Raw genomic sequence first — 57,671 nt, forward strand, 5'->3', positions numbered from 1 at the left:
CCCAGCACGCCGGCCGGGTCGGCCTGCACCTGCGCGGCCGTGGCGTTCAGGCGCGTCAGGAGGCGGCGCACGTTCGGTTCGGTCCACGTGACGCTCAGGCGCGGCCACAGGAGCGGCTGCCCCAGCCCGTGCAGCGGGTACACGTCCCGCAGCTGCGCGCCGTACGCGATCTCGCCCGGGCCGACCACGAAGGCCAGGGTGGGCAGCAGCGCGTCCTGCACGGCCGGGCGCAGGCCAGCGGCGGGTGTGATCCGGCTGGGGTCGCCCGCCAGGACCGCCAGAAGGTCCGCGTGAGAGTACGCAGCGCGGTCCGTACTGAAGGCGCGGCCGTCAAAGCGCAGCAGGCGCCTGAGCCCGTCGTCCTCCTCGATGAACAGGTTGGTCGCTCCGGCCGGTCGGCGCAGTTGCGGCGTGAACCCGTCGGCTTCCAGGCGCGCGGCGGCCGCCTCGATGGCCTCACTGGACGCCAGGGGCCGCTCCAGTTCGCGTGCCAGCGTCGGCGCCATGAGCGCGGCCAGCGCGGGGTGCAGCGGGTCCAGGACGAGCAGTCCGGCGGGAGCCAGCAGGCCGTGAATCAGGCGGGCGAACACGTCGGCGTACCGGCCGGGCGCGCCTCCCGGCCCGCTCACAGCCCGGTCGAAGCGGGCGCGGACGGCTGCCACGTGCTCGGCGGGCGCCTCGAAGGCGTCCAGCAGCGCGTGAACCTGCGCCGTCCATTCCGCGCGCCAAGGCACACGCCCGACAGGCACGCCCTGCGGCACGTCCAGGGTCAGGCGGTGCAGGCGCTCCCCGAGGTCCAGCAGGGTGGTGCCCGCCACCTCGGCCGCGTCGTGATCCTGACTGGCAACCCAGTACACGGCCACCACCGGGGCGTCCTCGCGGTCCTCCTGGCGGGCCAGCAGCGCCGCGTCGGCGGCCTTGTGCACCGAGTACGCCGGGCCGGTCAGGGCGCCCGCCTGCTGCCCGGTCACGACCACGCGGGACGCCGGGTGTTCCAGGCGTTCCAGCGCCGCCCTGGCGTGTGCGTCGAGCGTGCCCAGGTCGCGGTGGTACGCGCGCAGCGCCTCTGAGAGCGCGGCGCGGTTCACGTCACCGCGAGTCTCGGCGCGCGCCTGCTCCAGCGCTCCTACCGGCAGGCGGAAGTACTCCTGCATGCCACCCTTCCTGAATTCCGCTCCTGCGTTCCGCGCCATTGTTCTTCCTTCCGCCCTCGCGCCGCTCGCTGGCGGCGCGGGCCGTCCCCGGCGTCCGCCAGGGCGTGATGTCCGTTCCCTCAGGCGACCCGGTGTGGGCCGCCACGCGACTCAGGCGGACAGCCGCCTGTTTTCCTCATCCCCCCCCGACCGCGCGGGGTTGAGGCCGTCCGGCGTACTCCTTGCCCGACGCCACTCGGATGGAACGGGAACCCACTCCACCGGAGTCCGTATCACACTACACCGACTGTTACAGCACACTGTGAAGTCAAGCCCAGCCGTCAAGCCCGGAACTGGAGCGCAGAAGTCCGGCCTACGAGAAGACGGGCCGACGAGAAGATAGGCCGACGGGCGGTCCGGGGTGCACACTCAGCGCAGCGGATCGCGCGTCGCGCGTTGCAGGCCGTCGCGGTCGGTCAGGATGATCCGGCGGTACCCGAGGTCCAGCAGGCCGCGCGAGCGGAAGTCCCCCAGCAGTTTCGTGATCGTCTCGCGGGTGCTGCCCACCACGTGCGCGAGGTCCTGATGCGACACCCGGTCGCGCAGCGCGTGCGACCCGCCCTCCGGCCAGGGGCCCTCGCGTTCGGCGAGGGTCAGCAGCGCCAGCGCCAGCCGCTGCGACACCTCCAGGAACACCAGACCCGAGAGCCGCTCCTGCACGCCGCGCGTCTGCCGGGTAATCTGCTCGGTCAGGGCGACGCCCACCGCCGGGTGCGCCTGCGTGACGCGGTGCAGGGTGTCCTGGCCCAGCATCAGGGCCTCCGTGTCGTCCATCGCCTCGGCGTACATGCCGCAGCGTTCACCGGGAATCAGGGACATCACGCCCAGCAGCGAGCCGGGGCCGTGCACGTCCAGCGTGACCTCACGTGCTCCGGACCCCAGCCGGTACAGCCGCACGGACCCCCGCATCATGACGTACAGCGTCTCCGCGTGATCCTCCGGGTGGTACAGCAGTTCGGCGCGGGTCCAGCGTCCCACCCGTCCCGCCGCGACCACCTGCGCCTGAGCGTCCGCAGGTAAAGCACCGAAAGCACCGGGCAACATGGGTAGCAGTATGCCTTACCGGCCCCTCCCGCGCACGACCCGTACATGACCCGGCCCGCGCACAACCCGGCCTGCGCACGCTCAACTGCTCTACAATCCGCGACAGCATGACCCACCCCGACCACACCCAGCGCCTGACCCTGTTCGACCTGCCGCTGGACAACATCACGCTCGGCGCCACGCTCGACCGTCTGGGCGACTGGATCTACCGCTCCCCCCGCGCCCCACACACCGTCGTGACCCTGAACCCGGAATTTGTCGTGCAGTCACGTACCCAGCCGGACTTCGTGAGTGCCATGCAGGCCGCGGACCTCGTCACTGCCGACGGCGTGGGCATCGTGTGGGCCGCGCGGCAACTGTGCGCGCAGGAGGTTCCGCGCGCGCCGGGCTTCGACATCGTGCAGGGCCTCATGAAACGCCACGGCGCGGACCTGCGCGTGTTCTTCCTGGGCGCCCGGCCCGGTGTGGCCGAGGTCGCCGCGCAGAACGCCGCGCGCGAATACGGCATTCAGGTGGCCGGCATTCATCACGGGTACTTCGACCAGTCCGACGATCAGCGCGTGGTTGAACTCGTCCGTGACAGCGGCGCCGACCTGCTCCTGACCGCCATGGGAGCCGGGCGGCAGGAAACCTTCAACCAGTACTGGCGGCAGGTGATGAACGTGCCCGTCATGATCGGCTGCGGCGGCGTGATCGACGTGCTGGCGGGCACCGCCGATCTCGCGCCCGACTGGACGCGCCGCCTGGGCGTCGAGTGGATCTGGCGGGTCGCCGGGGACCGGAAACGCTGGAACCGCGCGCCGCGCCTCGCTCAGTTCGTGCGGATGGTCCGCGCCGAAAAGCGCCGTGCGGGTACCCGCCCCGGCTGACCCCACCCCGTCACTGATCAGGCGTCACAGAGTGATGGTTCCTTTTGCTCCTTCTCTCATACGGACTGCCGCTCCACTGCGCCACAGTCGTAAAAGCGCCGCCTGCGGCTCCATACCGCGCAATCCATGCGCCCTTCCTAATCGCGTCCGCTCGGATTGATTCAGAACTGCAGCGAATCAATCGGAATCCGCATCAGGCGAGGCCGCAGGCGCGCTGCACCAGCAGGTGCAGTTCATCGCGGCCCAGGCGGCGGGCGTCCAGGGTCAGGTCGTCGGGTAAGCCGCTCAGGCCCGCGACCAGCGGCGTGAAGCGCAGTTCCGGCCGGGCGATCAGTTCCCGGCGGGCGGTGAAGGCCAGCACGAAATCCACCCGCAGTTCGAAGTGTGCGTTCAGTTCCGTCCGCAGTGGGACAGGATCGCCGCTCAGCAGGGCCAGCAGCGCCGGGTGCGGCGCGAAACCGTCCTCCAGGTCGCGCGCGGCGCGCACCTCATCTACAAAGATGCCGGCGTTCGGCAGGGTGTAACCGCTCACGCGGCGGCGGCAGACTTCCGGCGCGTCGCCGCGCACCAGGGTCACCTGCCGCCCAGCCCGCGAGGCGCCGCCCAGCATGGACCAGAGACGACCCAGACTGGAGTAACGGGCCAGCTCCGCGTATCCGGCCGGACGGTCCGGCAGGGGACGGGTGGGGCGCGGCGTGGAGGGGGCGCTCATGGGCGGATGCTAGCGCCTGGGCCGGGGCGGGTCGGCGGCCCGACCGTGAAGGCCGTATGAACAGGCCGGGGGCGTCAAGCGCGACAGTGCACGCAATCTGGGTAGTGTTGTACGCGGTACAACACAGGGCATGAACACTCCGAATCTGGACGCCCAGGCGCTGCTGGCCGGGCTGGACCTCGAAGCCCTCGCGCGCCTGAACCAACGGCTCGACCTGGGTGCCCTCGTGAAGGCCGCCGCCGGCATGAGCGACTCGCAGCTCAAGGGCCTGACCAGCATGCTGAGCGGCCCGCCTGCCGGGGAGCCCAAGCTGCCCACCCCGAACGCGGACTTCTTCGGGCAGATGGACACCCTGAGCGCCGAGCAGCGTGACTTTGCTGCCGAGGTCAGGGGGTTCATGCACGCACACGTGGCGCCCATCATGAACGAGTACTGGAACCGCGACGAGTTCCCCCGCCACCTGATCCCGGAACTGAAAAAACACGATTTCCTGCGCCGCATCTGGAACGAGGACGGCAGCCGCACCCCGGACGCGACCGTCATGGAAGGCCTGTTCACCATGGAGGCCTGCAAGGTCGATGTGAGTACCGCCGTGTTCTTCGGCGTGCACGCCGGTCTGGCCTTCGCGTCTATCGCGCTGGGCGGCAACGACGCGCAGAAGGCCGAGTGGCTGCCCAGGATGCTGGATATGGACGTGATCGGTGCGTTCGGCCTGACCGAACCCGAGGGCGGCTCGCAGGTCAGTCAGGGCATGCGCACCACCTGCAAACGCGACGGTGACAGCTGGACCCTGCGCGGCCAGAAAAAATGGATCGGGAACAGCCCCTTCAGCGACTTTACGGTCGTCTGGGCGCGCGACGTGGACACCCAGGAGGTGCGCGGCTTCATCGTCCGCGCCGGCACACCCGGGTACAGCGTCGAGAAGATCGAGGGCAAGACCGCGCTGCGCATCGTCGAGAACGGCCTGATCACCCTGGACGACTGCCGCGTGCCGGACACCGACCGCCTGCAGAACGTGCAGGGCTGGCGCACCACCGCCGAGATCCTGAAACTCACCCGCGCCGGTGTGGCGTGGCAGGGCGTCGGGTGCGCCATGGGCGCCTACGAACTGGCGCTTGCGTACGCCCAGAGCCGGGAACAGTTCGGCAAACGCATCGGGGAATTCCAGCTTATCCAGAACCACCTCGTGCACATGCTGGGCAACGTGACCAGCCTGTTCAGCCTGTGCCTGCGCCTGAGCCACATGGCCGACGCCGGTCACATGCACGACGAGCACGCCGCGCTCGCCAAGGTGGTCACCGCCGCCCGCTGCCGCGAGACGGTCGCCCTGGCCCGCGAGACCTTCGGCGGAAACGGCATCCTGCTGGAGTACGGCGTCGCCAAGCACTTCGCGGACACCGAGGCCATCTACTCCTACGAGGGCACCAACGAGATCAACACCCTGGTCGTCGGCCGGGCCATCACGGGCCTCAGCGCCTTCGTGTAACGACAGGCTCCGGTTGGCCGGACTCCTCCCCGGTCCCACTCGCGTCCGCTCGGATGAAACAGTTCTCGCAGACCGTTTCATCCGCGTCCGTTTTGGGGGGCGTGATGGTCTGGGCGAGGATTCCGGATGGTCAACACGCGACGTGCCCAGGGGCTCCTGAATGCCTGCAGCCCCAGGCTGACAGCGCCCGAGCCTGACAGTGCCCGAGCCTGACAGTGCCCGAGCCCGATAGGGCAGCTCATCTTCTTCGCGTTCCACCGAGCATGGGCAACGGCTGAAGGGGCCGCGCACCCGCCCGGCAGGCAACGGGGCAATCATGCCGGGATGAACGACGGTCCACCCTCCTCCCGTGACAGCTCCCCTCCCGACGACCGGCCCCGTGACGGGTTAGTGCAGGTGCGCGGCGCGCGGGAACACAACCTGAAGAACGTGGACGTGGACCTCCCGCGCGACGCGCTCGTGGTGTTCACGGGCGTGTCGGGCTCCGGGAAGTCCTCGCTGGCGTTCGGGACGCTGTACGCCGAGGCGCAGCGCCGCTACCTGGATTCCGTGTCGCCGTACGCGCGGCGCCTGTTCAATCAGCTCGGCACGCCGGACGTGGACCGCATCGACGGCCTGCCACCCGCCGTGGCGTTGCAGCAGGGAAGGGGCGTCACGTCGGCGCGCAGCAGCGTGGGCAGCCTGACCACCCTGAACAACGTGCTGCGCCTGCTGTACTCCCGCGCCGGGGATTACCCGCCCGGTCAGGGCATCATTTACGCAGAAGGGTTCTCGCCGAACACGCCCGAGGGTGCCTGCCCGGAATGTCATGGGCTGGGCCGCGTGTTCGCCGTGACCGAGGAGAGCATGGTCCCGGACCCGTCCCTGACCATCCGTGAGCGGGCCGTGGCGGCGTGGCCGACCGCGTGGGCCGGGCAGAACCAGCGCGATATCCTGGTCTCGCTGGGTTACGACGTGGACACCCCCTGGCAGGACCTGCCGCGCGAGGCCCGCGACTGGATCCTGTTCACGGATGAGCAGCCGCAGGTGCCGGTGTATCCGGGCCTGACGCCCGAGGAGACGCGCCGGGCCGTGAAACGCCGCGCCGAACCGTCGTACCTGGGTACCTTCACGTCCGCGCGGCGGCACGTGCTGCACACCTTCGCGAACAGCGGCAGCGAGAGCATGAAACGCCGGGCGGCGTCGTTCATGGTGATCCGCCAGTGCCCGGTCTGCCACGGCAAGCGCCTGACCCGCGCGGCCCTGGGCGTCACGTTCGCCGGGCTGGACATCATGGACTTCTCGCGCCTGCCGCTGCGCCGCGCCGCCGAACTGCTCGCTCCCGCCGCCGCCGGTCAGACCGCCCGTCCGGACGGCGCGCCCCGCCCGCCCGAGGAGGCGCTGGCCCTGACCCGGCTGGCCGCCGACCTGTGCGCCCGCGTGGACGTGCTGGAACGCCTGGGCCTGGGCTACCTGACCCTGGAGCGCGGCACGCCGACCCTGTCGCCCGGCGAACTGCAACGCCTGCGCCTCGCCACGCAGCTGTACTCGAGCCTGTTCGGGGTCGTGTACGTACTGGACGAACCCTCTGCCGGGCTTCACCCCGCCGACACCGAGGCGCTGCTGACTGCCCTGGACCGCCTGAAGGCCGGTGGGAACTCGCTGTTCGTGGTCGATCACGAACCCGGCGTGATCCGCCACGCGGACTGGATTGTGGATGTCGGCCCGCACGCCGGACAGCACGGCGGGCGGGTGCTGTACAGCGGCCCCCCGGCGGGCCTGCGCGACGTGCCGGACTCCCTGACCGCCCGGCACCTGTTCGGGCCGCCCGCTCCGCTGCCCCGGGTGCGCCGCGACCCGCGGGGCTGGCTGGACCTGCGCGGCGTGACCCGCAACAACCTGCGCGGCGTGGATGTCCGCCTGCCGCTGGGCGTCCTGACGGCCGTGACGGGCGTGAGCGGGTCCGGGAAGTCCAGTCTGCTCACCCAGGCCCTCGCGGACCTGCTGGGCGCCCACCTGGGCCGCGAGACCGCCCCGGCAGGAGCGGGCGCGGACCCGGCCGATCTGCTGACCATAGACGACGCCCCCGCCCCCACGCAGGGCACCCTGGGCGGCGACCTGGGGCGCGTGCGGCGGCTGGTGCAGGTCACTCAGGCTCCCATCGGGCGCACGCCACGCAGCAACCTCGCCACGTACACGGGCCTGTTCGACCACGTACGCCGCCTGTTCGCCGCCACCCCCCTGGCCCGGGAGCGCCGCTACGGCGCGGGGCGATTCTCGTTCAATGTCCGGGGCGGCCGCTGCGAACACTGCCAGGGCGAGGGCTTCGTGACCGTGGAACTGCTGTTCCTGCCGTCCGTGTACGCTCCCTGCCCCGTCTGCCACGGCACCCGTTTCAACGCCGACACGCTGGAGGTCACCTGGCAGGGCGTGAACATCGCGCAGGTTCTGAACCTCACCGTGGACGCTGCCGCACCGGTGTTCGCCCATGAGGCGCCCATCCACCGCGCCCTGAGCACCCTGCAGGAAGTGGGCCTGGGCTACCTGCGCCTCGGGCAGCCTGCCACGGAACTCTCGGGCGGCGAGGCGCAGCGCGTGAAACTGGCCGCCGAACTCCACAAATCCGTGCGCGGGCACACCGTCTACCTGCTGGACGAACCTACCACCGGCCTGCACCCCAGCGACGTGGAACGCCTGCACGCGCAGCTGCGCCGACTCGTGGACGCCGGGCATAGCGTCATGGTCGTCGAGCACGACCTGGACGTGATCGCCGCGAGCGACTGGGTCGTGGACCTCGGCCCCGGGGCGGGCGAAGACGGCGGCCAGATCGTGGCGCAGGGCACGCCCGAACAGGTCGCCCACGCTCCCGGCAGCCGCACCGCACCATACCTGCGGCGCGAACTGGACAGACGCGCGCCGCCTGTCCTGACCTGAAGGGCCGCAGAACAGCCCTCCCCACCTTTAGGGAAGGGCTGCCGCCTGGGTGCTGGCCCGGGTTACTGGAACAGTTGCGACACCTTGATCAGGGTCTGCCACACGCCCCAGACCAGGGGAATGCCGGGCACCAGCCACGCCAGATAGATCACGGGAGACAGGGGTTGGGTGGGGACGGGGGTGGAAGGGGTCATGCGGGCCTCCTGGCTGGAATGCTTGCTGAGGTGGGCGTCAGTCGTGGCTCTGTCAGTCGTGGTGGGCGGCGGGCGCGGGGCTCTTCGCCCAGAATTTCTCGGCGACGGGGCGGACCAGCAGGTTGGCCACGAACCCCACGACCAGCAGCGCGGCCATGATGTACATGGTGGTGCTGTACGCCTGCGCGGCGGGAATCCCGGCCCTGATCTGACTGTCGCGGAAGCCGTTCACGAGGCTGGGCCCCACGATGGCGGCGGCACTCCAGGCGAGCAGCAGGCGGCCGTGGATCGCGCCGACGTTCGCAGTGCCGAACATGTCGCGCAGGTACGCGGGAATGGTGGCGAAGCCGCCTCCGTACATGCTCATGATCACGCAGAAGCCCGCCACGAACAGCGCCAGGCTGCCCATGTTGCCGAACAGGGGAATCAGGAAGTACAGCACGGCGCCCAGCGCGAAGAAGATCATGTACGTGGGCTTGCGCCCGATGCGGTCGCTGGTCGAGGACCAGATGAACCGCCCGGCCATGTTGAAGATGCTCAGCAGGCCCACGAACCCGGCGGCGGCGGCGGCCGTCACGCCGTTCCCGGCACCCAGGACGCGGTCGCTGAACATCTCCTGAATCATCACGCTGGCCTGCCCGAGCACGCCGATACCGGCCGTGACGTTCAGGAACAGCACGGCGAACAGCAGCCAGAATTGCGGCGTGCGGAAGGCCTGATCGACCAGCACGTTGTGAGAGGAAATCATGCCGCCCGGAGCCTGCGCTTTCGGGATCCACCCGGCGGGTTTCCAGCCGTCGGCAGGCACACGGATCAGGAACGCGCCGAACAGCATGAACAGCAGGTACAGGGCGCCCATGATCAGGAAGGTCGTACCGACGCCCAGCGTGCCGTCCCCGGCAAAACGGGTCATGAGCGCCGTGCCCAGCGGACTGCCGATCAATGCGCCGCCGCCAAAGCCCATGATGGCCATTCCGGTCGCCAGTCCCGGCCGGTCCGGGAACCACTTGATGAGCGTACTGACCGGGCTGATGTACCCCAGCCCCAGGCCGATACCGCCCAGAACGCCGTTCCCGAGGATCACGAGTGGCAGCGAGTGCAGTTTCACGCCCAGCGCCGCAACGAAGAATCCGCCGCAGAACAGCAGGGCGCTGGCGAACATGGTCTTGCGGGGGCCCTCACGTTCCACCCACTTGCCGAAGATGGCGCTACTGGCTCCCAGGAAGAACAGGGCCACGCTGAAGATCAGGCCCACCTGGAACAGGGACCAGTCGCCGGGCGCGCCCGTCTCGGCGCTCAGGTCGCCGCTGAGCAGGCGGGAAAGAGGCTTGTTGAACACCGAGTACCCGTAGATCTGCCCGATGCTCAGGTGAACGGCCAGTGCGGCGGGCGGGACCAGCCAGCGTGTCCAGTTTGATCCGGCGACAGAATGCTCACGATCCAGAAATCCCATACGTCCTCCTGACGCCCTTTAGGTTGTTAAACATGAAGGAGTCTAGCCCCCTGCGGTAGGGACGTACTTCATCGTTTCAGACCTAACAGCTCATCATGCGGACTGCGGTTGAAGGGGCTGTCAAGTCCCTCTAATCCGAGCAAAATGTGTAGAAGCGGAACAGAGAGTGCCTGTATCATGCGGCGCCGCTTACCCTTCCGGCCGGTCACGGGCCGGCCCTGACCCGGTCGGCCCCGGCGTATACCGTCAGGCGCCCCTCGCGGGTAAAGCCGCACAGGGTCACGCCAAACACGGCCGCCGTATCGACCGCCAAGCTGGTCGCCGCGCCCACCGCCACCACCACGCCGATCCCGGCTGTCACGGCCTTCTGCGCAATCTCGAAGCCCGCGCGGCTGCTGACGACGAGCACCTGACCGCCCAGCGGCCCGGGCTGCTGACCGTGCGCCCAGCCGACCACCTTATCCACGGCGTTATGCCGCCCCACGTCCTCCCGCGCGCAGCGCAGCGTGCCCTGCGACGTGAACAGCGCCGCGCCGTGCAGCCCCCCGGTCGCCGCGAAGCCCGGTTGAGCTGAGCGCAACGTGCCGGGCAGGCCCGCGAGGAACGTGGCGTCCAGCGGTCCCGCTGTCCATACCGGGCCCGGGGCGCGCGCCGCCAGTCCCTCGATACTGCCCGACCCGCACACCCCGCAGGCACTCGACGACACGGCCAGGCGCGCGCCCGCTGCCAGGCGCGCGTACTCCGGCGTGCGCAGATGCCACACGTTCGGGTTCTCCGCGTCGGGGTCCAGCGTGAACGCGGCGGGGAGCAGACCCTCGGAGATCAGCCAACCCAGCAGCAATTCGCGGTCGTGCCCGGGCGTGCGCATCAGCACACCCAGCGGCAGGCCAGCCCCCGCGCTCTGCGGTTCCGCGCCGCTGGGCGCGTGCAGGCGCAGTTCCAGCGGCTCCTCGACCGCCACGGCGTCCACGCGTCCTGTGCCCACCCCGTCCCGGAACAGCGTGACGGGGAGGCTCACGCTCGCCTCCCCGCCGCTGCCGTGCGCGGTGCTCAGCGGCCCACCTCGGACTGATTGGCGGTCTTCGGTACGTCGCCGTTCGCCTCACGCAGCGCCCGCCCCGCACCCTTCAGAACCGCGAACAGGGCGCCCAGCGCCACCTGCACGTCCCGGTCCCCGAGCAGCCCCATCAGTTCGCCCAGGCCCACGCCCTTCCCGGACGTGACGTGCCGCGCGCCCTCGTTCACGCCGGTCGTGATGGCGCTGCCCAGCAGGCCGACCTCACGCGGGTCCAGCGCCGCCAGGGTCTTTCCCAGTTCCGCAGCGTTGCGCAGCAGGGTCGTGCCGCTCTGGCCGCCCGTGAGGTGCAGCAGCGACGCGATCAGGCCCTCGCCGCCCCGCACGGTCTTGCCCGCCACATCCAGCACACCGTGCTCATGGAGTTGGCGCAGCAGGTACAGGCCTTCTAACAGCGCGTCGGTGGAATCCTGGACCTCTGAACGCAGTTTCTCCTGCGCGGTCGGGGTGCGGGGCGTGAATTCAAGTGGTTTCGCCATGGTGTCTCCTGCGCGGAAGCGGAGAGGCGGTTGCCTGCTCCGCTTCCGCTGAATGTCATACGGACTCCGATTGAATGGGTTGCAAAGCCCGTTCAATCCGAGCGAAGCGAGTGGGAGCAACACAGATTCCGGACGTGGAGCCGACAATCCGGTGAAGTTTCGGATTGTTAGCGAAACAAACGGAATCCGTATCAGTCGTCAGCGCCGCCCAGCGCGTCGGCGCGGGCATTCAGGCTGTCGCCGTGCATGGGTAGTAGCCCACCGGGGAACACGTAGTCCGGCCGGGACCACTTGCGCGCGACTTCCACGCCGGTCTGCGGGGTCGGGTGGCCCCAGCGGTGGTTCTTGGCGGGCAGTGGGTTCTCACCCACGTCGCGCAGGACTTCCATGCGTACGCGGGTGTCCTTGTACGCGGGCGTGTTCGTGATGCTGTCGCCCCGACTGCCGGTCAGGAAGTTCACGGCGTCCTCGGCTTTGCGGGCGTTCATGGGCACGAACACCTCGTGGCCGCTCACGCGGGCCGTGACGAGCGCGCGCAGGCGAACGGCGCCGTGCTCGCTGATCAGCCGCACCCACTGACCGCTCTGAAGCTGCCGGTCTGCGGCGAGTTCCGGGCTGACCTCCACGAACGAATCCGGCGCCTTCCCGGCAATGCCCTCCACGCGGAAGGTCATGTTGCCCTCGTGAAAGTGCTCCAGCATGCGCCCGCTGTTCAGGTGCAGGTCGAATTCGTCGTTAGGGGCTTCCTGGCGGGGCTTGTACGTGGCCGGGTACAGCCGGGCCTTGCCGTCCGGGAAGTTGAAGCGCTCGCGGTGCAGCAGCGGCGAGTCCGTGCCGTCCTCGGCGACCGGCCAGCACAGCGTGTCGTACCCCTGTAGGCGGTCGTAACTGACGCCCGCGAAGAACGGCGTGAGGCGCGCGATCTCGTCCATGATCTCGCCCGGGTGGCGGTACTGCCAGTCGGCGCCCATGCGCTGCGCGACCGCCTGGTAGATCTGCCAGTCGGGTTTGGTGCCTTTCAGGGGCGGCATGACCTCGTACAGGCGCTGGATGCGGCGCTCGGTGTTCGTGAACGTGCCTTCTTTCTCCAGCGACGCGGCGGCCGGGAATACCACGTCCGCGTAGCGGGCGGTGTTCGTGAAGTACAGGTCCTGCACCACCAGGAACTCCAGCGCCTCGAAACCCTGTTGCAGGTGGTTGGCGTTCGAGTCGGTGAGGCTCATTTCCTCACCCGTGATCCACATGGCCTTGAGCTTGCCCTCGATGGCTGCGTCGATCATCTGGGTGTTGTCCAGGCCGCGTTCCGGGCGCAGCGTGACGCCCCACTCGCGCTGGTGGCGCTGCACGACCAGATCGTCCCCGACCGGCTGGTACCCGCTGACCTGATCAGGCATGGCGCCCATGTCGCTCGCACCCTGCACGTTGTTGTGACCGCGCAGCGGGAAGGCCCCGGTGCCCAGCTTGCCGAGGTTCCCGGTGATCAGCAGCAGGTTGCTGATGGCGGCGCTGGTATCGCTGCCGCCGCACTGCTGCGTGACCCCCATCGCCCACAGGATCGCCACGCGCTCCTCGGCGGCAATCTGGCGGGCCAGGGCCTCGAGCGTCGCGGCGTCAATGCCGGTTTCGCGCTCGGCGTACTCCAGGGTGTAGGTGCTGATGGACTCCCGGAATTCCTCCAGGCCGTTCACACGCTCCGCCAGGAACGCCTTGTCCTCCAGCCCATTCTCCAGGATGAAGCGGCTGATGGCGGCCAGCCACACGAAGTCCGTGCCGGGTTTCGGGCGGATGAACTGGTCGGCGCGGGTCGCGAGTTCATGTTCGCGGATGTCGAACACGATGACCTTCATGGTGCCCAGCTTCTGCGCGCGCTTCACGCGGGTCGCCAGGACCGGGTGGCTCTCGGCGGCGTTGCTGCCCACCGTGATCACCAGGGAAGCGTTCTCGATATCCTTGATGGTGCCGCTGTCCGCGCCGATCCCGGTCGTCAGGGACAGCCCCTTGCTGGCAGGCGACTGGCAGTAGCGCGAGCAGTTGTCCACGTTGTTCGTCCCGATCACCTGACGCGCGAACTTCTGCACCATGAACGCTTCCTCGTTGCTGGCCTTGCTGCTCGCCACGAACGCCAGGGCGTCCGGGCCGTTCCCCGCGCGGATTTCCGTAAAACGGCGCGCCACGAGGTCCAGCGCCTCGTCCCAGGTCGCCTCGCGGAACCGGTCGCCCTCGCGGATCAGCGGGGTGCTCAGGCGGTCTTCGCTGTTCACGTAATCCCAGCCGAACTTGCCTTTCACGCAGGTGCTGATGCCGTTGGCGTGCCCCAGGCCAGGCTCGACCTTCAGGATGTGCCGCTCATCCGTCCAAACGTCGAAGGAGCAGCCCACCCCGCAGTACGTGCACACCGTCTTGGTCTTCTTGATGTACCGGTCACGCGCGGCCGACTCGATCTCACTGACGTTCATGATCGGCCTGAGGCCCGTGCTGACCTCCACGCCCTTGACCACGTCGATGGCGGCGTCCCAGACGGGCAGCGGAATGCCCGTGAACAGGCCCGCCTCGCCGATCATGGAGTTCTCGATCAGGGCGTTGCAGGGGCAGACCGTGACACAGTGCCCGCAGCTGACGCAACTGCTCTCCCCGATGGGTTTGCCGCCGTCCCACAGCACGCGCGGCTGCTCCATCTCCCAGCCGATGGTCAGGGTCTCGTTCACCTGCACGTTCTGGCAGGCTTCCACGCACCGTCCGCATAGGATGCACTGATCCGGATCGTAGCGGTAAAAGGGGTTCGATTCGTCCTTTGCGTACCCTTTCGGCTGGAACGGCCGGGTCTGATGTTCGATGCCCAGCACGCCCAGCGTGTTGTGCACGGTGCAGTTCCCGTTGTTGTTGTCACAGACCGTGCAGTACAGGTCGTGGTTTGCCACCAGCCGGTCATAGGCGTCTCGCTGCGCGGCGCGGGCGGCGATCGTCTGCGTGCGCACCATCATCCCGGCGGCCACCTTCGTGCCGCAGGCGCGGCCCACCACACCGTTGATCTCGACCGCGCAGGTATCGCAGGTCTGAATAGGCCCCAGTTGCGGGTGGTAACACACCTGCGCCAGCTCGATCTGCGCGCGGTTGATCACGTCCACCAGCGGCTCGCCCACCCACGCCAGTTGCGGCGCGCCGTCCACCGTCACCTGAACCTGCTCGCCACGCGGCGGCCGGGTCGGCCCCACCGTGGAACGGATGTGCACGTCGTTCGGCACGTCAATCTCGCCCATACTTTCCTCCCTGAAGCTTTCAAGGGCGAGTATAGGCACGACCCTCGAACATGAAGAGACGGTCAGATGAAGCCGGACTTCATGAATCCCATCCCCAACTGTCCCGCCGCACGGTAAGGCGGCCGCGTGCGCTACAGCACCAGCACGCCGTGATGCTTGGCCTTCTCCTGCGGTTCCACGTGAATGCTGATCGACGACTGCGGCGTCTCGGCGCGGATGGCGTCCTCCAGGCGGTCGCAGATGCTGTGCGCCTCCTGCACCGTCATGTCACCCGGCACCACCATGTGGAACTCGATGAACGTCACGCTTCCCGCGTGCCGGGTGCGCAGGTCATGCATCTCCAGCGCGCCCTGTCCGTGCAGACTCATCGCCTGCCGGATCTTCGCCTCGACATCCGGTTCCACCGCCGCGTCCATCAGGCCGCCCACACTCTCTCGCACCAACCGCCACCCGCTCCACAGGATGTTCAGCGCCACCAGAATCGCCAGCAGCGGGTCCAGCCACGCCTGCCCCGTCAGGCGCGCCGCCAGCACGCCCAGCAGCACGCCCGCGCTGGTGATGACGTCACTGAACACGTGCCGCCCATCGGCCAGCAGCGCCGGCGACCGTAGCGCCCGCCCCTGGCGCAGCAGCACCGACGCCCATACGGCGTTCAGCACGCCGGCCCCCAGGTTCACGCCCAACCCCGGGAGGCCCAACCCCGGTAAACCCAGCCCCGCCTGCCCCGGCAGTGGGACCGGATTCAGCAGCGCCGGTAGCGCCTCGCGCACGATGGCGGCCGCCGCCAGCACGATCAGCACGCCCTCGGCCACCGCGCTGAAGTACTCGGCCTTCGTGTGCCCGTACGGGTGGTTGGCGTCTGCCGGGCGGGCCGCGACCCGCAGCGCGATCAGCGCCGCGACCGCCGCCGCCACGTTGATGATGCTTTCCAGCGCGTCCGAGTACAGCGCCACGCTGCCGGTCATGAGGTACGCCACGTACTTCAGGGACAGCACCACCACCGCCACGAGAATGCTGCCCAGCGCCAGTCTGGACGCACGCGAGGAAGTCTGCCGGGAGGTCGAGGAAGCCGTCACCCGTGGAGCGTAGCAGGGTTAGGCAACCCGAAAACCGTGCCCTGCCCGGGAACACGGCCCGCCACGCCCGCTCCCCCCAAGGCAGGCCATTACGCCCAGGGCAGAACGCCGCCTGATACTATTCCCAGGTGAACCCGCCCGACCTGCTCGCCCAACTGAACCCCACCCAGGCACAGGCCGCCGACCACCACGAAGGCCCCGCCCTGGTCATCGCCGGCGCCGGCAGCGGCAAAACCCGCACCCTCATCTACCGCATCGCCCACCTGATCGGCCACTACGGCGTGGCGCCCGGCGAGATCCTCGCTGTGACCTTCACCAACAAGGCCGCCGCCGAAATGCGCGAACGCGCCAGCCACCTCGTCCCCGGCGCCCAAAACCTCTGGATGAGCACCTTCCACAGCGCCGGCGTGCGCATCCTGCGCGCCTACGGCGAGCACATCGGATTGAAACGCGGCTTCGTCATCTATGACGACGACGACCAGCTCGACGTTCTCAAGGACATCATGGGCAGCCTCCCCGGCATCGGCCCCGACACCAACCCCCGCGTTCTGCGCGGCATCCTCGACCGCGCCAAGAGCAACCTCCAGACCCCAACCGACCTCGACCGCGCCCACGAACCCTACCTCAACGGCATTCCCAAAGAAGCCGCCGCCGAAGCCTACCGCCGCTACGAAACGCGCAAGAAAGCCCAGAACGCCATCGACTTCGGCGACCTCATCACCGAGACCGTCCGCCTGTTCCGCGAGGTCCCCGCCGTCCTGAACGCCGTCCAGAACCGCGCCCGGTTCATTCACGTCGACGAGTACCAGGACACCAACAAAGCCCAGTACGAACTGACCCGCCTGCTCGCCTCCAGGGACCGCAACCTGCTGGTCGTCGGGGACCCCGACCAGTGCCTGCCGCCCGGCACCCTGATCGGCACGCCGCAGGGACCGCGCCCCATCGAGACCATCGCGGAAGGCGACACCGTGTGCGGCGTCGGCGCGTCCTGCACGCGCCTGCCCGCGCAGGTCACGCACGTCAAACGCGGCCACTCGTGCGGGCCACTCTGGAACGTGCAGACGGCAGAACACACGCTGCGCGGCACGCCGCACCACATCGTTCTCGCGCGGCACCAGCCCATGCAGGGACAGTGGTACGTGTACCTGATGTACCGCGAGGACCGCGGCTACCGCGTGGGCCTGACCGTCGGCGCGCGGCAGAACAGCGAGGGGCAGCCCGACTACGGTTACCGCGTCCGCCTGAACCAGGAGAACGGAGACAAGGTCTGGGTCCTGCGCGTCTGCGACACCCGCGCCGACGCCGCGTACTGGGAAGCGCTGTACGCCGCCCGCTACGGCCTGCCCACGGCGCTGTTCCACGGCGTCGGCCGGAACCTCGCCATGGGCGACGACCACCTGCAACGCCTGTTCCGCGAGATCGACACGCCCGCCGCCGCCCGCCGCCTGATGACGGACCTGCACCTGCACCCGGACTTCCCGCACCACCGCCCGCAGAACGGCGTGCGCCGCCAGAGCCTGAACCTCATCATGTTCCAGGACCACCGGCACGGCAGCGTCGGCTACCACCGCATCCAGTGGAGCAGCAACCGCGCCGACATCGCCGCGAAACTCACGGACGCCGGGCACGCCGTCCGCACGAACGGACGCGGCGGCTACCGCCTCGAACTCAGCTGCAAGGACTACCCACAGGCCCTGGCCGAGGCCCGCCAGATCGCGCAGGACGGCGGCCTGGAGCTGCAACGCAAAGCGCAGATCGGCGGCGCCATGTACGCCTTCACGCCCCTGTCACACCTGCACCCTGGCATGCTCCTGCTGGCCGACACCCCACACGGCCTCCAGGAAACAGCCGTCACGCAGGTCACGCAGGAACACTACGACGGCCCCGTGTACGACCTGACCGTCACCCCCACCCACACCTACCTCGCGGGCGGTCTGCTTGTCCACAACAGCATCTACAAGTTCCGTGGCGCGGACATTCAGAACATCCTCGACTTCCAGAAGGACTACACCGACGCGAAGGTCTACATGCTGGAGCACAACTACCGCTCCAGCGCCCGCGTGCTCGGCATCGCCAACCGCCTGATCGAGAACAACGCCGAACGCCTCGACAAGACCCTGAAAGCCGTCAAGGAAGACGGGCCGCCCGTCGTGTTCCACCGCGCCACCGACCACCGCGCCGAGGGGGACTTCGTATCCGAGTGGATCACGCGCCTGCACACCCAGGAGGGCCGCCCGCTGACGGACATGGCCGTGCTGTACCGCACGAACGCGCAGTCCCGCGTGATCGAGGAGAGCCTGCGCCGCGTGCAGATTCCTGCGAAGATCGTGGGCGGCGTGGGCTTCTATGACCGCCGGGAAGTCCGGGACATCCTCGCCTACGCCCGCCTTTCTCTTAACCCCAGTGACGACGTGGCGCTGCGCCGCATCATCGGGCGGCCCCGGCGTGGCATCGGTGACACGGCCCTCACGAAACTCCTGGAGTGGGCCGCCGCGCACCGCACCAGCCTGCTCGAAGCCTGCGCCCGCGCCGACACGGACGGCATTCTTGACCGTGGCGCGCAGAAAGCCGTGGATTTCGCCGCACTGATGCACGCCATGAGCGAAGCCGCCGACAACTACGAACCCGGCCCGTTCCTGCGCTACGTGATCGAAACCAGCGGGTACCTCGACCTGCTCCGCCAGGAAGGCCCGGAAGGACAGGTCCGCGCCGAGAACCTCGACGAACTCGTGAACGCCGCCGAGGAATGGTCCCAGGAACATGAGGGCACCATCGGCGATTTCCTCGACGACGCCGCCCTGCTGTCCAGCGTGGACGACATGCGCACCAAGCAGGAGAACAGGGACACCCCGGAAGACGCCGTGACCCTCATGACCATGCACAACGCCAAGGGCCTGGAATTCCCGGTCGTGTTCATCGTGGGCGTCGAGGAAGGCCTGCTGCCCAGCAAGGGCGCCATCGCCGAGGCGGGCGGTATCGAGGAGGAACGCCGCCTGTTCTACGTCGGCATCACCCGCGCCATGGACCGCCTGTTCCTGACCGCCGCCGAGAACCGCATGCAGTACGGCAAAACCAACGCCGCCGAGGACAGCCGCTTCCTTGAGGAAATCGAAGGCGGCTTCGACACCGTTGATCCCTACGGGCAGGTCGTCGAGTACCGCGCCAAAAGCTGGAAAACCTACCGCCCCACCGTCCCCACCAGCGCCGTCAAGAACACCAGCCCCCTGACCTCCGGCATGGCGTACCGGGGCGGCGAACGCGTCCGCCACCCAAAATTCGGCGAGGGACAGGTCCTCGCCGTAGCCGGCATCGGCGACCGGCAGGAAGTCACGGTGCACTTCCCGACCGCCGGAACGAAAAAACTCCTGGTGAAATTCGCAAACCTCTCACCCGCCTGAACGTCGGGCCGGGGTGGTACCGTTGCCGGTTGACGATGTGGCGGAGTCTGCCGGCTGATACCGATTCCGCTTGATTCGCTGCAGTCGCGAATCAAGCGGAATCCGGCTTGGTCATGCGCTCGCCTCGGCGCGCACGCTGGCGTCCGGGTCGGCGCGCAGGCGTTCGTGCAGGGTGGGGGAGAGGTCGGTGCGTCCAGCGAGTGCGAGGCGCACGCCGTCGTCCGGGTCGGCGGCCAGCGTGTCGTGCGTGCTGTCCGGGAGGTTCGGGTGGTGCGCGGCGGCGCGGCGCACCCCGGCGTTCGGGTCGCCGGCCAGCCGGGTCAGGATGTCCGCGTTGGTGGAGGGTGCGTAGGCGACGGCGCGGCGCACCTCGGGGTTCGGGTCGGCGGCCAGCCGGGACAGCAGGTCGCCGCTCAGGTCGGGCCGCACCGCGAGCACGGTCCGCACGTTCGGGTCCGGGTCGCCGATCAGGGCGTCCAGCACGGCCGGACCGAGGTGCTCGGCGCTGGCGACATGCAGGCGGATGTCCTGCTCGGGCGCGCGGGCCAGCGTCAGGACGGCCTCGTCGGGCAGGTCGTTGCGTTCCAGCACGGCGCGGCGCACCGTTTCGGTCTCGTCGGCGGCCAGTCGGATCAGCGTGGTGGGGGGCGTGTCGGGGCGGCGGGCCAGGGCGGCGCGCACGTCCGGGTCGGCGTCCAGTTCGGCGCGTTCCAGCCACGCGGCCGGGACCGTCCAGCCTTGCAGGGCGGCGGCGCGCACGGCGGCGTGCTCGTTGGTGGCCAGCCACTCGCGCACGCTGCGGGGCAGGTCCACGCGGCGGGCCAGGGTGGCCAGGACTTCCGGGTCGCCGTCCGTGCCGAGCGTCAGTGCGCAGTCCAGCGGCAGGTCCAGTCGGCGCGCCACGCCCGCCCGCACCAGTCCGTGCGAGTCACTGACCAGTTCGCGCAGCGCGTCGCCCGGCAGGTCAGGCCGGGCCGCGACGGCCTTGCGCACGTCGTAATCGTCATCGGCCGCCAGTTGCCGCACCAGCGGTTCCGGCAGGGTGTCACGCCGCGCGACGGCCTCGCGGATCTGCCATCCGGCGTCTGTGGCCAGCGCCGCCACGCGCGCCTCGCTGAGGTCCGGGCGGGCGGCCAGGGCCGTGCGCACCGCGTAATCTTCGTGCCGTAGGGCCGCGTCCAGCACCCAGGCGGGCGATCCCGGCGCGTTCAGGAGTGCGATCACGCTGTCCGCCGGGAATGAAGTCAGCAGGTTCGGGCGCGCCAGTCTCATCAGGGGCAGGCCGGGGTTCGACAGCACGTCCGCCGGGTAGGCCGCCGCCAGGGCCCCAAGAATCTCGGTGGGCGTGTTTGGGTGCCGCGCCACGAGTGCCCGCACCCGCGAATCCGGGTGTGCCGACAGGCCGGACAGCGTGTCAGCCGTGGCGCGCGGACTGGCGGCCGCCTCCAGCGCCCCCTCTACCCCCAGGATCGTCAGGGTGCGCGGATCAAGGTCGGAGAACGTCATGCGCCCGATCATGCCACGCGGGCAAGCAGGACGGTGTGGGCACAGTGTGTGGGCCGTGGGTCCGGTGGCCCAGGCCGAGCGTGCCGGTCACGGTCAGCGGCGCGGCGTGTGCGGTTTGCGCTTCGGGGCGCCCGGGAGGCTGGTGGCGTTCACCCGTGTTCCTCCAGTCGCAGGACGTCCCCGAACGGGAATCCCTCGTCTTCCAGGCCGCCGGGCGGCACCACCCACAGCGTGGGCACGCGCGGCGCCTGTTCAGGGAAGTCGCCGTACCCGTCGGTCATGTAGATCAGGACGTCGGGTTCGTGCGCGTCCAGCAACGCGAAGATCGGGCGGAAGTCCGTGCCGCCACCCCCCTGCGGGGGCGGGATCTCGCCGCCGGGTGACAGGTCGTGCGGACCGTACGCCTCAGTGTCTGCGTAGTACAGCGTGGCCCGCACATGCGGGTACGCGCCCAGCACGCCCTGCACTTCGCCCACCAGCGCGCGCACCGCGTCGTCATCCACGCTGCCGGAGGTGTCCACGGCGATCAGGGCGTTCAGGGACTCGTCGTCCAGCGCTTCCAGGTACAGGCCTCGCCCCACGAAACGCCGGTCGAAGCCGCCGAAATCGACGGGCGTGCGCGCCAGGAACCGCCACAGCTGCGCGCGCCAGTCCAGCCGTGCGGGCGCCAGCCGCATCAGTTCGCGGTGCATGCCCAGCGGGTCGTCGCCCTTCCCGCCGCTCATGGCGTCCACGCTGCGGGCCTGCGCCAGGGCCTGCTGCCACTGCCGGGCCACGTTCGGTGAGGGTGCCGCCTTCCTGGGTGGAGCGTCGCCGGGCGGGCCGTCGAGCAGGTCGTCGCCGTCCTCGCCGTCCCCGTCGGGCTCGCCGTCCAGCGCCGTGTACACCTCCTCGACGCTCAGTTTCTCCAGGTGCTCGTCCCGCGCGGCCCCGGCGGAACTGGGCGGCGTGGGCAGCCCGGCGGCCGTGACCATGCCGTTCACGATCAGGTCCGCCGAACGGTTCCAGCGTTTCTTCTCGCGCGGCCCGCGCCGCTGCACGTGCGACAGCGCCGCGTGCAGCACCTCGTGCAGCAGCAGTCCGTCCAGCACATCTGGTGCCAGTCCAGCTGCAACTTCCGGGTTCACGTACACCCGTTCCCCGTCCGTTCCGGCTGCCGCGACCTCCCGTGAGGGCACGAACTCCGCATGAAGCAGCAGCGTCGCGAAGAACGCCGACTTACCCCGCAGCCGCAACCGCGAGCCCGAGATCAGACGCTGGAACTCCGGGGTGACGGGAACCGGGGTCATGGCGCTCCCGGTGTTGAAAGTTGAAGGTTGATGGTTGACAGAGAACCGCCGTTTCCATCCACTTTCAACCATCGACCATCAGCCCCCATCACATCCCCTCCGTGAGCTCCAGCGTCCCCTGCACCAGCGTGGCGAGGCGTTCGTCGCGGCTGATCAGGTCGGCCAGGTCGGCCAGTTGCCCGATGGCCTGGAATTTACTGACCAGGGTGGCCACGTACAGTTGCAGCCACTCGGGTCCGGCGTGGTCGGCCAGCCACGTGAAGGCGTGGTGGGCCTGGTCGGCGCTCTGCGCGCGGGCGGCCAGGCCCACCACGGCGGCGTAGCGGACGCTGGGTTCGTCCGGCAGGCGCAGGCCAGCGCCGCGTCCCTCCAGAACGGTCCCGAGGTCCGGAAGCTGCTCGTACAGGCGCACGAAGGCGCTGAATTCCGCTCCGGCGGCGTCCCCGATGGCGGGCGTGGCGTCCAGTCCGGCGCGGTGCAGGCGGGCGGCCATCTCCCAGGCGCGCGGGCTGGGCCACGCGGGTTGCTGCGGGTCCAGGCGCCACAGCAGTTCGGGCCGGAAGGTCAGGAACGCGATGACGTGCTCGTGCAGGCCGCGCGCCAGGGCGTAGGCGCGCCACGAGTCGAAGTCCGGGCGGACCGTCAGGTGCAAGAAGCGGTTGGCGAGCGGGGCGGGCATGTCGAACACGCTGGCGCGGTCCTCCTTGCGGTTCCCGGCGGCCCACACGAACCACCCGTCGGGCAGCACGTAACTGCCGACCCGGCGGTCGAGGATCAGCTGCTGCGCCATGCCCTGCATGGTGGGGGGGGCCATGTTCACCTCGTCGAGGAACAGCACGCCGTGCCCGCCGCGCGGCAGGAATTCCGGCGGGTACCAGCGGGACACGCCGCCGCCCTGCCCGTCGGCTTCCGGGACGGGCAGGCCGCGCAGGTCGGTGGGGGCCAGCTGCGAGAGTCGGACGTCCACGAAGTCCAGGCCGTGCCGGGCCGCGACCTGCGCCACGACGCTGCTTTTGCCGACGCCGGGGGGGCCCCAGATCATGGTCGAGAGTTTCAGGTCGCCGCTCACGAGGGCGCTGAGGTACGTCTGAAGTTCGTTCGCAGTGAGGCTCACGGGTTCACGCTACCGCACCGGGCCGCCCGGAACGGTGCGGGCGGTACCGGAAGGGCCTTGACGCTTCGGGGTGGGGTCGGTCTGGTGGGCTGAAACGGACTGCCGCTTCATCACACCACAGTCGGGAAGACACAGCCTGTGGCTCCATACCGCGAAGGGGCGTCCGTTGTTCCCAGTCGCATCTGTTCCCAGTTGCAACTGTTCCTACTCGCAACTGTTTCTACTCGCGTCTGTTCGGATGGATTCGGTGCAGTTCCGAATCAATCGGAAGCCATGAGAGGTTATGGTGGGGGTGATTCCCTGATGCCCGGCATCCCCTATACTTTCCCCATACTTTGACTCGGTACAAGTTTCCGCCCGTCTCGTTTCCTGCCTAAAGGAGTTGCCCCTTGCTGCCCCTGATCCACCAAGTGCTGTTCTTCATCTTTGCCCTGATTGCCGGCGGCTTCGGCCTGTGGGGCTTCTACCGTCTGTACCGCCGCGTGGCGCGCGGCGCCCCCGCCAGCGAGGACCGCGCCGGGAACCCCGTCCAGCGCGTACTGTACGCCATCCGGGTCAGTCTCACCCAGGAGCGCACCTTCCGCCGCCGCACCACCATCAGCGTGCTGCACTCCTTCATCTTCTACGGCTTCGTGTACTACCTGCTGGTCAACGTCGTGGACGGCCTCGAAGGGTACATTCCCTTCCACATCTACTCGAAAGACAGCCTGCTGTTCGCCGGGTACAACTTCCTGGCCGACCTGCTCAGCATGCTGGTCCTCGTGGGCGTGGTCAGCCTCCTGATCCGCCGCCTGTTCCTGCCCAGCAAACGCGACTTCCGTTTCACGGACAAGACGCTGCTGCACCCGCTGCTGCGGGCCAACTACATCCTGCGTGACAGTCTGATCGTCTCATCGTTCATCACCTTCCACGTGGGTAGCCGCGTGCTCGGCAACGCCGCGAAGATGGCCGAGGAATCCCGCAAACTTGGCGGGTACGACTCCTTCCAGCCGTTCAGCAGCGCCCTGGGCCGCCTTCTGTTTAACGGGGCCAGCGATCAGGCCATCGAGGGCTGGCGCATCTTCGGGTTCTGGGGCGCGCTGGGCAGCGTCCTGGCGTTCCTGGCCTACTTCCCGTTCACCAAGCACATCCACATCTTCATGGCCCCGCTGAACTACGCGCTCAAGCGGCCCGTCGGCAGCGGCGTCCTGCCCCCCATGAAGGGTCTGGAAGAGGCCATGGAGGCCGACGAACCCAAACTGGGCGCCGAGAAACTCGAGGACCTGGAGTGGCCGCGCCTCCTTGATGCGTACTCCTGCATTCAGTGCAACCGCTGCCAGGACGTGTGCCCGGCCAACGCGACCGGCAAGGCCCTGAGCCCCGCCGCGCTGGAAATCAACAAACGCATGGAACTGAACGTGATCGCCGCGCACCCCAGTCCCTTCACGCTCAGGCCCGCACCTTTCGAGGGCGGCGCGAGTACCGCTCACCCCCTGCTGGAATTCGCCATCAACGAGGAAAGTGTGTGGGCCTGCACCACCTGTGGCGCCTGCATGCAGGTCTGCCCCGTGCAGGACGAGCAGATGCTCGACATCATCGACATCCGCCGCCATCAGGTCATGGTGGCCGGCGAGTTCCCCCCGCAGCTCCAGACGGCCTTCCGCGGCATGGAACGCGCCAGTAACCCCTGGGGCATCAGCCGCGACAAGCGCCTCGAATGGGCCGAGGGCCTGAAAGTCCCCACCATCGAGGAGAACCCGGAACCCGACGTGATCTACTGGGTGGGTTGCGCCGCGAGTTACGACCCCGGCGCTCAGAAGGTTGCCCGCAGCTTCGTGCAACTGCTCGACCGGGCCGGCGTGAACTACGCCGTGCTGGGCAAGAAGGAAGCCTGCACGGGCGACAGCGCCCGCCGCGCCGGGAACGAGTTCCTGTACCAGACCCTGGCCGCCGAGAACGTCGAAACGCTCAACCAGGTGGCCCCCAAACTGATCGTCGCGACCTGCCCGCACTGCATGAACGCCATCGGGCACGAGTACAAACAGCTGGGCGGCGACTACCGAACCATCCACCACACCGAGTACCTCGAAACGCTGGTCGCCGCCGGGAAACTCCCGCTGACGGAACTCGTCGAGAACGTCACGTACCACGACCCCTGCTACCTGGGCCGCCATAACGGCGTGTACGACGCGCCCCGCAACCTGATCACGCAGATGGCGGGCCAGGTGCTGGAACTCGAACGCAGCCGCGAGAACTCCTTCTGCTGCGGTGCGGGCGGCGCGCAGTTCTGGAAGGAAGAGGAAGAGGGCAGTGAGCGCGTCAGCGACAACCGCTTCCGGGAAATCCAGGCCCGCCTGGACACTGCGCGTGAAGCGAGCGCCGAGTTCGAGCAGAGCGGAGAGGTCGCCCCCGGCAAGGTCCTGGCCGTCGGATGCCCGTTCTGCAAGGCCATGATGAACTCCAGCCCCGAAAAGCAGAAACGCGACGACATCATCGTGAAAGATGTGGCGGAACTGATGCTCGAGAGCGTGCAGCGCGCCGACGGCACCTGGCAGCAGGCCGCGCCCACCGGGCCGGTCGCGGACGCAAGTCCGCTGGAGCAGCCCGAAGTGGCCAGCGCCCCGAACGCGCAGCTCCCCATGGACCGCACGGGCGACCGCCCGGGTGCCGGAGCGCCCGCCACCGTGGTCGGCGAGACGGCCGCCGCCGTGATCAACGCGCAGCCCGGCAGTCCCGACGCCACCCAGGGTACGCAGCCCGAAGAGCAGGCCGCGCACCCCGAGGCCAGCGCCCGCAAGACCTGGAAGCCCAAGGCGGCCAGCAGCGACGACGTACAGCCCACGCCGGAGCCACTGGACGCAGCCCCGGCCCGCAAAAGCTGGAAGCCGAAAGCGGCAGACGACGTGAGCGTCACCCCTCCGGCCAAGTCGGCCACAGAGGCTGAGGTTGCCCCGCAAGGCGCACCAGACGCGCCTGCCCGCAAGGCCTGGGCGCCCAAGGCAAAGCCCGGCAGCGACGACGTGAGCCCCGCGCCCGTTCCGGCAGGGGCCGCCACCGAGGCTCCGGCCCGCAAGGCCTGGGCGCCGAAAGCCAAGCCAGCACAGACAAGCGCGGAGCCCAGCAGCGCTGACCAGGCCAGCAAGGCCGACGCTGGCGTTTCTGAGGCCGGGGCGACCGTCCAGGCAGCCGCCGCGCCCGCTCCCACGCCCGCTGCGGGCGAACGTCCCAAATGGAAGCCCGGCGGCTCGAAAGTGGCCGCTCCGGCCAGCGAGACCCCCGCCGCGCCCTCGACTGCGCCCGTGACCGACACGGCGCCTGCCTCCCCGCCTGCCGAACCCGATCAGGGCACGCAGGCCGCTGCTCCTGCACCGGCGGGCGAGCGCAAGAAATGGGCGCCGAAAGCGAAGCAGGCGGCCCCCACGACCGAAGCGGCCCCGGCCACTGCCCCGGCCCCTACCACCGCCACCGCCCTGGCTGAGGCCGCTGCCGCCGCGCCCGCGCCCGAAGTGGCTCCTATCACCGAGCACGTGCACCTGGAGCAGGTCGGCGAGAACTCACTGGAGGAAGGCCAGCAGGCCACCACGGCCACCGACGCGCCCCCCACCACGGGCCGCAAGAAGTGGGACCCCAAGAAAAACGGCTGACCGCAGCTGTTACGGACGGCTCCGGGAAGGGCGTCGGTGGAATGGAGCGGCCGTCCGTATGAGCCCCATTCCATCCGCCCGGACCCTGAGAACTGCGCCGCCCAGCCGGGGGGAGCAACGCGGGTTCCGGGTGTGAAGTGATCAACCCAGCGCAGTACTGGGGTGTGAACGAACCAGACGCCAGTCCGTCTGAACAGGAGAAAGGCGCGCCGGAACACCATGTTCCAGCGCGCCTTTCTCAGGTGTGGTTCGTGCCGGGTGGGGGTACGTGATGGGAGCAAGCAGGGTGGATACCCGGCAAAATGAATGTGTGTCAGGCTAGTATCAGGGAATGACCATTGCAATCGTCACGGATTCAACGAGTGACCTGAACGCCAGCCTGTGCGCGCAGGTGGGTGTGACCAGCGTGCCGCTGTACGTGCTGTTCGACGGCAAGATGCACAAAGACGGCCTTGAGATCACGCCCAGCGACCTGTTCGCGGGCCTGAAGGCGGGGAAGAAAACGCCTTCGACCTCGCAGCCCAGCCCGGCCGAGTTCGCGGCGGCGTACACCGAGGCGTTGAAGACGGCCGATGAGGTGCTGAGCATTCACATCAGCGGGCAGATGTCCGGCACGGTCGGCAGCGCCCGGCTGGCCGCGCAGGAGTTCGGTGGGAAGGTCACGGTGCTCGACAGCCGCTCGGTCACCATGGGCCTGGGCCTGCGCGCGCTGCGGGCCGCTGAACTGGTCAGGCAGGGCCTGAGCATGGCGCAGATCGTGGAGAAACTGGAGGCGCTCCAGAAGGTCGCGGATATTCGCTTCACGGTGGACACCCTGGATTTCCTGCGCATCAACGGCCGCATCGGGGGCGCTCAGGCGCTGCTGGCGAGCCTGCTGAACATCAAGCCGATCCTGGTCGTCAGGGACGGCCGCGTCGAGCCCGGCGGCCGCGTACGCGGGCATAAGAAGGCCATGGCGGACATCGTGGATCACGTGAAGCGGTACGCCGCGCAGCACGGTGGGGCGCGCGTGGCGATCCTGTGCACCCCCGGAGGCGAAGAGTTCGTCAAAGAGGTCCGCGCGGGCCTGAGCGGCGTGTCCTTCGAGGACATGGGCGATCATCAGATCGGCGCTGTGGTCGCCACGCACACCGGCCCTGGCACGGTGGGTGTCACCATGGAACCCCTAGACGCCTGACGGTGCGCCGCTTCAGTCTTGTCCTGAACTGGCTGGCGCCGCTGTTCCTGGCGGGGTTGCTGACTGCCTGCCAGCACGGGGCCACCCAGCCCAGAGCTACTCAGTCCAGAGCTACCCAGACCAGAGCTACCCAGACCCCAACTGCCCAGGCCCCGGGCACCCCGTCCGGCGACGTGACCTCGCGGCGGCGCGAGGTGAAGCCCCCGCAGGCGCAGGTCCTGCCCGATCTCGCGGCGCGCGGCGCTGATGGCTGCCTGCTGGGCGCCCCGCCCGTCCCGAAGGCTCCGCCGCCGCCCCTGCCGCTGACGGGCACGCTGGGCCTGTGGGTGGCCGAGGTGGACCCCGCCACCCTGCACCCCCTGCGGGCCGTGGCGACCAATCCGGACTCTGCGTTTCCGCTGGCCAGTACCTACAAGCAGGCGGTCCTCTGGGCCGTGCTGCGGGCCGTGGACGCCGGAACGCTGAACCCGTCCGAGCGCTTTGACGTGACGCGCGACAACCAGAGCCTCGGTAGTTACCCCTTCGACGGCTCCAACGTGGGCACGCTGGCCGAACGCATGATCCGCAACAGTGATAACACCGCCACCGACATCCTGCACCGGCGCGTGGGCCTACCGGCCGTGCAGAGCGTCGCGGATGAGCTGGGGCTGTGCCGCACGCGCCTGATCATGCCCACCCGCGACTGGTGGGTCATGCAGGCCGGACTGTCCCGCACGTTCAACGGCACGGGACGCTGGGCCGCCGCGACCGGAAGCGCCCGTGAGCGGCTGGCGCTCCTGATCGACGCGGACGCCCGTGCGTACCGGGCCGACTACCTGCAACGCCGCCTCGACGAGTACTTTGACCGACGGTACGACCCCGCGCTGGATCTGATCACCCATAACGTCAGCACCCCGTATGAGTTCGGGACGCTGATCGCCTCCGAGTTCCTGCGCAGCGGCCTGTCGCCCCGGGCGCAGCGGTGGCAGCGCACGGTCATGGCGCTCGGGTACGGAAAGTCGGCGCTGAAGCTCGCGCACCGGAGCGGGGCGGCGTACTTCGGCGGGAAGGGCGGGAACGGCTGGCGACTCCTGACGTACAGCGGGTACGTGGAAACCACCGACGGGCGGCATCTGGTGTACGCCTTCATGCAGCGCAACGCCGCGCAGACGTACACCATGCCGAACACCCGCCGCGCCTTCGCGTGGATCAACGCGGGCATTCAGGCGGTGCTGGACGCCCCTGAGACGGATTCCGATTGATTCGGCGCAGTTCTGAATCAATCGGAGCGGATGCGAGTGGGAACAGCATACGCCCCTTCGCGGTATGGAGCGGCAGTCCGTATGAATTGCCAGCGGGAGCCAGCGCCGCCCCCTGAGCTGCGCAGAAACTGCCGGGTCAGGGGGCGGCGGGACTGGATGCGCTGCGCTTACGCCCCGGCACTCCGTTCGGTGTCCAGGCGGGCCAGTTCGGCCGTGATGGCGGCGTTCAGGCGCTCCAGAACCTCCGCGAAGGGCGCGGCCACGCTGGCCCCGGCGGCCGGGACGTGGCCGCCGCCGCCCAGGGCCACCGCGACGTTCTGCGCGCTGAATCCGGCCCGCGACCGCATGGAGAGCTTCACGTGATCCCCGTAATCCTTGACCATCACGGCCAGGAGGGTGCCCTCGGCGCTGCGCAGCAGGCCCACGTAGGATTCCACGTCCTCCCAGGCGGCCCCGGCGCGGTCCAGCATCGCCTGATCCACGCGGGCCAGCACGACCCGTCCCGCGTGCAGGAACTGCATGGTGCCCAGCACCTCGCGCAGCAGGTGGTAGTAGGTGGGCGGATTCTGACCCAGCTGATCGTTGAGCCAGCCCAGCCTCGCCCCGTGGGCGCGCAGCCGCGCGGCGACCGAGAACGTTCCGGGGGTCACGCTGTCGAAGCGGAAGCTGCCCGTGTCGGTGTTCAGGCCCAGCATCAGTGGGGTGGCCAGCGCCTCGGTCCAGGTGACGCCCAGCTCGTCCAGCAGGTCGGTGATCATCAGGGCCGTGGCGGGCCGCGAGGGGTCCACCAGTAGCGCGGTGGCGCGCCGGGCGTTCGTGCCGTGATGGTCAATATTGACGACCGGTCCCGCGTACCCGGTCAGGTCCAGCCCGGCCACGCGGGACGGGTCGTTGTTGTCCACGTCCAGCACCACGACGAGCGCGCCTTGTGGAACGGCAGGCAGCGGCTCACTCAGCTCGGCGGGTTCCGGCAGGAACTTCAGGTAACGCGGGACGGTCATGGGCGCGGTCACGTCGCGGCCCAGGCTGCGCAGCGCCCGCGTGAGGCCCAGCACGCTGCCCAGGGCGTCGCCGTCCGGGTTCTCGTGCGAGAGGATCACGAACGGGCCGGTGTGGTCCAGCAGCGTGCGGGCGACCCGTGTCAGGTCGGCGTGGTACTCGGGGCTGGCGGTGTTCTGCGCGGTCATCGCCGCTCACTGTATCCTGCCGCTCCGGGAGGGCCGCGTCAGGCGGTCAGCTCCGGACGGTCAGCTCCGGGCGGTCAGCTCTGGGCGGTCAGCTCTGGGAGGGCAGCGCCGCCCCCGCAGGTTGATCCCCACCGCCGACCCCCCCCCAGATCCGAGCTGACAGCCTGACGCGGGCACAGTATGCTGCGGCGCGTGCCCCGCCGTCTGAATCTGGCCGCCCTGACCAACGAGGAGCTTCAACTCCTGGTGGGGGAGGACCGCGCCGTGGGGCTGCTGGCCGACATCAGCCGCGCCCGCATGGAGGGCCGCGCCGTACCCGGCCCCGAGGTGCACGACACCCTGACCTTCGAACCCCTGGAGGAACGCGCCTGGGGCAGCACGCCCGAGCAGTCGCGCGCACTGGGTACCATGCACGCGGCGCTGCTGGCCCTGAACGCCGAATTCCATGGAACGTTCTACCTGCCGGCCATCAGTGAGGTCCGGCACCTGCGCGCCTACACCCTGGAACCCGACACGACCGCCGCGCTGCGCTGGAGTGAAACGCCGGAATCCGCCCGCACGGGCCGCGCGTACCTGCAACTCCTGACCTGGCTGCGGGACCGCGCCAGCGGCGTGGCCTGCGTCCTGACAACCTCATCGCCCACCCTGCCGTCGCCTGCCCTCAGTGAAGAACTGGACCAGCATCACCACCCGGACTCCAGTCCCGCCGAACTGCTGGCCCTGCACCGCGCCTCCGTCCTGCGGCACGGGCGCGGGCAGAAGCTAGGCGCAGAGGCCGACTGGGCGCGTCCCTGGCAGGCGTCGCACGCGCTGAATCTGAGCGCCTGGGTGCGGCGCGGCCTGCTGATCGACGACCCCGCCCAGCCCACCACCGACGGCGCACACAGAGCCCGTGCCGGAACCTGAGCGCCCGTCCGTTCGATACAGACGGCACTCCACTCCGCCACAGGCGGGAAAGCCTCCGCCTGCGGTTCCATACCGCGAAGGGGCGTCTATTGTTCCTGACCGCATCTGCTTTATTTGATGCGGCATTGTGCCGACTCAACAGCAGTCCGTCTAAGTCCAGGTCTGAACAAAGGGGGCATACGCGCCGTTCCAGTGCGGCACAATCGGTACCATGACCGATTCAGCCTTCCACCCGCAGTTCACGCCGTCTCACGCCCAACCTGACCTGGCCGGGCGGCACGTCGCGTTCGACTGGGGCGGCGTGTTCACGGTCGGCACCTTCGACGGGCGCAGCACCCAGAACGTCGCGGACCGCAGCGGCGTGCCCGTCGAGCAGGTACGCGACAGTTACTTCCGTCACGTGCGGCACCTGGAGGTCGGTGCCTGGAGCCTCCCGCAGTTCTGGACGGTCATTCAGGAGGAAGCCGGGGTGCCCCTGCCCTACGAGGAGTTCGAGGCACTGTATCTGGGCAGCATCGTGGAGAACCCGCCCATGTTTGCCACGCTGGCCGCGCTGCCGCTGAGCGTGCGCGTGGGCCTGCTGAGCAACAACTACCCGGTCATCAGTGATCATCTGCGCCGGGACCCCCGGTTTGGGCGCTTTCACCAGCCGGTGTTCAGCAACGAACTGGGCCACAAGAAACCCTCGCCTGAATCCTTCGCGGCGCTGGAGCAGGCCATGGGTATACCCGCCACGCAGGTGGCGTTCGTGGACGACGTGCAGGAGAACATCGACGCTGCCAATGCCGCCGGGTTTCACGGCATTCTGTACAGCCACGAGGCGCACGCGGCCTTCGAGCAGGCCCTTCAGGAGTGGCTGAACGGCTGAACCACCGCCCGTCGGTTCTCCGCCTGCCCCCACCCGGTCCGCGCGACCCGGTGGGGGTTTGCCTGCGGCCTCTGTCTCACGTCCGCGCCGGGCGGTTTACCTGATCAGGTGGTTTACCCCGTAAGTCCAGAAGTAAACCACCCCTGGCGGCGCGGCGCACAGCGCACAATGCCCCTACAGAAACCACGCGGGTTCACCCGCACCACCCACACAAGCCGGCAGACACCGCCTTCCCACCGGAAAGCGGACCACCCCCAGCACATCCCCAGGAGGACCACCATGACCACCAACCCCCGCACCCCCGCCGAGATCCTGGAAAAAACCTGGCAGACCGAGGAACGCTGGCAGGGCATCAAGCGCAACTACGGCGCCGAGGAAGTCGTGAAACTGCGCGGCAGCTTGCCCATCGAGTACACCCTGGCCCGCCACGGCGCCAACAAACTCTGGCGCCTGATGAAGGAAGAACCCTTTGTGAACGCCCTGGGCGCCCTGACCGGCAACCAGGCCATGCAGCAGGTCAAGGCCGGCCTGAAAGCCATCTACCTGAGCGGCTGGCAGGTCGCCGGTGACGCCAACAACGCCGGGCAGATGTACCCCGACCAGAGCCTGTACCCCGCCTCCAGCGTGCCGGACGTCGTCAAGCGCATCAACAACACCCTGCGCCGCGCCGACCAGATCCAGTCCAGCGAAGGCAAGAACGACGTGGACTACTTCGCGCCCATCGTCGCCGACGCCGAAGCCGGGTTCGGCGGTCCCCTGAACGCCTTCGAACTGATGAAAGCCATGATCGAAGCGGGCGCCGCTGGCGTGCACTTCGAAGACCAGCTGGCCAGCGAGAAGAAGTGCGGTCACCTGGGCGGTAAGGTCCTCGTGCCCACCAGCCAGTTCATCCGCACCCTGAACGCCGCGCGCCTCGCCGCCGACGTGAGCGGCGTCCCCACCGTCCTGATTGCCCGCACCGACGCCGACGCCGCCAACCTGCTCACCAGCGACATCGACGACAACGACCGCCCCTTCTGCACCGGCGAACGCACCCCCGAAGGCTTCTACTACGTCAAACCCGGCATCGATCAGGCCATCAGCCGCGCCCTGGCCTACGCGCCCTACGCCGACGTGATCTGGTGCGAAACCAGCGTCCCCAACCTGGAAGACGCTCAGAAGTTCGCCGACGCGGTGCACGAGAAATTCCCCGGCAAGCTGCTCGCGTACAACTGCAGCCCCAGCTTCAACTGGAAGAAGAATCTCGACGACGAAACCATCGCCAAGTATCAGGTCGAACTGGGCAAGATGGGCTACAAGTTCCAGTTCATCACCCTGGCCGGCTTCCACAGCCTGAACATGAGCATGTTCGACCTCGCCTACGGTTACGCCCGTAACCAGATGACGGCCTTCGTGGAACTCCAGGAACGCGAATTCGCCGCCCAGGAACGCGGGTTCACCGCCGTCAAGCACCAGCGCGAGGTCGGTACCGGGTACTTCGACCTGGTTGCCCAGGCCGCCAGCGGCGGACAGAGCAGCACCACCGCCCTGGCTGGCAGCACCGAAGCGCAGCAGTTCACCAAAGAACTCGCCGGAGCTCACGACTGAACGCCTGAACACCCACCGCAGCGTGCGTGCCGCGCCATGACCGCCCAGAAGGGGGAGAGCCGATCACCGGTTTCTCCCCCTCAGGCGTGCCTGACCGCCAGGCGACGGTGCCGCTCATACGCACTGCGGTAGTTTCGGTGCAGTTCCGATGCAGTCCCAGCGGATGAGAGGAGGAACAACAGATTGGGCGCAATAGAGCGCAGTCCGTGTGACGGGGAGCAGGCAGGGCTTGCCGCGCGCGCTCGCCGTCTGCGGAACCGAGCAAGACGGACTCCGGTGGATTATGCGATTCAACCCGAGCGGACGCGGAGGGCTGAGCCGTAGGGCCAGCAGGAGACAAGGGGTTCTTGGCGTAGAGTTTCCGGCGTGAAGGTAGCCGCCCGCTGCATGGGAAGGATGCCACCGGAACAGATGCCGTTCCTATGACTCGGCGTCGGCTGCGTGTCCGTCGTCACGCTGTTCGAGTCGGAAGCCGTGGGGCAGGAAGTCCTTGACGTACCCGCTGATAATGTCGCCGTGCTGGTTCACGCAGGCCACGCGGGCGTTCGGTGCGAATTCGAAGAGTACCTGACGGCACGCGCCGCAGGGACTGGCGGGCGGCGTGGCTTCCGAGTACACGACGATGTCTGTAAAGTCGCGCCGCCCGGCGGTTGCCATGGCCTGCACGGCGCTCTGTTCGGCGCAGCGGCCCAGGCCGTAGCTGGCGTTCTCGACGTTCGCGCCGAAGTACACCTGCCCGTCGGTGGTGCGCAGGGCGGCGCCCACATGAAAGCGGCTGTACGGTGCGTACGCCTGCCTGAACGCGGCCCTGGCGCCTTCCAGCAGTTGCGGGTCGGGGGTGAGGTTCAGGGCGTTGCTGGCGCTGGTCTTCTGGTGGGGCTCACTCATGGGGTTCTTCCTCGGGGTCCAGCGGGTCGTGGTGGGGGGCGCGTTCCACGCGGACGCGGGTGACGCGGCGCTGGTCGGCGGCCTCGACGGTAAAGGCCCAGCCTTCATGCACGAAGCTCTGGCCGGTTGCGGGAATATCCCCGAAGTGGTTGTTCATGAAGCCGCTGAGGGTGTCGAACTCTCCCTCGCCGTCTTCGAGGTTGCTGCCCAGGTGCTCCTCGACCTCGCCGACAGTCAGGCTGGCGTCCATCAGGTACACGCCCTCGCTGATCACCTCGATCATGGGCAGTTCGTCGTCGTCGGTCTCGTCGTAGATTTCACCGACGATCTCTTCCAGGGCGTCTTCCAGCGTGACGAGGCCGGTCGTGCCACCGAACTCGTCCACGACGATGCTCATGTGGCTTTTCTTGTCGCGCATCTTGGCGAGCAGGTCCTTGATCTTCATGCCTTCGGGCACGAAGTACACGGGACGCATGATGTCCGCAATGACGGTGTGGTCCAGTTCGTCGAGGTGCCGGAGCATGTCGCCGGTGTGCGCGATCCCCACGATGTTGTCCGCGTTGTCCTGGTAGACCGGCACGCGCGAGTATCCGTGTTCGGTGTTCACTTCCAGCAGGCGGCGCAGCGGCGAGGCGCCGTCCACCACAATCATGTCCATTCGGGGCGTCATGACCTCGCGGGTGGTGGTGTCGGACAGGTCGAACACGTTGTACACGAGTTCCTTCTCGCTGTCCTCCAGCACGCCTTCCTGACTGGAGGCGCTGACGATCATGCGGATCTCCTCTTCCGAGTAGGCCGTGTGATGCCCGGCCACGCCGCGCAGCCCGAACAGGCGCACCACGCCGTTCCCGAGTCCGTTCAGGCCCTTGATGGCGTAGCGGAACACGGCCGTGAAGATCAGCAGCGGCCGGATGATGATCAGGCTGACCTGCTCGCTGCGCTGCAACGCCCAGCTCTTCGGGGCGAGTTCCCCGAACACGATGTGCAGGATGGTGCTGATCGCGAACGCCACGCCGAACGAGATGGCCGTGATCTGCGCTTCCGTGAACTGCCCCTCGCCGAACAGCGGGTGCAGCAGGTGCTCGATGGCCGGCTCTGCCACGAAGCCGATGGCGAGGCTGGCCATGGTGATGCCCAGCTGCGTCGCGGCGATATACAGGTCGAGGTTCTGAAGGGCGCGCTGCGTGGCTTTCGCGCGGGCGTTGCCCTCATCGGCCAGCTGATCGATGCGGGTGCGGCGCACACTGACGAGCGCGAATTCGGCCGCGACGAAAAAGCCGTTCATCAGCACCAGGATGAACAGGGCGACAATACCGAGAAGGTCATTCATGAATGGACGCGCTCCAAGTTTCGCGTCCCGGTCATCCGCGAGGCACGTGCTGCCCGCCCACGCCCGCAAGGGGTGGTGCGTCGGTGTCCGGTGGTGGGACGCTCACAGCAAAAAGCCGCCCTCAGGCGGAATTCACCGGGCGTGTCGGAAGAGCCAGAACTGGGAGGCTCCATAGCAGTGCGGAGTGTAACACACCCACCCCGGCCACACGCGCCCGCCGCCCGCCCTGAAGTGTCCGCCCCAGAGTAACGCGAGCCGCAAGCACCCAGGCGCGGCATACCCAGGCCCGGCACACCCACCCTCGGCGCGCGCTACGCTGGAGGGGACCACACCCGTATGTTCAGACGCGCCGGCCCCGCCCGGCTCACTCTCCCGCGCCCTTCCGGAGGTTTTCCCATGACCCAGCACGTCCCGACCCGCACCCTGCCTGACACCTACCGCGCCCTGCGCGCCGAGAAGACGGGGGACGGCATTCAGGCCAGCCTCCAGACCCTCCCCACCACCGCGCTGCCGGACGGCGACGTGACCGTGCAGGTCACGCACTCCAGCCTGAACTACAAGGACGGACTGGCGGTTGCCGGGAAGCCCGGCGTGCTGCGCTCTTACCCCATGACACCCGGCATCGACCTGGCGGGCACGGTCCTGGAGGACCGCACGGGCCGCTGGCAGGCGGGGCAGAGCGTGATCCTGACCGGCTGGGGCATCGGCGAGCGGCAGGACGGCGGGTACGCCACCCTGGCCCGCGCGAACGCGGACTGGCTGGTCGCGCAGCCTGCCGGAACGGACGCCCACTGGGCCATGAGTGTCGGCACGGCTGGGTTCACCGCCATGCTGGCCGTCATGGCGCTCGAGGAGCACGGCGTGACCCCCGGCGACGGCGAGGTCCTTGTGACCGGCGCGGCGGGCGGCGTGGGCAGCACTGCCGTGGCCCTGCTGGCCGCCGCCGGGCACACCGTGGTTGCCAGCACTGGCCGCCCGCAGGAGGAAGCGTACCTGCTGGGCCTGGGCGCCAGCCGCGTCATCGGCCGCGATGAACTCCCGGCCCTGAAACGCCCGCTGGAGAAGGAACGCTGGGCGGGCGTCATTGACAGCGTGGGCGGCGCGACCCTGGCCGGCGCGTACGCCTCGACCCGCGTGCACGGCTCGCTGGCCGTCTGTGGACTGGCGGGCGGCAGTGAACTGAACGCCAGCGTGTTCCCGTTAATCCTGCGCGGCGTGAACCTGCTGGGCATCGATAGTGTCACCTGCCCCGCCGCCCGCCGTGAGGCCGCCTGGGCACGGCTGGCCCGCGACCTGCACCAGGGCACCCTGGCCGCCGTCACGCACACGCGCCCCCTGAGTGACGTGCCAGACCTGGCCGGGCAGATTCTCGCCGGTCAGATCAGGGGCCGCACCGTGATCGACGTGACGGGCTGATACGGACTCCGGTTGATTCGGTACAGGTCCGAATCAATCCGAGCGGACGCGAGTAGGAACAACAGACGGACTTCGCGGTACGGAGCCACAGGCGGCGCTTTCCCGACTGTGGCGCAGTGGAGCGCAGTCCGTCTGAGTCACCTGTACGCTAGACAGAATGGGCGGCCCCGCGCAGGTGGGACCGCCCATCGACCATCTCCGCTCAGCGGGCCTGAAGGTCCCCCAGATCCACGCTGGGCTGCGTGTCCGAGAGCGTGAAGGTGCGTTCGTCGCGGCGTTCGCCGTTCTCTCCGTAGATGCCGTTGCCGTTCAGGTCCTCGCCAGCCACGGCGCGGTAGGTGCCGTCACCCAGCCACGCTTGAAAGTGGCCCAGGGCGTCCAGGCGGGGCTGGAAGGTCTGGCCGCGCGCATCTTGCAGGCTCAGGCCGTGGCCGCTGCTGACGGCCGGGGCGTTCAGGGCGGCGGCAGCGTTGATCAGGCCGTACCCAAATTGGTCGTCACGTCCGGCGGCGCCGAGGTCGGTGGCGGTGGCGTTCATGCGGGCCAGGGTGCCCGCCGCGTCGGTGGTGACGCCCTTGGAGAGCAGCAGCGCGGCCAGCGCGGCGACCTGCGGGCTGGCCTGGCTGGTGCCGACTTCCAGTTCGTAGTTGGGTTCGTTCTTCTGGTAGTCCCAGCTGGTCGAGAGGATCATGTCTGGGAAGGCCTGGCCGTTCAGGGTGCCGCCGTTGAAGGTGCCCTGGGTGTACGGGTCGGCCCCGCCGGGCGCGGCGAGCTGCACCTGCGGGTAGGTGTTACTGAACGCCGAGCGGGTGGGGGCGCTGCCGCCGGAGAGCGTGACGCTCGCCACGGCGACCGCGCCGGGGCAGGCGGCGGGGTAGTAGGGGAGGGTGCCGTACCCGTTCCCGGCGGCGGCTATGACCAGACTTCCGGCGGCCGTGGCCTCCTGCACGGCTCTGCACATTTCCGCGGCACTGTCGGCGCTGGTGGCCCCTCCGAGGCTGAGGTTAATGACCTGCGCCACGTGCGGGGTGCGGGTCATGACACCGTTCACGCTGACGGCCAGGCCGGCCGCGTACCGGATGGCGACGGCCACGTCGGACTCGGTGGCGTTGCCGGTCGCGTCGATCACGCGCAGGGGCAGGACCTTCACGTTGGCGTTACGGGTCGCGCCGACCACGCCAGTCAGGCTGCAGGCAGCGCAACTGGCGTCATTAAGGCCCCAGCGGGCGGCGATGATCCCGGCCACGTGCGTGCCGTGGCTGCCGGTGCTGCGGCCGGTCACGGCGGGGTCGGTGGGGTCGGTGTCGGGGCCGTCGCCATCGCCGTTGCTGGTCTCGGTGATCAGGTCCAGGGCGCCCTCACCGGGCCGCCACAGTTGCCCTTTCAGGTCCGGGTGATCGAAGCGCACGCCAGTGTCGATCACGGCGACGGTCACGGCGCGGCTGTAAGCGCTCCCCTCCATGTCGCGCCACACCGCGCCGTACCCGGTGAGCGGGAAAGCCCATTGCAGCGGTGCGTACTGATCGGTGGGCGTGACCGGTGCGGCAGTGGCCTGGGCGCGCAGGATCACGTCCGGCGTGACGGATTCCACGCTGGGGTCTGCGCGCAGGGCGGCCAGGGCGGCGGGCACATCATCGACCTGCACGGCCACGCTGCGGCTGCTCAGCGGGCGGATGGCCTGCCCGGTAATTCCAGCGCTGGTCAGGCTACGGACGGCCTGCCCGGTCACGGTCTGCCACTGCGCCTGCACCTGCTGGGCCTGCGTCTGCTGGGCCTGCGTTTGGGCACTCAGGGTGCCGGTGGCGGCCCGGTAGCGCACGATCACGCCGTTCGCCCCGGCCAGCGACGCGGTGTCGGTCCGGGTGGGAGGAGCCGCCACGCCGGTATCGTTTCCCTGCACCTGGGCGGGGGCCGTGACGCGGCCGGTCAGGCTGTACTGCGTGGCGGTGACAGTCCAGGTAACAGTGCCGCTGCGGGCGGCGCTGTCCGTCCCGGAATTCCATGCCAGGGTAACAGGGGCGCTTAGCGTCTGCTGATCCGCAGCGAGCGGCGTGGCCAGAGACCGGTCGGCTGTGACCGTCAGCGCCACGTTGCCGGTACCCGCCTGCCGACTCAGGCGCAGCCACGCGGGCACGCTCACGGCCGACCACGTGCCGCTGAAGGGAACGTCCAGGCTGACACTGGCGGACTGCGCTAGCTGGACCGTCCGGTCGTCCAGCGTAGTTGGCGCTGGGGTAACCGGCGCGGGGACGACAGGGGCCGGGACAACAGGCGCGGGGGCCGGCGCCGGCGGGTCGGTCACGGGCGTCGGGTTGCAGCCGCTGAGAAGGGCCAGGGTCAGCAGACCGAGCAGGACAGAGGCAGGGTGGCGGGGCATGTGCCTTACAGCATGACGGACGGCACCTGACGTTACATGAATCCCGCCGGGTGAGCCGATGAGGCCATTTGGACGGGGCTTCAGGCTGCACCGGTGCTGACTGCCCCCCTTCGTTTTATAACCTGGCACAGCACTGGGCTGCCAGCGTCAACGTCACGGCCGACAGCCCTCGTGGTTCCCACCCGCGTCCGCCCGGATGACACGGTGTTTGCGCCCCACACGGACTCCGGTTGAAAGCCCGGCAACAGCTTTCAAGCAGACAAGAACCGGGTTCAGTGGGGAGGGATGGTTACCCGCCCGCCGTCCGGGTTGGGAACGAAACCAACGGCCTCCTGTCTCATACGGACTGCCGCTCCACTGCGCCACAGTCGGAAGGGCGCCGCCTGCGGCTTCATACCGCCCAATCCGTATGCTGTTCCCACTCGCATCCGCTCGGATTGATTCGGAAATACGCCGAATCAATCGGAATCCGTCCCATTCCACCGCAGTCCGTCTGACGCGCGGCCGCCGCGCCCGGCGGGTGGCACAATGGCACGCGTGCCCAGTGGACGTGTTCATAACCTCATCAATATCGCGGCTTACAGCGTCCTGGCGGCGGCCACCCTGGTGGCGTCGCGTCAGGAGCTCGTGAGTGTTACCTCCGTGCAGGCCCTGAATTTCACGCTGGCGTACGCGGCCGGAACGTTCCTGCTCTCACCGGACCTGGATCTCGCGGAGGGCCGCGTGGACAGCAAACGCCACTGGGGCATCCTGGGGGTTCTGTGGGTGCCCTACGGCATGATGTTCAGTCACCGGGGCCTGTCTCACACCTGGATCCTTGGCCCCCTGACCCGACTGGCGTACCTGGCGGTCATGGTGGCACTGGTGGTGGGCGTCCTGACGTACCTGATGCCCGCCCTGGTCCTCCCGGCGCTGTCCGGGTCGCTGGACGTGGCCGTGCTCGCCCCGTTCGCGCTCGGGTATTACCTGAGTCAGTGGTTGCACCTGATCGCCGACGGAGTGCGGCCTGATCACGGGCTGAGGCGTGGGTACCGCAAACTGGATCAGTCGGACCTGAGCCGGGTGGGCCGCAGCCTGAGCGGCAAGCCAGGGCGAGGCCGCGCCGGACGCGGCCGCCGCTGACCGCCCGCCTGCTCCGGACCAGCGGCGCCGTTTCTTCCCCGTGATCCCTTCTGGTAGCTTGGGCCCTTTGCTACACTACGCGAACAGGGGAGGGCCTGGCCGGTTCCTGCCCGCGGCCCCCGCACCGTCCCTGGCGGCCTCTGCTCAGCGGAGTTCCGCCTCATTCTTCTCTCACTCAGCCTGCCTGCCCGTGTCGGCGCTGCGCTGCCCGGATCTTTCAGGAGGTCAATCATGATTCTGAACCTGTTCCTTATTCTGTTCGCACTGGTGTGCGTGGCGCTGGTGTTCTTCGTGCTGCTGCAGGTGCCCAAGCAGGCCGGTCTGTCGGCCAGCATGGCGTCCGGCGGGTCACTGCTGGGCGGCCGGGGGGTCGAGGGTGGTCTGGTGCGGATTACCAGTGCCTTGGGCGCATTTTTCATGCTGCTGGCACTACTGATCGGGTACGTTTCGCGCTGAAACTCCTCAGCGCTCGCCGGGATGCCCGTTCGGGTGTCCCGGTTTTTTTGGCATCCGCGCGCCTGTACTGCGGCCTGCGCGGTGGGTGACGATTCGGACCGGGATCTGTTCGACCGACCTGATCGCTCACCGGGCTGCATGGGGTCAGGGCACCGGAAAAGGTGCCGACGCCCGTGCAAGCCGACGTTATTTCTGCGTTTTTTTGCCTGCAATCAATTCAGAATTCCGCCGGAAGGCGTTGGATTGACCCGTCCATCGGAGCGGCTGCAAGCACGAGTAGGCCGGGTTCCGGGCGTGGCGTTGGTCACCCGGTGATGCACGGGGCTGTGGACGAAACAGGCGGCAGTCCGGATCACGTCCTGTCCGGATGCCGGTGCATGCGTTGATCAGCCTCATGTCAGGTTGCAGGAAGGTGGGAGGGTAAATGGGTTTCAAATGGTAACTGCTCAGCACGATAAACACGGCAAAAAACGCTTGTTCCCGTTTTGTATGAGCATAATATTTACTGCAAATCTGCCTTGGACGAACCAATTCGCCCATATCGGCAATTTCAGTCATTTGAAAGCAGCTTCTTAGCAATTTATAGGGCTGAATTCAGATTCTGAGCAATTTACCCTGCTGAGCAGTTACTTCAAATGAAAGGCATCGCCCACTCTTTTCAGGCGACCGTAAGATAGATAAGCTGTTTCAGGTGAAGTGAATGAGAGAACTGCCTAATGGTTTGTTCTTTTCTTGACCTGAACTGTGCCAGTCCATATATTGACCGGGTTGGAAACCCATTCAACCGAATGTAACGACACCGGCCTGTGCCGGATCGTTGCCGTTTTTCAGAACCACCCGGAGGGCCCCATGAAGAAAGTTCTGACCCTTGCCCTTGCCCTGACGGTCGGTAGCGCCGCCGCACAGACCGCCTTCGTCTGGCCCGCCGCCTGGACCGGCGAGCAGAACACCGCCAACAAGCGTGGCGGCGAACTGCGCCTGTCCGCGATCAGCGACTTCAAGACCTTCAACCCCTTCACCAGCGCGGAAGCCGACAGCATCCCCGACCGCATGGAGTCCGGCAGCGGTCTGTTCACCCAGGATCCCCGCAGCGACGAGCTGATCCCTTACATGGCTGCCAGCGCGCCCGTGGTCAGCAACAACAACAAGCGCTTCGTGGTCAAGATCCGCCAGGGCATGAAGTTCAGCGACGGTCAGGCCATCACCGCCGACGACTGGATCACCACCTGGAAGATCCACACCGACGACAAGGTCGGCAGCAACAGCCGCGACAACTTCTTCTTGGTCGGTAAACCCATCACGATCAAGAAGCTCGACAACTACACCCTGCAGTTCGACTTCCCCCAGCCGAGCTCCAAGGCCCTCGTCCTGATGTCCTACACGCCCTGGCCCGACCACGTGTTCGGCAAGGCCTACCGCGAAGGCGGCGCCGAGGCCATCAAGAAGATGTGGACCCTCGCCACGCCCCCCAGCCAGATCGTCAGCCCCGGCACCTGGGTGCTCGAAAGCTACCGCGCCGGCGAGCGCGCCGTGTTCAAGAAGAACAACAACTGGGGCGACTGGAACAAGGATAGCCGCGGTCAGGAACTGCCCTACCTGAACAACATGTCCGTGCGCATCGTTGCCGACGCCAACGCGGCCCTTGCGGCCTTCCTGGCCGGCCAGATCGATACGGTCCCCATGCGCAACGCCGACGACCTGGCCCAGACCAAGAAGGCCATCGACGGCGGCAGCCTGAAGGCCTTCCTGAAGGCCAACGTGAGCCCCCAGGCGACCAGCCAGTGGATCACCTTCAACTGGAACAAGGCCAGCGACCCCGCCAAGCAGAAGCTGTTCCGTGACGTGCGCTTCCGCCGCGCCATGAGCCACATCGCCAACCGTCAGGCGATGGTTCAGCTTGCCCTGGGCGGCCTGGGCAGCGAGACGTACTTCAGCACCTACCCGATCTTCAAGCAGCAGATCGACGCGGGACTGTCCGCCGGCGCGCCCACCTACAAGTACAACCTCGCCGAGGCCACCAAACTGCTCGGTCAGCTCGGGTACACCAAGAAGAACGCCCAGGGCTTCCTGGTCGACAAGGCCGGCAAGGTCCTGGAATTCAACCTGAGCACCAACGCCGGCAACACCGTCCGCGAGCAGCTCGGCCGCATCTTCGCCGACGAGGCCAAGAAGGTCGGCATGAAGGTCAACTTCACCCCCATCGACTTCAACACGCTGGTCAGCCAGCTGACCGCAAAGGGCGAGAACCGTCCCTTCGATGCCATCCTGCTGGGCCTGAGCGGCGGCGACAACATCTGGAGCTTCGGCCAGAACGTCGTGCCCTGCGGTACCAATCTGCACTCCTACAACAATCCCACCGACGGCAAGTGCGCCACCAGCCAGGAACAGCTGATGACCAAGCTGTACTACCAGGGTGATGCCGAACTAAACGACGCCAAGCGCCGCGCCATCGGCGGTCAGCTCATGAAGGTCGAGGGCGAACTGCAGCCCGTCATCTACCTCGTGGGCGGCAACTACCACGTGGCGTACAACGAGCGTCTGGGCGGCGAGTTCACGGCCAACATGATGAACGCCTACTACGGTCACCGCTTCAACGCCCTGACCTTCATCAAGTAAGCCCCAGAGCCGCTTCTCTGCTCCCACGGGGGGTGGTCCGCCCGCGCGGACTGCCCCCCACGCCCATGACGCCCACGGAGTACCCGCATGATCCCATTCCTGCTACGCCGCGTAGTGCAGTCCATTCCCACCCTGTTCCTGGCCAGCCTGCTGATCTTCTTCGTGATTCAGCTGGCCCCCGGCGACTTCCTGACTCCCGCCAAGCTCAACCCGAACATCAGCCCCGAGCAGATTGCCTCACTGGAACGCAACTTCGGCCTGGACCGGCACCCCATCGAGCAGTACCTGCTGTGGATGAAGAACATGATCTTCAACCGGGACTTCGGACTGTCCTTCCAGTACCAGCAGCCCGTGCTTGATGTCGCCATTCCCCGCGTCCTGAACTCGCTGTGGCTGGTCCTGCTAAACCTGATCTTTTTCTACGCCATCGCCATTCCGCTGGGTGTGTACGGCGCCGTGCGTCAGAACTCGCTGGGCGACAAGGCCGTGAACGTGGTCCTGTACTTCCTGCTGGGCTTCCCCAGCTTCTTCCTGGCCCTGATCGTCATCTACTTCATCCTGCAGGTCCGTAACGCGACCGGCTGGGACATTCCCATCAACGGCATGACCAGTAACGGCTTCGACGCCATGGCCCCGCTGGAGAAGGTCTGGGACGTGCTCAAGCACCTGCTGATTCCCGCGCTGGTCCTGGCGATCAGTGATGCCGCTGGCCTGACCCGCGTCATCCGCGGCCTGATGCTGGAAGTCATGCGCTCGGACTACATCCGTACCGCGCGCGCCAAGGGCGTCAGCGAACGCACCGCCATCTGGAAGCACACCTTCCGCAACGCCATCCTGCCCATCGTGGCCGGCATCGGCGGCCTGCTGCCGGCCGCCATCAGCGGCGCCGGCCTGACCGAGGTCGTGTTCGCGTATCCCGGCATCACGCCCATGATCCTCGACGCCATCAACACCCAGGACCTGTACCTGATCGCCGGATTCACGGTGCTGGGCACCGTCCTGCTGGTCATCGGCAACGCCCTGAGCGACATTCTCCTCGCGGTCGTCGACCCGCGCATCAAGGTCGGGTGACCCGTGTGACCACCGTTCCCACCTCCACTCCCGTCAAGGCTCCGGTCCGCTCGCAGTCCCAGCTGTCCGTCGCGTGGGGGCAGTTCCGCAAGAACCGCCTCGCGCAGGTCGGCGGGACGATGATCATCCTGCTCTACCTGATGGCGATCTTCGCGCCGTTCCTGGCTCCGGACGGCCTGTCGAACTACTCGACCAGTAACATTACCCGCTTCCACCCGCCCACGCCCATCGGCCTGCGCGACCCGGAAACCGGTGCGTTCGGCCGGCCCTTCGTGTTCAAGTACACCCAGCAGCTGAACATGGATACCTTCGTGAACGAGTTCAAGCCCAGCGCCGAGAAGTGCCCCATCTACTTCGGCGTGCGCGGCGATAGCTACCGGATCCTGGGTCTGATTCCCGGTAACCTGCACCTGTTCGGCACCGGGCAACCCGACTGCAAGGTGTACCTGATGGGCGGCGAGGACCTGGGCCGCGACCTGCTCAGCCGCACCCTGTACGCCTCGCAGATCAGCCTGACCATCGGCGTGGCCGCCGTGCTGATCAGCACCCTGATCGGCCTGTTCATGGGCGCCATGGCCGCGTACTTCGGCGGGTTCGTGGACACGGTCATCATGCGCCTCGTCGAGGTGCTGGCCTCCATTCCCACGCTGTTCCTGCTGATCCTGCTGCGCTCGGTGTTCCCCAAGGAAATCAACCCCATCCTGGCGCTGTACGTGATTCTGGGCATCCTGGCGTTCATCAACTGGGGTGGCTTGGCCCGCGTCACGCGTGGTCAGCTGCTCAGCGTGCGTGAACAGGACTTCGTGTCGGCCGCCCGGGCCCTGGGCGCCAGCGACAACCGCATCATGATCCGGCACATGCTCCCCACCATGACCACCTACGTCATCGTGACCACCTCGCTCGCCATTCCCGCCACCATCCTCACCGAGTCCGGCCTGAGTTTCCTGGGGATCGGCGCGGTGGAACCCTACGCCTCGTGGGGCAGCCTGCTCAAGCAGGCGCAGGACGGCGGCCTGAGCAGCCTGAACACCCGCCCCTGGGTGCTGATCCCCGGTTTCTTCATCGTGTTCACCGTCATGTGCTTCCAGCTGCTCGGTGACGGGCTGCGCGACGCCTTCGACCCCAGAAAACGTTCCTGACCCCCCGCAGGCGCGCCGCCCCGTGCGGCCAGATTCCCTGGCCGCACCCACCCATCAGCCCCGACCCAGCGTGACGGAACGGTTGTATGATGCGCTACGTGTTTACATCGGAGGAACCATGACCCATCAGGGTGAAGTCCTACTGGCCGTCAACGGTCTCAAGACGTACTTCAATACCGACGACGGCGTCGTCAAGAGCGTGGACGGCGTGACGTTCCACATCAATAAAGGCGAGACGCTCGCTGTCGTGGGCGAATCCGGCTCCGGCAAGAGCGTGACCAGCCTGTCCGTCATGCGCCTGATTCCCACGCCGCCCGGCCGCATCGCGGAAGGCGAGATTCTGTTCACCGGCAAGGACGGCGTGCAGAAGGACATCGTGAACATGAGCGAAGCCGAGATGCGCAAGATTCGCGGCAACGACATCAGCATGATCTTCCAGGAACCCATGACCAGCCTCAACCCGGTTTACACCGTCGGTGACCAGATCGCCGAGGCGGTCATGCTGCACCAGGGCAAGAACAAGAAAGAGGCCATGAGCGTCGCCACCGACATGCTGCGCTTCGTGGGCATTCCCGCCCCCGAGAAACGCGTGAACGAGTACCCGCACCAGATGTCCGGCGGGATGCGTCAGCGCGTCATGATCGCCATGGCCCTGTCCTGCAAGCCGGCCCTGCTGATCGCCGATGAGCCCACCACCGCGCTCGACGTGACCATCCAGGCGCAGATTCTGGACCTGATGCGCAAGTTGCAGCAGGACGTGGGCATGAGCATCCTGTTCATCACGCACAACCTGGGCGTGGTGGCCGAGATGGCCGACCGCGTTGTGGTGATGTACGGCGGCCGCGTGGTCGAGGAAGGCGACGTTATCGAGATCTTCAAGGCGCCCCGGCACCCGTACACCATGGGCCTGCTGAACTCCATTCCCCGTCCCGGCGAGGCGCACGAACCCGGCCAGCCCAAGGGCCGCCTGGAAGCCATTCCCGGCAACGTACCCAACCCGCTGAACCTGCCGAGCGGCTGCGCCTTCGAGCCGCGCTGCAAGTTCGCCGTGCCCGACTGCTCCAAGGCCGTTCCGGCCCTTGAGGACACCGGCCGGGGCCACATGGCGCGCTGCATCCGCTGGCGCGAATTCGAACAGGTGCAGTCCGGGGTGAACGCATGACCGCCACGACCCACAACCGCCGCGCCATGCCCGCCACGGGCGACACGCTGCTGGAAGTCAACAACCTCGAAAAGTACTTCCCCATTCGCGGCGGCCTGCTGTCGCGGGTGGTCGGAAACGTCAAGGCCGTCAACGACATCTCGTTCCGCATCGGGCGCGGCGAGGTCGTCGGTCTGGTGGGCGAGTCGGGTTCCGGCAAGACCACCGCCGGGCGCGCCATCCTGCGCCTGATCGAACCGACCGGCGGGCAGGTGCTGTTCAACGGCACCGACATCACCCGGCTGTCCAAGGGGCAGATGCGTGACTACCGCCGCGAGATGCAGATCATCTTCCAGGATCCCTTCGCGAGCCTGAACCCCCGCATGACGGTCAGTGACATCATCGGCGAGGCCATGCAGATCCATAACCTGCACCCCGGCAAAGGGCGCATCGACCGCATCGCGGAGCTGCTGCAGAAGGTCGGGCTGCGCCCCGAACACATGCGCCGCTACCCGCACGAGTTCTCGGGGGGGCAGCGCCAGCGTATCGGGATTGCACGCGCGCTCGCGGTGGACCCGGCGTTCATCGTGGCTGACGAGCCCGTCTCCGCGCTCGACGTGTCCATCCAGGCGCAGGTCGTGAATCTGCTTCAGGACCTGCAGGAAGAACTGGGCCTGACCGTGCTGTTCATCGCGCACGACCTGGCCGTCGTGGAGTACATCTGCGACCGGATCATCGTGATGTACCTGGGCCGCATCATGGAGATCGCGCCCAGCCGCCAGTTGAACACCAGCCCCAAGCACCCGTACACCGAGGCGCTCTTGTCGGCGGCGCCCGTGCCGGACCCGACCATCAAACGCCAGCGCATCATCCTGGAAGGCGACATTCCCAGCCCGATCAACCCGCCGTCGGGCTGCGTGTTCCGCACGCGCTGCCGCTACGCGATTGCCGACTGCGCGAACATCGTCCCGGAACTGCGTGAAATCATCCCCGGTCACTTCAAGGCCTGCATCCGCGACGACATCCTGTAAGCCCTGCACCCTGTACCTGTCCTCACCGTCTGGACAGCCCGCCGACCCCACCGGGAAGGCGGGTTTTTGTGTTCCTGTTCTGACTCCTGCTCTCACATCTCATCATGCGGGCCGGGTCACGATGTTGGTATGACCAACCTGTTCCCGGCTGTCCTGCCCGTCCTCGCTGCCGCCCTTGCCCTCGGCACCGCCGGAGCCACCGACCTGCGCATCTACCCCAGCTTCACCGAGGTCCGCCAGCCCGTCACGGCCACCGGCACCAGCCTGAACGTCACCCTGCCCCAGACCGCCTGGGAAAGCGTGCTGCCCGGCAGCCTCGACCTGGAAGGACTGCCGTTCACCAGCGCCACCCAGACCCTCCAGAGCAACTGGCTGAGCGGCCTGGAAGGCCAGACAGTGTACCTGCGCCGGAGCGAGAGTACCGAACCCGTCACGCTCGTTCGCGCCCGCGACCTGCTCGTGAAGGACGCCCAGGGCCGGTTCTTCAATGTGCGCTTCGAGGACCTGTCCTTCAGCGCCGCGCCCCCCCTGAACCCCCAGAGCCCCAGCCAGACCCTGACCTACACCCTGCCCCGCGCCGGAACCGGCACCCTGACGTACTTGACCCGCGCCGTCACCTGGAGCCCCCGCTACACCCTGAACGCCAGTAGCGCCGGAGCGAACCTGACCGCCCTGGCCGACCTGCGCAACAGCACCGAACTCGCCTACGACGTGCGGAACACCGAACTGTACGCCGGAGACGTGACCGTAGAGGCCAACCCGCAGGCCGAAGCCGGTTTCGCCGCCGAGATGGTCATGCGCGCCGTGCCCGCCACCGCCGCCCCCGTCCCCAAGATCCAGAGCCAGGGCGAACTGCGCGGCCTGACCCGCTACGACCTCACCACGCCCTTCACGCTGCCCGCCAACTCCGTCATCACCCTACCGTTCCTGACACCCAAACTCAGCCGATTCGAACGCTACGCCGGGCTGGAGACCTACTTCAGCGCCGACACCCGCACCGGCACCCTGAACCGCTCCTACCGCCTGGAAGCCGACCAGCGCGTGCCCGCCGGCCCGCTCACGGTGCGCGAAGATGGCCGCCTCGTCGGCCAGACCACCCTGCCCGACACCCGCAAAGGCGGCACCATCGAGTTCTCGCTGGGCGACGACCCCGACATCGAGTACACCCGCAGCGCCGCCCAGACCGCGCAGGTCAAGGACGCCAAGGGCAACGTCACCAAGACCACCTACCGCGTCACGTACGCCTTTGAAAGCAGCAAGGACCGCGCCGTGCGCGCCGAGATCACCGAACGTATCGGCGGGCGCATCATCACCATCGACACGGGCGCCCCCATGAAGAACCAGGGCGCCGCGAACCTCCGCGTAGATGTCCCCGCCAACGGCAAGGTCAGCCGGACCTTCACGGTGGTCATCGACAACAGCTGAGGCTTCAGCACGATTCGGGTCTTCCAGTTGTTCCTGGTAGGCCCGATTCATTTGCCCCACCCCCCAGCCCCCGACCCCAGGGGGGCAGGGGGAGCAGGCGTTGCACTGGGCAAGAGGTTTTACTTCTGCGGCGGGGTTGCTGTGGCCGGTACCGTGTCCGGCCTCGACGCCATCCTGCCGCCCCCCTCGCAGGCCCGCGCGCTTCGCGCACGACGGCCGGTGGCAGTCGGCGGTCAGGTGATCGGTGGGACGGTTCGGGGTGCTGATCTACTTTTCTGGCTTCAGCCGGGGCTGGTGTTCCGCAGAACTCATAGCCTGCGCTCTCGGGCTACAGAATCCCTTCCAGGTAAGCCTGCACGTCCACCTTGACCGGCATGAAGTACGCGTGCTGACCGCGCTCGCGGGCGAAGGCCAGCAGGTCAGCCGCGAACGCGCGGTTGCACTCCAGGGTGGGCGTGAAGGAGCGGGGGAACACGGCGTGGTTGCGGGCCCGCCAGTAGTTCAGGCTGGAATCAGTGAGGATGCTGGTCGCGCCCCACCACATCTGCGCGCCGTGTGGGATCAGGTCGCTGTAGGCGTCCATGACGCGCAGGTCGAAAAACGGCTGCGTGAAGAACCCGGCCGCGCCCGCATCCAGTTTCCGTTCCAGGTAATCGCGTTCCCGCGCGAACGATTGCCGGTACGGGTCGAGGCCCGCATAGACGGTCAGGTGGGGGGCCTCGCGGCGCAGGCGGCGAATGAGGTCCACGGCGTCCTGGTCGTACACGCGCGCGCTCATGTCGGCGGGCGCGTCGCCGGTCACGACGAGTACCTCGGTCAGGCCGTGCTGCTCCAGCGTGGCCAGGAACGGCAGCGGCTCGCGCGGGTTGAAGTCCACGGCCCGCAGGTGCGGCACGGCGGCGTGGTGTGGCCGCGCAAACGCGCAGCCCAGCCAGGAGCGCAGCGAGTAGCGCGTCAGGTCGGGAATGTTCACCGTGTCCACGCCCGGCAGTGCGGCCGCCACCTGCGCGATCTCGGCCCGCAGGCCACTGCGCGTTCGGGGCACGAGTTCCACCGACACGCGGGTCACTGGCCGCCTCCGGCGGCGGGGGATGGTTGATGGTTGATGGTTGATGGGTTCCGACCATCAACTTTCAACTGTTCACCATCAACACCCGCAGGGTCATAGGCGAGGATCGGTCCCAGCCAGCGCTCCGCTTCGGCCAGCGGCATGCCCTTACGCCGCGCGTAATCCTGCACCTGATCGCGGCCGATGCGGCCCACCGCGAAGTAACGGGAGTCCGGGTGCGCGAAGTAGAAGCCGGACACGGCGGCGGCCGGCCACATGGCGCACGATTCGGTGAGTTCCAGGCCGATCTCCTGCGCGCCCAGCAACCGGAACAGTGTGCGTTTCTCGGTGTGGTCGGGCTGCGCGGGGTAACCGGGCGCGGGGCGGATGCCGTCGTAGCGCTCGCGGATCAGGTCGTCGTTGCGCAGGGCCTCGTCCGGCGCGTAACCCCAGTGCTTTGTGCGAACGTCGCGGTGCAGTTTCTCCGCGAAGGCCTCGGCCAGCCGGTCGGCCACGGCCTTGACCAGAATGGAGTTGTAATCGTCGTGCTCGGCCTCGAACGCGCGGGCCAGTTCGTCCGCGCCGTGAATGACGACCGCGAACGCCCCGATGTGATCCCCGTGCGGCGCGACGAAGTCCGCCAGGGCCACGTTCGGGGTGTTCTGCTCGCGCTGCTGGCGCAGGGTGTGCAGGTGCACCACGCCGGGCAGTGCTTCGCGGCCGGCGGCGAGCTCGTGGGTGGCGAAATCCAGCGTTTCCCCGGCGGGCACGTCCGGGCCGACCTGCACGGCAATGTCGTCCCCGTCGCGCTGGGCGGGCCACAGGCCGATCACGCCGCGCGCGGTCAGGAGCCCTTCGTGAACGGCGCGTTGCAGCAGGGCCTGCGCGTCCGCGAACAGCTTGCGGGCTTCCTCACCGCGCAGGGGGTCGGTCAGGATGTTCGGATAGATGCCCTTCATCTCCCAGGCGATGAAAAACGGCGTCCAGTCGATGAAGTCCAGCAGCTCCGCGATGGGTTGCTCGATAATCTGCCGGCCCGGTTCACGCGGGGGCGGAGGCACGGTGGGGGAGAGTTGAGGGGCCCGTTCCCGCGCGGTCTCGATGGGAATCAGGCGGATCTGGCGCTCGCCGTGCCGCTCACGCAGGGCGTCGTACTCCCCGCGGATGCGTTCCTGCACGCCGCGCGGATCGGCCAGCAGGTCGGCGGTGGTGGTCACGGCCCGGCTGGCGTCCAGGACATGCACGACCGGGCCGGGGTACGCCGGGTCGATCTTTACAGCCGTGTGGGCGCGGCTGGTGGTCGCTCCGCCGATCAGCAGCGGCTGGGTCATGCCCCGGCGCGTCATCTCGCTGGCCACGGTGACCATCTCGTCCAGGCTGGGCGTGATCAGGCCGCTCAGGCCGATCACGTCCGCGCCGATGCGTACGGCCTCGTCGAGAATCCGGTCGGTGGAGACCATCACGCCCAGGTCGGTCACCTGATAGCCGTTGCAGGCCAGTACCACGCCCACGATGTTCTTGCCGATGTCGTGCACGTCGCCCTTCACGGTTGCCATGAGCACCTTGCCCTTCCCGCCCGCCTCCTGCTTTTCGGCCTCCATGTAGGGCGTGAGGTGCGCCACGGCGCGTTTCATCACGCGGGCGGACTTCACGACCTGCGGCAGGAACATCTTCCCGGCCCCGAACAGGTCGCCCACGACGTTCATGCCGTCCATCAGCGGCCCCTCGATGACCAGCAGCGGCGACCCGAGTTCCCGGTAGGCTTCCTCGGCGTCCAGTTCCACGAAGTCCGCGACGCCCTGCACGAGTGCGTGCTTCAGCCGCTCCTGCACCGGCAGGTCACGCCAGGGGCTGCCCGCGCCGACCTCGCGCTTGATGCCCTTGTAGCGGTCAGCGAGTTCCAGCAGGCGTTCCGTGGCGTCACTGCGGCGGGCCAGGATCACGTCCTCCACGGCGCCGCGCAACTCGGGATCGATGTCCTCGTACACGGCAAGCATCCCGGCGTTCACGATGCCCATGTCCAGCCCCGCACGGATGGCGTGGTACAGGAACACGGCGTGCATCGCCTCGCGCACGTGGTTGTTCCCGCGGAAGGAGAACGACACGTTGCTGATCCCGCCCGACACGAGCGCGCCCGGCAGGTTCGCCTTGATCCAGCGGGTCGCCTCGATGAAATCGAGGGCGTAGCGGTCATGCTCCTCGATTCCGGTCGCGACTGTCAGGACGTTCGGGTCGAAGATGATGTCCTGCGGCGGGAACCCCACCACCTCGGTCAGCAGCCGGTAGGCGCGGGCCGTGATCTCCTGACGCCGCTCCAGGGTGTCTGCCTGCCCCTGCTCGTCAAAGGCCATGACGACCGCTGCCGCGCCGTAGCGGCGCAGCAGTCGGGCGCGTTCCAGGAACTTCTCCTCGCCGTCTTTCAGGCTGATCGAGTTCACGACCGCCTTGCCCTGCACGCGCTTGAGGCCCGCTTCCAGGATCTCCCACTTGGAGCTGTCCAGCATCAGCGGCACGCGGCTGATATCCGGTTCCCCGGCGAGCAGGTTCAGGAACTTCACCATGGCCGCCTCGCCGTCCAGCATGCCCTCGTCGAAGTTCACGTCCACGATCTGCGCGCCGTTCTCGACCTGCTGCCGGGCGATCTTCAGGCCCGCGTCGTAATCCCCGGCCAGGATCGCCTTGGCGAATCTGGGGCTGCCCGTCACGTTGGTGCGCTCGCCCACGTTCACGAAGTTCAGTTCCGGCGTGACGTTCAGGGGTTCCAGGCCGCTCAGGCGCAGCACGGCGGGTTGCTCGGGGGCGACGCGCGGCGCCACGCCCTGTACAGCCCCGGCAATCGCGCGGATGTGCTCCGGCGTAGTGCCGCAGCACCCACCCACGATGTTCACCAGGCCCGAACGGGCGAACTCGCCCAGCACGGCGGCCGTCTGCTCGGGCGTCTCGTCGTACTCCCCGAAGGCGTTCGGGAGGCCCGCGTTCGGGTGGACGGAGACCAGCGCGTCCGTGTTCGCGGCGATCTCACGCAGGTGCGGGCGCAGCAGGTCGGCCCCCAGCGCGCAGTTCAGGCCCAGGCTGAACAGATTCGCGTGCGAGGTGCTGATCGCGAACGCCTCGGGCGTCTGCCCGCTCAGCGTGCGCCCGGAAGCGTCCGTGATCGTGCCCGAAAGCATGACCGGGAGCGTGCGGCCCGTACGGGCGAAGGCTTCCTCGCAGGCGAACAGGGCCGCCTTGGCGTTCAGCGTGTCGAACACGGTTTCGAGCAGCAGTAGGTCCGCGCCGCCCTCGATCAGTCCCGCTGCGGCGTCCATGTACGCCTCGACCAGCCCGTCATAGGTCACGTTGCGGAACTCCGGGCGTTCCACGTCCGGCGAGAGGGTCGCCGTGCGGTTCGTCGGGCCGATACTGCCTGCCACCCAGCGCGGCCTGCCGTCCCGGGCCGTGAACTCGTCGGCCACCTCGCGCGCCAGACGCGCGCCCTGAACGTTCATGTCGTACGCCATGCTTTCCGTGCCGTAGTCCGCCTGACTGATCGTCGTGGAGTTAAAGGTGTTCGTGCTGGCGATATCCGCGCCCGCCTCGAAGTACGCCCTGTGCACGCCACGGATCACGTCGGGTCTGGTCAGTTGCAGCAGGTCGAAGTTCCCCCGGTACATCCGCAGGGGATCGGCGCCGTCCCACCTGAAATCGGCTTCCGTCAGGCCCGCCTGCTGAAGCTGCGTGCCCCACGCCCCGTCCAGAATCAAGATCCTTTTGCGCGCCTCGGCGCGAATATCCGTGCTCATGGTCCACCCCTGTCTCAAAGCGCAGGGCCGCCCAGCGGCGGCCTCGAAAGTCGTTGTGCGCTGTTGCTGCGCCGCTCCTGGGCCATCGTCCCCGCTCGCGCCATCGTCAGCGCACCCACGCGGGTCTTCTCTGAAAGCACCGAGTGCCGCAATGAGGGCCGGTTGCCTCGCCATCACAGGGCAGAAAATCCCCTCCGGCGACTCTGGATGACCGCGCCCGGCGGGCACGATACCCCCACGATAGCGCACGCTGCGCACGCCAACCGTGGGGCAGGGTGGACAGGTCCGCGCCCGGCGCCCCCTACCCGACCGTGCCCTGCGCCGCCGGGTACGACCCGATGATCTTGGCGTAACTCGCCTTGCGCAGCACCCCCGCCAGCGCCTGCGCCACACGCGGATCGCGGGCGTCACCCTCGATATCCACGTACATCAGGTAACTCCAGGCGCGGTCGCGGCGGGGGCGGCTCTCGATACGGCTCAGGTTCAGGCCGCTCAGTTCGTTCAGCGTCTCGACCAGGAACCCCGGGGTGTGGCGCACCGCGAACACCAGACTCGTCTTGTGCGGCGCGTCGCTGGGCGCGGGCTCCGCGCGGGACAGGATCATGAACCGCGTGAAGTTGAACGGTTCGTCCTCGATCTCGCGTTGCAGGATGTTCAGGCCGTACAGTTCCGCCGCGCGGCTACTGGCAATCGCGGCGAGGTCCCGCTCGCCGCCCTGCGCGAGGTTCTTGGCACTCCCGGCCGTGTCGTGCGTCGCGACCGGCTGCCACCCGTGCTTGCGGATCAGGACCGTGCACTGATCAAGCGCCGGCTGCTGACTGGCCACGCGCCGGATGTCCTCCAGCGCCACGCCGGGCAGCGCCATCAGGCAGTGAGAGACGCGCACAATCACCTCGCCCGTCACGTGCAGGTCCGTGTCACTCAGCAGGTCGATGGACTGGTGAATGGCGCCCATCAGGCTGTTCTCGACCGGCAGCACCCCGAACTCCGCCTCGCCGAATTCCACGGCGCGCGCGACCTCATGGAAGGTGGGGTACCCGCGCGTGTGCACCTCACGGTCCCCACCCAGCGCGTTCAGGGCGGCGATCTCCCCGTAGGAACCGGGGTTCCCCTGGAAGGCGACGGTCAGGCGGTCGGGACGTTCACTCATGCGCCCGAGGCTACCGCACCGCGTCCCAACCTGCCCTCCGGGCCGATAGACGTGGGTACAGTACAGGACGTGACCCTGACCACGCCCGACCCGATCCTCGATCTGGACGTCTGTTCGCTCGCCGGCGCCACCCGCCGCGGCGACCTGACCGCCAGTGAGGTCACGCGCACGTACCTGGCCCGCCTGCACGCCCTGAACCCCCACCTGCACGCCGTGATCACCGTCAACCCGGACGCCCAGGAGAGCGCCGACGCCCTGGACACCCTGCCGGAGGCCCAGCGCGGCCCGCTGCACGGCGTGCCCGTACTGATCAAGGACAACATCGACGTGGCGGGCCTGCCCACCAGCGCCGGCAGTCGCCTGCTGCTGGGGCACGTGCCCGCAGCCGACGCTCCGCTGACCGCGCGCCTGCGGGACGCCGGGGCCGTGATCCTGGGCAAGGCGAACATGACCGAATGGGCCAACTTCATGACGGTTGGCATGAGCAACGGTTACTCCAGCGCCGGAGGCCAGACCATCAACCCCTGGGGTGACACCCTGGACACCGGGGGCAGCAGCAGTGGCAGCGGCGTGGCCGTGGCCGCGCGCCTGTGCGCCGCTGCCATCGGCACCGAAACCAGCGGCAGTATCGTCAGTCCCGCCCACCAGAACGGCGTGATCGGCCTGAAACCCACCCTGGGTCTCGTGCCGCGCACCGGCGTGGTCCCCATCAGCCACAGCCAGGACACCGCCGGGCCGATCACCCGCAGCGTCCGCGACGCCGCCCTGATCCTGAGCGTCATCGCTGGCCCTGACCTGCACGACGAGGCCAGCCGCCTCCTGCCCGTCCCGGACCTGCGCATCCGGAAAGCCGCGCTGGACGGCGCGCACGTGGGCATCATCCGCGACGAACCGCACGTCAGTCCCGCCGAGCAGGCCGCCCTGGAGCACCTGAGCGCCCTGCTGACCGACCTGAACGCCGTCACCCACGACCGGACGTTCCCCACCCGCCAGGAATTGAACGAGAGCGGCTGGAACCTTGAAGTTCTCGAATACGAATTCCGGGGCGACCTGAATGCCTACCTTGCGGGCGTCACGCACGGCCCCCGCAGCCTTCAGGAGGTCATCGACGCGAACGACCGCGACCCGGAACACCTGCTGCGCTACGGGCAGACGCTGCTGCACGCCGCGCAGGGCACCCGGGGCGACGCCAGCGAAACCAACTATCGCCGCGCGCGCGACCGCGACCTTCGCCTGACCCGCACTCGGGGCTTTGACCAGCTGTTCGCAGGTGGCCTGGACCTGCTGATCTTCCCCGGCATTCACGGCTGCGCGCTGGCCGCCAAGGCGGGCTACCCCAGCCTCGCCCTGCCCGTCACGCCCCCAGGCACCGACGGCCCGCCCAGCGGCGCGCTGCTGGTCGCCCCGGCCGGACAGGACAGCCAACTGCTCTCCCTGGCCGCCCACCTGAACCTGGAACTGGGCGGCGTGCGCTTCCCGCCCGTGTAAGTACGGATTCCGATTGATTCGGCGTACTTCTGAATCAATCCGAATCCGTATGAGTATTCCTGACATGACGGTTCGGACCGCGCACACGCCGTTGCCCATCAACCTACTTCTGCGCGTCGATTTGAATCACGCCGCCGCTCAGGCGCGCGACCTCGGCGGTAGGTTGGTCATTGCGGTGACGCATGTTGCTCAGGCTGCTCCCCTCGGGCGCGCGGGCGACCGCGTCCCCGATACGCAGCTGCGGGCTGGCGATGGGACGCGCCCAGACGATGGCGTCACTGTGACCGCCCTGACCGGCGTGCGCGAGACCACGCAGCGCCCCGATGACGATCACGTCGCCGCCCGCCACGACCTCCGCACCGGGGTTCACGTCGCCCAGCACGATCACGCTGCCGGGGTACTCGCCCCGGAACCCCGCCCGCAGGGTGTGCGGCACGATGACCGTGCGCCCCCCCGGCACGCCCGAAGGAACCGGCGAGGGGGCGGCTGTGGTCCGGGCAGCGGGGCTGGCAGGCGCAGGCCTGCGGGGTGCAGAGCTGTGGGA

At 68.2% G+C, this 57,671-nt stretch carries 41 protein-coding genes (1 of these 41 running past the window's edge); 20 read left to right on the forward strand and 21 right to left on the reverse strand.

Annotation, left to right across the window (positions count from 1 at the left end; all coding sequences use genetic code 11):
- Together bshC and QZ271_RS02290 are read right to left on the reverse strand one after the other, a co-directional pair.
- Positions 1–1,193 (reverse strand): bacillithiol biosynthesis cysteine-adding enzyme BshC (gene bshC / locus QZ271_RS02285; protein ID WP_291428588.1); only part of this gene is annotated, 1,193 nt, incomplete at its 3' end.
- 369 nt (positions 1,194–1,562) lie between these two features.
- Entirely contained in the window at positions 1,563–2,237 is a 675-nt protein-coding gene (locus tag QZ271_RS02290) for a Crp/Fnr family transcriptional regulator (RefSeq protein ID WP_291428590.1), read from the reverse strand.
- A gap of 107 nt (positions 2,238–2,344) precedes the next feature.
- Here QZ271_RS02290 and QZ271_RS02295 point away from each other — a divergent pair, with 107 nt between their 5' ends.
- Positions 2,345–3,106 carry a WecB/TagA/CpsF family glycosyltransferase gene (locus QZ271_RS02295; protein WP_291428592.1) on the forward strand — a complete coding sequence of 254 codons (762 nt, stop codon included), beginning with the start codon at positions 2,345–2,347 and terminating at the stop codon, positions 3,104–3,106.
- A 193-nt stretch (positions 3,107–3,299) separates the two neighbouring features.
- Here the strand turns inward: QZ271_RS02295 and QZ271_RS02300 are convergent, their stop codons facing one another.
- A complete protein-coding gene (locus QZ271_RS02300; protein ID WP_291428593.1) occupies positions 3,300–3,818 on the reverse strand; it encodes a hypothetical protein in 519 nt (172 codons plus the stop codon).
- Positions 3,819–3,948: 130 nt separating this feature from the next.
- Here QZ271_RS02300 and QZ271_RS02305 point away from each other — a divergent pair, with 130 nt between their 5' ends.
- Entirely contained in the window at positions 3,949–5,304 is a 1,356-nt protein-coding gene (locus tag QZ271_RS02305; RefSeq protein WP_291428594.1) for an acyl-CoA dehydrogenase family protein, read from the forward strand.
- A gap of 324 nt (positions 5,305–5,628) precedes the next feature.
- Positions 5,629–8,217 carry an excinuclease ABC subunit UvrA gene (locus tag QZ271_RS02310; RefSeq protein ID WP_291428596.1) on the forward strand — a complete coding sequence of 863 codons (2,589 nt, stop codon included), beginning with the start codon at positions 5,629–5,631 and terminating at the stop codon, positions 8,215–8,217.
- 62 nt (positions 8,218–8,279) lie between these two features.
- Here the strand turns inward: QZ271_RS02310 and QZ271_RS02315 are convergent, their stop codons facing one another.
- The 6 genes from QZ271_RS02315 to QZ271_RS02340 all read right to left on the reverse strand — a co-directional run bounded on the left by QZ271_RS02315 (position 8,280) and on the right by QZ271_RS02340 (position 15,751).
- Complete coding sequence (locus QZ271_RS02315) at positions 8,280–8,411, reverse strand: hypothetical protein (protein ID WP_291428598.1); 132 nt, start codon at positions 8,409–8,411, stop codon at positions 8,280–8,282.
- Positions 8,412–8,463: 52 nt separating this feature from the next.
- A complete protein-coding gene (locus QZ271_RS02320) occupies positions 8,464–9,864 on the reverse strand; it encodes an OFA family MFS transporter (protein ID WP_291428599.1) in 1,401 nt (466 codons plus the stop codon).
- Between the two features lie 205 nt (positions 9,865–10,069).
- Entirely contained in the window at positions 10,070–10,882 is an 813-nt protein-coding gene (locus QZ271_RS02325; RefSeq protein ID WP_291428601.1) for a formate dehydrogenase accessory sulfurtransferase FdhD, read from the reverse strand.
- 32 nt (positions 10,883–10,914) lie between these two features.
- Complete coding sequence (locus tag QZ271_RS02330; protein ID WP_291428603.1) at positions 10,915–11,418, reverse strand: DUF1641 domain-containing protein; 504 nt, start codon at positions 11,416–11,418, stop codon at positions 10,915–10,917.
- A 191-nt stretch (positions 11,419–11,609) separates the two neighbouring features.
- Entirely contained in the window at positions 11,610–14,675 is a 3,066-nt protein-coding gene (gene fdhF, locus QZ271_RS02335) for a formate dehydrogenase subunit alpha (protein WP_291428605.1), read from the reverse strand.
- A gap of 131 nt (positions 14,676–14,806) precedes the next feature.
- The gene (locus QZ271_RS02340) at positions 14,807–15,751 is read right to left on the reverse strand and encodes a cation diffusion facilitator family transporter (protein ID WP_291428607.1); all 945 of its coding nucleotides are present in this window, start codon (positions 15,749–15,751) and stop codon (positions 14,807–14,809) included.
- Positions 15,752–15,879: 128 nt separating this feature from the next.
- Here QZ271_RS02340 and QZ271_RS02345 point away from each other — a divergent pair, with 128 nt between their 5' ends.
- A complete protein-coding gene (locus QZ271_RS02345) occupies positions 15,880–19,149 on the forward strand; it encodes a UvrD-helicase domain-containing protein (RefSeq protein WP_291428608.1) in 3,270 nt (1,089 codons plus the stop codon).
- 111 nt (positions 19,150–19,260) lie between these two features.
- Here the strand turns inward: QZ271_RS02345 and QZ271_RS02350 are convergent, their stop codons facing one another.
- From QZ271_RS02350 to QZ271_RS02360, 3 genes are all read right to left on the reverse strand, one after another.
- Entirely contained in the window at positions 19,261–20,655 is a 1,395-nt protein-coding gene (locus QZ271_RS02350; protein ID WP_291428609.1) for a hypothetical protein, read from the reverse strand.
- Positions 20,656–20,804: 149 nt separating this feature from the next.
- On the reverse strand, positions 20,805–21,944 hold the full coding sequence (locus QZ271_RS02355; protein ID WP_291428611.1) for a VWA-like domain-containing protein: 1,140 nt from the start codon (positions 21,942–21,944) through the stop codon (positions 20,805–20,807).
- Positions 21,945–22,032: 88 nt separating this feature from the next.
- A complete protein-coding gene (locus tag QZ271_RS02360) occupies positions 22,033–23,058 on the reverse strand; it encodes a MoxR family ATPase (RefSeq protein ID WP_291428613.1) in 1,026 nt (341 codons plus the stop codon).
- 389 nt (positions 23,059–23,447) lie between these two features.
- On the opposite strand from QZ271_RS02360, the gene QZ271_RS02365 reads away from it, so the two are divergent.
- The 3 genes from QZ271_RS02365 (at position 23,448) to QZ271_RS02375 (ending at position 29,099) form a co-directional block, all read left to right on the forward strand.
- Positions 23,448–26,681, forward strand: a complete 3,234-nt coding sequence (locus QZ271_RS02365; RefSeq protein WP_291428615.1) for a heterodisulfide reductase-related iron-sulfur binding cluster — start codon at positions 23,448–23,450, stop codon at positions 26,679–26,681.
- Positions 26,682–27,012: 331 nt separating this feature from the next.
- Positions 27,013–27,858: a DegV family protein gene (locus QZ271_RS02370; RefSeq protein WP_291428617.1), complete on the forward strand. Its 846-nt coding sequence runs from the start codon at positions 27,013–27,015 to the stop codon at positions 27,856–27,858.
- A gap of 218 nt (positions 27,859–28,076) precedes the next feature.
- On the forward strand, positions 28,077–29,099 hold the full coding sequence (locus QZ271_RS02375) for a serine hydrolase (protein WP_291428677.1): 1,023 nt from the start codon (positions 28,077–28,079) through the stop codon (positions 29,097–29,099).
- 167 nt (positions 29,100–29,266) lie between these two features.
- Here QZ271_RS02375 and QZ271_RS02380 read toward each other — a convergent pair whose 3' ends face one another.
- Complete coding sequence (locus QZ271_RS02380) at positions 29,267–30,286, reverse strand: bifunctional oligoribonuclease/PAP phosphatase NrnA (protein ID WP_291428619.1); 1,020 nt, start codon at positions 30,284–30,286, stop codon at positions 29,267–29,269.
- Positions 30,287–30,478: 192 nt separating this feature from the next.
- On the opposite strand from QZ271_RS02380, the gene QZ271_RS02385 reads away from it, so the two are divergent.
- The 3 genes from QZ271_RS02385 (at position 30,479) to aceA (ending at position 33,647) form a co-directional block, all read left to right on the forward strand.
- Positions 30,479–31,192: a hypothetical protein gene (locus QZ271_RS02385; RefSeq protein WP_291428621.1), complete on the forward strand. Its 714-nt coding sequence runs from the start codon at positions 30,479–30,481 to the stop codon at positions 31,190–31,192.
- 211 nt (positions 31,193–31,403) lie between these two features.
- Positions 31,404–32,060: an HAD family phosphatase gene (locus tag QZ271_RS02390; protein ID WP_291428622.1), complete on the forward strand. Its 657-nt coding sequence runs from the start codon at positions 31,404–31,406 to the stop codon at positions 32,058–32,060.
- 279 nt (positions 32,061–32,339) lie between these two features.
- Complete coding sequence (gene aceA / locus QZ271_RS02395; RefSeq protein WP_291428625.1) at positions 32,340–33,647, forward strand: isocitrate lyase; 1,308 nt, start codon at positions 32,340–32,342, stop codon at positions 33,645–33,647.
- A 420-nt stretch (positions 33,648–34,067) separates the two neighbouring features.
- Here aceA and cdd read toward each other — a convergent pair whose 3' ends face one another.
- Both cdd and QZ271_RS02405 read right to left on the reverse strand, forming a co-directional pair.
- Positions 34,068–34,535: a cytidine deaminase gene (cdd, locus tag QZ271_RS02400; RefSeq protein ID WP_291428626.1), complete on the reverse strand. Its 468-nt coding sequence runs from the start codon at positions 34,533–34,535 to the stop codon at positions 34,068–34,070.
- Positions 34,528–35,865 (reverse strand): hemolysin family protein, encoded by a 1,338-nt coding sequence (locus tag QZ271_RS02405; protein WP_291428627.1) that lies wholly within the window; start codon positions 35,863–35,865, stop codon positions 34,528–34,530. The genes cdd and QZ271_RS02405 overlap by 8 nt, the downstream gene beginning before the upstream one ends.
- 396 nt (positions 35,866–36,261) lie before the next feature.
- Between QZ271_RS02405 and QZ271_RS02410 the strand changes: the two genes are divergently transcribed.
- Positions 36,262–37,281 carry an MDR family oxidoreductase gene (locus QZ271_RS02410; RefSeq protein WP_291428629.1) on the forward strand — a complete coding sequence of 340 codons (1,020 nt, stop codon included), beginning with the start codon at positions 36,262–36,264 and terminating at the stop codon, positions 37,279–37,281.
- Positions 37,282–37,483: 202 nt separating this feature from the next.
- Here QZ271_RS02410 and QZ271_RS02415 read toward each other — a convergent pair whose 3' ends face one another.
- Complete coding sequence (locus QZ271_RS02415) at positions 37,484–39,658, reverse strand: S8 family serine peptidase (RefSeq protein WP_291428631.1); 2,175 nt, start codon at positions 39,656–39,658, stop codon at positions 37,484–37,486.
- A gap of 537 nt (positions 39,659–40,195) precedes the next feature.
- On the opposite strand from QZ271_RS02415, the gene QZ271_RS02420 reads away from it, so the two are divergent.
- A complete protein-coding gene (locus QZ271_RS02420; RefSeq protein ID WP_291428633.1) occupies positions 40,196–40,780 on the forward strand; it encodes a metal-binding protein in 585 nt (194 codons plus the stop codon).
- A gap of 231 nt (positions 40,781–41,011) precedes the next feature.
- Complete coding sequence (gene secG / locus QZ271_RS02425) at positions 41,012–41,236, forward strand: preprotein translocase subunit SecG (RefSeq protein ID WP_291428635.1); 225 nt, start codon at positions 41,012–41,014, stop codon at positions 41,234–41,236.
- A gap of 186 nt (positions 41,237–41,422) precedes the next feature.
- On the opposite strand, the gene QZ271_RS02430 is transcribed toward secG, so the two are convergent.
- The gene (locus QZ271_RS02430) at positions 41,423–41,794 is read right to left on the reverse strand and encodes a hypothetical protein (protein WP_291428637.1); all 372 of its coding nucleotides are present in this window, start codon (positions 41,792–41,794) and stop codon (positions 41,423–41,425) included.
- 291 nt (positions 41,795–42,085) lie between these two features.
- Here QZ271_RS02430 and QZ271_RS02435 point away from each other — a divergent pair, with 291 nt between their 5' ends.
- The 6 genes from QZ271_RS02435 to QZ271_RS02460 all read left to right on the forward strand — a co-directional run bounded on the left by QZ271_RS02435 (position 42,086) and on the right by QZ271_RS02460 (position 49,659).
- Positions 42,086–43,852 carry an ABC transporter substrate-binding protein gene (locus tag QZ271_RS02435; RefSeq protein WP_291428639.1) on the forward strand — a complete coding sequence of 589 codons (1,767 nt, stop codon included), beginning with the start codon at positions 42,086–42,088 and terminating at the stop codon, positions 43,850–43,852.
- 87 nt (positions 43,853–43,939) lie between these two features.
- Positions 43,940–44,923 (forward strand): ABC transporter permease, encoded by a 984-nt coding sequence (locus tag QZ271_RS02440; RefSeq protein WP_291428640.1) that lies wholly within the window; start codon positions 43,940–43,942, stop codon positions 44,921–44,923.
- 5 nt (positions 44,924–44,928) lie between these two features.
- Positions 44,929–46,062 carry an ABC transporter permease gene (locus QZ271_RS02445; RefSeq protein ID WP_291428641.1) on the forward strand — a complete coding sequence of 378 codons (1,134 nt, stop codon included), beginning with the start codon at positions 44,929–44,931 and terminating at the stop codon, positions 46,060–46,062.
- Between the two features lie 118 nt (positions 46,063–46,180).
- A complete protein-coding gene (locus QZ271_RS02450) occupies positions 46,181–47,224 on the forward strand; it encodes an ABC transporter ATP-binding protein (protein WP_291428643.1) in 1,044 nt (347 codons plus the stop codon).
- Positions 47,221–48,234 (forward strand): ABC transporter ATP-binding protein, encoded by a 1,014-nt coding sequence (locus QZ271_RS02455; RefSeq protein WP_291428644.1) that lies wholly within the window; start codon positions 47,221–47,223, stop codon positions 48,232–48,234. The genes QZ271_RS02450 and QZ271_RS02455 overlap by 4 nt, the downstream gene beginning before the upstream one ends.
- Before the next feature lie 129 nt (positions 48,235–48,363).
- Complete coding sequence (locus tag QZ271_RS02460) at positions 48,364–49,659, forward strand: DUF4139 domain-containing protein (RefSeq protein ID WP_291428645.1); 1,296 nt, start codon at positions 48,364–48,366, stop codon at positions 49,657–49,659.
- Positions 49,660–49,987: 328 nt separating this feature from the next.
- Here QZ271_RS02460 and QZ271_RS02465 read toward each other — a convergent pair whose 3' ends face one another.
- The 3 genes from QZ271_RS02465 to QZ271_RS02475 all read right to left on the reverse strand — a co-directional run bounded on the left by QZ271_RS02465 (position 49,988) and on the right by QZ271_RS02475 (position 55,639).
- Positions 49,988–50,728: a methylenetetrahydrofolate reductase gene (locus QZ271_RS02465; protein WP_291428647.1), complete on the reverse strand. Its 741-nt coding sequence runs from the start codon at positions 50,726–50,728 to the stop codon at positions 49,988–49,990.
- Positions 50,725–54,489, reverse strand: a complete 3,765-nt coding sequence (metH, locus tag QZ271_RS02470) for a methionine synthase (RefSeq protein WP_291428649.1) — start codon at positions 54,487–54,489, stop codon at positions 50,725–50,727. Before metH ends, QZ271_RS02465 begins: the two co-directional genes overlap by 4 nt.
- Positions 54,490–54,790: 301 nt before the next feature.
- The gene (locus QZ271_RS02475; RefSeq protein ID WP_291428651.1) at positions 54,791–55,639 is read right to left on the reverse strand and encodes a prephenate dehydratase; all 849 of its coding nucleotides are present in this window, start codon (positions 55,637–55,639) and stop codon (positions 54,791–54,793) included.
- 69 nt (positions 55,640–55,708) lie between these two features.
- On the opposite strand from QZ271_RS02475, the gene QZ271_RS02480 reads away from it, so the two are divergent.
- On the forward strand, positions 55,709–57,127 hold the full coding sequence (locus QZ271_RS02480) for an amidase family protein (protein WP_291428654.1): 1,419 nt from the start codon (positions 55,709–55,711) through the stop codon (positions 57,125–57,127).
- Between the two features lie 103 nt (positions 57,128–57,230).
- On the opposite strand, the gene QZ271_RS02485 is transcribed toward QZ271_RS02480, so the two are convergent.
- A protein-coding gene (locus QZ271_RS02485) for a septum site-determining protein MinC (RefSeq protein ID WP_291428656.1) crosses the window boundary here: on the reverse strand, positions 57,231–57,671 show its 3' portion. It continues 273 nt past the right edge of the window; the window shows 441 of its 714 coding nt (coding positions 274–714); its start codon lies off the right edge, out of view — the gene reads right to left on this strand; its stop codon occupies positions 57,231–57,233.

Origin of the sequence: Deinococcus sp. (assembly GCF_018260555.1) — a bacterium.
Classification (GTDB): Bacteria; Deinococcota; Deinococci; order Deinococcales; family Deinococcaceae; genus Deinococcus.

Excerpts from the sequence above, each read along its gene's own strand:
- QZ271_RS02290 (WP_291428590.1), bottom strand. The coding sequence starts at position 2,237 with ATGTTGCCCGGTGCTTTCGGTGCTTTACCTGCGGACGCTCAGGCGCAG.
- QZ271_RS02295 (WP_291428592.1), top strand. The coding sequence starts at position 2,345 with ATGACCCACCCCGACCACACCCAGCGCCTGACCCTGTTCGACCTGCCG.
- QZ271_RS02300 (WP_291428593.1), bottom strand. The coding sequence starts at position 3,818 with ATGAGCGCCCCCTCCACGCCGCGCCCCACCCGTCCCCTGCCGGACCGT.
- QZ271_RS02305 (WP_291428594.1), top strand. The coding sequence starts at position 3,949 with ATGAACACTCCGAATCTGGACGCCCAGGCGCTGCTGGCCGGGCTGGAC.
- QZ271_RS02310 (WP_291428596.1), top strand. The coding sequence starts at position 5,629 with ATGAACGACGGTCCACCCTCCTCCCGTGACAGCTCCCCTCCCGACGAC.
- QZ271_RS02315 (WP_291428598.1), bottom strand. The coding sequence starts at position 8,411 with ATGACCCCTTCCACCCCCGTCCCCACCCAACCCCTGTCTCCCGTGATC.
- QZ271_RS02320 (WP_291428599.1), bottom strand. The coding sequence starts at position 9,864 with ATGGGATTTCTGGATCGTGAGCATTCTGTCGCCGGATCAAACTGGACA.
- QZ271_RS02330 (WP_291428603.1), bottom strand. The coding sequence starts at position 11,418 with ATGGCGAAACCACTTGAATTCACGCCCCGCACCCCGACCGCGCAGGAG.
- fdhF (WP_291428605.1), bottom strand. The coding sequence starts at position 14,675 with ATGGGCGAGATTGACGTGCCGAACGACGTGCACATCCGTTCCACGGTG.
- QZ271_RS02350 (WP_291428609.1), bottom strand. The coding sequence starts at position 20,655 with ATGACGTTCTCCGACCTTGATCCGCGCACCCTGACGATCCTGGGGGTA.
- QZ271_RS02355 (WP_291428611.1), bottom strand. The coding sequence starts at position 21,944 with ATGACCCCGGTTCCCGTCACCCCGGAGTTCCAGCGTCTGATCTCGGGC.
- QZ271_RS02370 (WP_291428617.1), top strand. The coding sequence starts at position 27,013 with ATGACCATTGCAATCGTCACGGATTCAACGAGTGACCTGAACGCCAGC.
- QZ271_RS02380 (WP_291428619.1), bottom strand. The coding sequence starts at position 30,286 with ATGACCGCGCAGAACACCGCCAGCCCCGAGTACCACGCCGACCTGACA.
- QZ271_RS02390 (WP_291428622.1), top strand. The coding sequence starts at position 31,404 with ATGACCGATTCAGCCTTCCACCCGCAGTTCACGCCGTCTCACGCCCAA.
- aceA (WP_291428625.1), top strand. The coding sequence starts at position 32,340 with ATGACCACCAACCCCCGCACCCCCGCCGAGATCCTGGAAAAAACCTGG.
- cdd (WP_291428626.1), bottom strand. The coding sequence starts at position 34,535 with ATGAGTGAGCCCCACCAGAAGACCAGCGCCAGCAACGCCCTGAACCTC.
- QZ271_RS02405 (WP_291428627.1), bottom strand. The coding sequence starts at position 35,865 with ATGAATGACCTTCTCGGTATTGTCGCCCTGTTCATCCTGGTGCTGATG.
- QZ271_RS02410 (WP_291428629.1), top strand. The coding sequence starts at position 36,262 with ATGACCCAGCACGTCCCGACCCGCACCCTGCCTGACACCTACCGCGCC.
- QZ271_RS02415 (WP_291428631.1), bottom strand. The coding sequence starts at position 39,658 with ATGCCCCGCCACCCTGCCTCTGTCCTGCTCGGTCTGCTGACCCTGGCC.
- secG (WP_291428635.1), top strand. The coding sequence starts at position 41,012 with ATGATTCTGAACCTGTTCCTTATTCTGTTCGCACTGGTGTGCGTGGCG.
- QZ271_RS02430 (WP_291428637.1), bottom strand. The coding sequence starts at position 41,794 with ATGACTGAAATTGCCGATATGGGCGAATTGGTTCGTCCAAGGCAGATT.
- QZ271_RS02435 (WP_291428639.1), top strand. The coding sequence starts at position 42,086 with ATGAAGAAAGTTCTGACCCTTGCCCTTGCCCTGACGGTCGGTAGCGCC.
- QZ271_RS02440 (WP_291428640.1), top strand. The coding sequence starts at position 43,940 with ATGATCCCATTCCTGCTACGCCGCGTAGTGCAGTCCATTCCCACCCTG.
- QZ271_RS02450 (WP_291428643.1), top strand. The coding sequence starts at position 46,181 with ATGACCCATCAGGGTGAAGTCCTACTGGCCGTCAACGGTCTCAAGACG.
- QZ271_RS02455 (WP_291428644.1), top strand. The coding sequence starts at position 47,221 with ATGACCGCCACGACCCACAACCGCCGCGCCATGCCCGCCACGGGCGAC.
- QZ271_RS02460 (WP_291428645.1), top strand. The coding sequence starts at position 48,364 with ATGACCAACCTGTTCCCGGCTGTCCTGCCCGTCCTCGCTGCCGCCCTT.
- metH (WP_291428649.1), bottom strand. The coding sequence starts at position 54,489 with ATGAGCACGGATATTCGCGCCGAGGCGCGCAAAAGGATCTTGATTCTG.
- QZ271_RS02475 (WP_291428651.1), bottom strand. The coding sequence starts at position 55,639 with ATGAGTGAACGTCCCGACCGCCTGACCGTCGCCTTCCAGGGGAACCCC.